Below are 57,671 nucleotides of genomic sequence, written 5' to 3'. Positions count from 1 at the left end.
GGATGAATAATTGGAGGTAATTTTAAAAAGTAGCCAAAAAATGCAGCTGTTAAAGAACCTATTATAAATTGGCCTTCGGCTCCGATATTAAAGGCTCCAGTTTTAAATGCTAGCGAAACTCCAATACTTCCTATGATTAATGGAACTGCGTCAACTAATGTCCTAGCAAAAAATTTTGGTCTTGAAAAAGTAGTTTCTATCATTATTTTATAATAATTAATAGGATTAAATCCAGCTATCATAATAACTATAGATCCTACAACAAATCCAATTAATACAGAGAATAAAAGTAATAATATTTTTTTTCTACTGTTCATTACTAATAACACCTCCCGCCATCATAAGTCCTAATTCATTTTCGTTGGCATCTTTTGCTAATTTTTCCCCAACAATATTACCTTTGTAGATAACAGCTATTCTATCAGATAAATCCATTACTTCGTCTAATTCAAAGGAAATTAATAATACAGCTTTTCCTTTATCACGTTGTTCTACAATATATTTATGGATTATTTCAATAGCTCCAACATCTAGTCCTCTCGTAGGTTGTGCAGCTATCAATAAATCAGGATTGTTATCAATTTCTCTTGCTAAGATTACTTTTTGTTGATTTCCACCAGAAAGTCCTCTAGCAGTAGCATGAATATCATTTGGTCTTATATCAAATTTATCAATCATTTTTTGTGTATATGATTCTATCTCTTTAAAATTTAATATACCTTTTTTAGAAAAAGGAGCTTTACCTCTTTTTTCTAAAATCATATTTTCTGATACTGAAAAATCTAATACCAAACCATGTTTATGTCTATCCTCAGGAATTGTACTAATTCCACTTTCAATAATTTCATAAACTGATTTATTCGTAATATCTTTACCAAGGATGGTAATATTCCCTGACTCAACTTTTCTAAGGCCTGTAATAGCTTCAATAAGTTCTGATTGACCATTTCCATCAACTCCAGCAATACCTAAAATCTCACCTTTTCTTACATTTAGGCTCAATCCTTTTAAAGCTGGTAAATATCTATTATTAAGAACATTAATATCTTTGATATCTAATACAACTTCACCTATTTCGTTATCTTTCTTATTTACACTAAAACTAACTTCTCTACCAACCATTTTTTCTGCTAACTCTTTTTGTGATGAGTCAGCAACAGTAACTTTATCAATAAACTTTCCACGACGAATAATAGTACAATAATCTGCCATTTTTTTAATTTCATCTAATTTATGTGTAATTATTATGATAGACTTTCCTTCATTTCTTAAATTATTACAGATATTAATAAATTCTTCAATTTCTTGTGGAGTTAATACCGCTGTAGGTTCATCAAAAATAATTATTTCAGCACCCTTATATAGTGCTTTTAAAATTTCAACTTTTTGTTGAGAGCCAACAGTAATATCTTGAATTTTTTCATCTAAGTCTATATTGAATCCATATTTTTCAATTATAGAAAGTACTTTTTTACGTGATTTATCAAGGTCAATAATTAAGCCTTTAGTATCCTCCGTTCCTAATACAATATTTTGAATAACACTAAATGGTTCTATCAACATAAAATGTTGATGAACCATACCAATACCATTCTCAACGGCTATTTTTGGTGTCATATTTGTATATCGTTTGGAATTAATAAAAATTTCTCCAGAATTTGGTGAATATAACCCATAAAGTATATTCATTAAGGTCGTTTTCCCAGCACCATTTTCTCCCAAAAGAGCATGTATTTCTCCCTTTTTTAATTCAAAGTCTACTTCATCTAAAACTTTATTTTTTCCAAAAATTTTAGTGATGCCTTTCATAACTACTATGCTGTCATTAGTTTTGCAATCAGACAAGTCAAAGCCCTCCTCTAAATTGTTTGTATTTTTTATACTATTACTAAATATTATACAATAAAAACTATCTTAATACAAGAAATAAAAATGTAAATTTCATAAAAAACTATATAAAATTTACTATTATTTTAATAGCATTATAACAATTATTTGAACTAATCAACAAATACAGACCCATATTTCTCACCATTAATCTTAATTAAACAATTGTTTGATGTTTCATTAATAATAATACTTTCTATTAATTTATAGTTTTCTTTTTTAATTGATAAATTGATTTTTACTTTTTCTAAATACTCTATATTTAGTACATCTAAACCTAAATTATTTATAATGTTCTCAATTTTTCCCCAATAAACATAGTCTAATACAATATCCAAATCATAAAAAAGTTCTTTTTTAACAATTTTTGACTTTTCTAGTACTCCAACTATTGATTTTGTATATGCTCTAACAAGGCCGCCTGCACCTAATAAAATACCACCAAAATATCTTGTAGAAACTACTAAACAATTAGTTAAATCTTTTTTTCGGAGCACTTCAAGCATTGGAATTCCCGCAGTTCCTGATGGCTCACCATCATCTGAATATTTTTGTATTAACTTATCCACTCCAATAATATATGCAAAACAATTATGCGTAGCATCTTTATATTTCTCTCTTATTTTTAAAATATATTTTTCAGCCTCATCAACACTTTCTATATAGAAAGAATGGCCAATAAACTCTGATTTATTAATAATAAAACTATACGATTGATTACTATGAATGCTTAAAAATGCTTCGTTATTTTTCATTTACTTCATATCCTTTATATATTAAATAGTCTTCTGGTTTTAAAAAGACTTCCAAAAAACAGCCATTTGCAATGTGCTCAATAAATTTCGGTGAATAATTATTTAAAATATTACTCAAAATTTTCTGACTATCATAAGGAATTAATAGCCTTGTTTTTACTAATGATGAAAATAGTTTTTTCTCAATTTCGTTTAAAAGTATAATAATATCTTCATCACTTTTTGCGCTAATAAAAACTTTATCTTCAATATTTGCATATTCTAATTTAATATTTTCATCAGTTATTTTATCTAATTTATTGAAAACATAAATTAATTTTTTATCGTTACATTCAAGTTTTTTTATCATATCATTTGTTATTTTTATTTGTTCATCAACATTTCTATTTGAGATATCAATAACATGTAAAATTAAATCAGAGTATTTTATTTCTTCAAGTGTTCCTTTAAAACTTTCAACTAAATTATGTGGAATATCAGAAACAAAACCTACAGTATCTACATACATTACTTTTGAACCATTTAAAAGTAATCCTTCTCGCACAAATGTATCTAATGTAGCAAACAACATATCCTTAACAAAAACTTCTTTAATTTCAGAATTTTCATCTTTTCCATATGAAATTAACTTATTTATTAAAGTTGACTTCCCAGCATTTGTATATCCAATAAGAGAAATAATTGGCTCTATTGAATTAATTCTCTTTTTTCTAATTTCATTTCTATTTTTCTCAATCTCTTTAAGTTGCAAAGTGATATTTGATATTTCTCTATTTATAGTTCTTCTATCCAATTCAATTTGTTGTTCGCCAATTCCTTTACCACCAATTCCCCCCTGCTGTCTAGAAAAACCACTTCTAAGTGCAGATAATCTTGGTAATGTATATTTTAGTTTTGCAAGTTTAACTTGAAGTTTAGCCTCTTTCGTTCTTGCTCTTTCGCTAAAAATATCTAAAATTAAATTAGTCCTGTCAATAACCCTAATACCTATAATTTCTTCTAGGTTTTTTACTTGAGAGCCTGTCAATTCATTATTAAAAACTACAAATTCAGCATCCAATTTTTCGCAATAGTCTTTAATTTCATTTACTTTTCCTTTCCCAACGTAAAAAGCCTTATCGATATATGACTTTTTTTGAGTCAAACTTAAAACTACTTCTCCATCTAAAGCTTCAACTAATTTTTCTAATTCATTAACTTTATCTTCTAAAGTTTTTTCATCCATATCTATATTTACAGTAACTGTAATAACTTTTTTATTCATAAGAACTCCTTAATTAATACTAAGTTTAATTGTATCATAAATTAATATATAAAAACAAATAAGAACCCCACCCTTCCACGATGCTTCGCATCGGGTGGGTTCCCGGGAACCTTGTTGTTTCACAATAAAAAAGCACACTGAAAAGAGTGCACTTACTTAAAATATTTTACTTTCATTTTTAAAGAAGAAAACTTCTCCAAATTTTCTATTTAATTCTGTTGATATGGTCAGAGCAAGTCTTACATCTGGAATAAAACTACCATTTTCTATTGAAACTATCATTTCAGTTGAAACACCTATTAAAATAGCTAATTCTCTTTGAGAAAGTTCATTTTCAACTCTAAATTTTTCAACATTATTCTTTTCAGATAATTTTCTATTCATAAGATCACCTCTTTTTTAGTAAAACTTAAAATATAGTTTTAATTACAAGTTATATTATGTTTTTATTCTATCATTAAAAGCTTTAAAAGTCAATTTATTAATGTATATCTTAATTATATTTTGTAGTATTAATTAATTTATATTTAAAAAGATTTTTATAAAACATAAAATATGATATAATGTATTTGAATAAATTATATAAATTTTTTTAATAGGAGGAGATATATGAATTTAAAAGAAAATTCTTTGGAAAAAAGCAAAAATATAGCTAATGAGCTACGAATTGCATTAGAAGAAAAAAACATTTTTCATTTAAGAGATATAATTTACGACACAAATGAAGTAACTCTTGCAAATATTTTTGAAGAATATTTTGATATAAAAGAAATTCTATTTATGTTTAAAGTTATAAAAAAAGAAAAAACTGCTGAAATTTTTGCTTATCTTCCTCAAAATATGAAGCAACAAGTAATAAATGGTCTACAAGATCATGAAATAAAAGTTATGTTGGACTATATGTTTACAGATGATATAAGTGATTTTTTAGAAGAACTTCCAGCAAATATTGTTAAAAGAGTCCTTAACTCAGCTTCTAATCAAAGAAGAAGTGAAATTAATATGATTTTAAACTTCAAAGAAAATAGTGCTGGTTCTGTAATGAGTACTGATTATGTTGAACTTGATCCAGAGATTACAGCTGATGAAGCACTAAAAATGATTAAAGATAAAGAGAGACTTGCTGAAACTATTTCTTATTGTTATATAACTAATGATCAACATATACTTTTAGGCTTTGTTTCAATGAAAAGTATATTACTTGCTTCTTCAAATACTCTAATTTCTGATATTATGGAAACAGATGTTATATCTGTAGAATGTGACGAAGATCAAGAAGAAGTAGCAAAAATATTTACTAAATATGATTTATTGGTACTTCCTGTTGTAAATGATCAACATAGGCTAATTGGGATTATAACTATTGATGATGTATATGATATTATTCAAGAAGAAGTTACAGAAGACTTACAAAAAATGGGTGGTATTACACCAATAGAAGGATCTTATATAAATATGTCTATAATTGAAATGGTAAAAAGTAGAATAACTTGGCTTTTAATACTTATGATTTCTGCAACAGTATCTGGATTTATTCTAGCTAAAAATACCGACTTAACTTTAAAATTTCCTTCTTTAGTAATTTTTATTCCAATGCTTATGGATACTGCGGGAAATGCTGGAAGTCAATCTAGTGCGATGGTCGTTAGAGGTATTGCTGTAGACAATTTAAGTATTAGTGATTTTAAATATGTAATAAAAACAGAATTTTTAAATTCCTTGATTTTAGGTGCAATATTGTTTACTGTAAATATATTGAGAATTTTAATTTTTATGCCAAATATTTCTATTTCTATAGCAATCTTAATTTCAGGAACGATTTATATAATTATAACTATTGCAAATTTAATTGGTGGAATTTTACCATTGTTGGCAAGTACTCTTAAGCAAGATCCCGCATCTATGAGTGGACCAATTTTGACTACCGTTTGTGATGCAATATCACTTACTGTATATTTTGCTCTTGCTTCTTTGTTTTTAGGGGGTGGAATTTATGGAATATAACTTTTTAGAATATAGTAAAGAACAATTATCTTCTCTACTTCCTGAATTAATAAAAGAGAAAAAAGTATTATTAATAAGAGAAATTTTTGATGAATATAATATAGTTGATTTAAGTGAAATATTTAGTGAATTAGAACTTGATGAAGCAATTTTTGTTTTTAAAATTTTACCAAAGGATATTTCCGCTGAGTTATTTACTTATTTAGATCCACTACATCAAGAAAGATTAATTTCAGCTCTATCATCTATGGAAGTAAAAGGCATTTTAGATAATATGTTTAGTGATGATATAATAGATTTTCTTGAAGAAATGCCCGCTAATGTTATTAAATATATTTTAGATAATGTACCATCAGAGCATCGAAAGGAAATTAATACTCTTTTAAGTTATGAAGAAAATACAGCTGGGTCAGTAATGAGTACTGACTTTGTTGAACTTTTTGAAGAAGATACAGTTGAAGAAGCAATAAAAAAGATAAAAGAACAAGCTGAAATTGCGGAAACTGTAAATGTCTGCTTTGTTATAGATAAAAGAAGAGTTTTAGTCGGCATAGTAAATTTACGAGATATTATTATTGCAAAAAATGATAAATTGATATCAGAAATAATGGATAAAAATATTCACTATGTTTATACAAATACAGACCAAGAAGAAGTTGCTTATTTATTAAGTAAATATGACCTAACAACTATTTGTGTATTAAATGATCAAAATTGCTTAATTGGAATTGTTACTGCTGATGATGTTTTGGACATTTTAAATGAAGAAGCAACGGAAGATATCCATAAAATGAGTGGTATTGTTCCTACTGATGGATCTTACTTAAAAACAGGAATTAAGGAAATGGTAAAATCAAGAATATCCTGGCTTTTAATTTTAATGATTTCTGCAACTTTTACAGGATATATTTTACAATATTTTGAAGATAAACTTAGTGCAGTAGCCATCTTATCAGCATCAATTCCTATTATAATGTCAACTGCTGGTAATGCTGGAGCACAAAGTTCAACTATGGTAATTAGAGGAATAGCTGTGGATGATTTAAACATTAAAGATTTTTTTATTGTTCTAAAAAAAGAATTATCTGTTGGGCTACTTTGTGGGTTAATATTATTTATTACTAATTTTATTAGATTATATATTTTTGGATCTAAAAGTACAACTTTTGCAATAAGTTTTGTTGTTAGTCTTACCATAGCAATTTCGCTAATTTCTGCAAATTTAGCGGGTGGTGTACTTCCATTAATTGCAAAAAAACTTAAAATGGACCCAGCAAGTGCCGCTGCACCTCTTATAACAACTATTGTAGACGCAACTAGTTTAATAATATATTTTATGCTAGCTATAGCTATTTTAAAAATTTAGTATTTGATATTAAAAAGTGTAGATGAAATAATAAAACATCTACACTTTTTTATTGTGAAACAACAAGGTTCCCGGGAACCCACCTGATGCGAAGCATCATGGAAAGGTGTGGTTCTTATTTAACATTTATATAAATTTTTTAACTATAAATTAACACAATACATAACAACCTTTCCTAAAATGCTAAATTCATCATCTTTTGAAAATTTAAAATCTGTAAATGAATGATAAGTAGAACAAGGCCTAAAAATTATATCTTCCCCATCTCTAAAAAATAACTTTAAACTATATTCCCCATTTTCAGAAAAGACTACAATATCTTCATCTTCTAAATTATAAATAGGATAATTTAGTTTAACCGCAATGTAACTTCCATTTGGTATCACTTTATTCATACTCTCTCCATTAACATGCATTATGAGAATATCATCGTCATTTGCATAAGGTCCCATAACTGAATCACTTATTTCTATCTTCTCAATTTCAACATCATAATTAGGACCATCAGGTAATCCTGCAGAAACCCCATAAGGTAAATAATTATATACTGATGCCTTTGTTGAATTAGGAGAATTTGAATAGTGCTCCCATCCTAAAATTTCTATTGGACTTGAATTATAGATTTCCGCTAACTTCAATAATCTATCTATCGGAATATTTGTTATTATATCATTTTCATACTTAAATAAATTTTGTTTACTTGTGCCAATAAGTTCTCCTGCATCTTGCAGTGTAAGATTAGCTTTTTGTCTAAGTTCTTTTAATCTTTCTCCTGTCGTCATACTATCACCTCTACTATTCTACAATAATTATACAACAAAATAACTTAAAAAGCAATTTATTTTATATTTTTTTAAATTTTTCTTAAAAAGTATCTTGACAAGTTATTTTTTGTGTTGTATAATAAAAGTAACTTAAAAAGTGATTTATTAATTGGAGGAAAAAATTATGCAAAAAAGAAAAAATAGAAATGTAGAGTTTAATACTCTAGAAATGCTTAAATTACTGTTAACTTTTACAACTTTTACTTTATCATGTTTTTTTATGATAATGTATGGTGTAACTGGAAAGTTGATTTAATATAGATTATAAATTATTAAGTAATAATTTTATATTCTATTAAGAGTTGAGTAATACTGGATTAAAAAACATCTTACTATTGTAAAATATTGAGATGTTTTTTTATTTTTGATATAATTTAATTATAAAAATTTATTGGGAGAACTTTATGGATAATTTTGATATAATATTAGCTAGTAATTCACAAAGAAGAAAAGAACTTTTAAAATTCATATTTAACAAGTTCAAAGTAATTCCTGCTAATATTGATGAAAGAAACTTAGAACGAAAGTTTTTAAGTGAAATTGCCAAAGATAATAAATCTAAATATAGTGAATTATGTGATATACTATCTTTTGAAAAATGTAAAAATGTAGCTACAAATTATAAAAGTTCTTTAATTATTTCAGCAGATACAATTGTTTATGATGATATGTACTTATTTGGAAAACCAAATAATTATGAAGAAGCAAAATTTATGCTAGAATATTTATCTGGAAAAGAACATATCGTCCAAACCTCAGTTACAATATACTTTAATAATACTTTCTCAACATTTTCAGAAAAAAGTTATGTATCATTTTATGACTTGGACGAAATTCAAAAAGCAACAATTAAATCATATATTAAAAATGAAAACCCTTATGATAAAGCTGGTGCCTATGGAATACAAGATGGTGCTAGTCTTTTAATAAAACATATAAATGGTGATTATTTTAATATTGTTGGGCTTCCTATTTCAAAATTAAATAGAAAATTATTAGAAATCGTATCGTAAAAAATCTAGTGAATAAACACTAGATTTTTTACTTTTTATATTATATTTTTCAATCACACATATCATCATTAGGATTATAGAATATATTTCTCATTTTTAAGAGTTTTCCATTTTCTTGTGGAATAAATTCTCCAATTCCAATAAAAATATTATCACAGTATATTTTAAATATTCCTTCTTGTTCAATATTAAATATTTTTCTAAGCCCATTTGAAATATGTTTAAAATATTTTTTATCAAAATTTATGCTTTCATATTCAAAAACATCTTCTATCTTAATCAATGAATTTTTTAATTGCATTTCATCAAAATTTTTAAGTCGTTCTAATGATAAAGCATTTTCAATTGAAAATATTCCATATTTACTTCTACATAGAGAACTCATATAAGCAAAATTATCTGTATCTGATGCAATGTCATTAAATAACGTGCGGATATATGTTCCTTTTGAGCAGTTTACTTCAAAACGTATTTTATTATCATAAAAATTTAGAATTATAAGAGAATAAATTTCAGCCTCTCTTTTTTCTCTTTCTACCTCAATTCCTAATCTTGCATATTCATATAATCTTTTTCCATCTTTTTTTAAAGCAGAAAACATTGGTGGTGTTTGCAAAATTGTTTTGTTATCATATCTTTTTATAACTCCAAAAAACTGATTTTTATCTAAATTTATTTCTTTAGAATTAAGACTTTCACCCCAAATATCTAAAGTATCAGTTTCAATTCCCAGAGTCATTTCTCCAACATAACATTTCCCCATACTTTGAATATATTCAACAATCTTTGTAGCATTACCAATAGCTATGGGTAAAACACCTGTTGCATTTGGATCAAGTGTACCGGCATGTCCAACCTTTTTGGTCTTATATATTTTTCTAACAATATTTACTACATCCCTACTTGTAAATCCTTTTGGTTTATAGACATTTATTATACCATTAAAACTCATTAGGATACTCACTTTTTAATTTTTCTAAAAATAAATTAACAACTGTATTAAAATCTCCATCTATAATACAACCAGCTGCTCTTGTGTGCCCTCCACCGTTAAAATGACTACATACCTTAGAAACATCTACAAAATCTTTACTTCTTATACTACCTTTAAATAAGTTTTCTTTCATTTCTTTAAATAGAATAGAAACTTCAAATCCATTAATATCTCTATAATAATTTACAACATCATCAACCATATCCATTGTTAAATCGGTACCTTCAAAATCAGATTCGAACATTCCTATTACTGCAACTTTATTGTCAAAATATAATTTCGCTCTATTTATTAATTTATTTTTTAGCATTTCAACTTCAAAAATATTATTTTGATAAAGTTTTTTATAAATATAGTCTTTATCTGCACCTAAATCATAAAGATTAGCACATACTCTTAAAGTAGAAGAGGTAGATGATTCATATAGAAATCTATATGTATCAGTATTAATTCCTACTAATAGAGCATTTGCTATATTTTTTGAAATTTTAAAATCAAATTCTTTGAATAAATTATAAACTATTTCACAAGTTGAACTCATATTAGGAAATACATAGTTTAAGTCTCCAAAATAATCATTAGTCTTATGATGATCTATGTTTATAGTTTTTTTAGCTCTTTTTCTAAAAAGTTCACCAATATCTCCAGGTCTATCTATCTCACCACAGTCAACATAAATTAATAAATCTAAATCTTGTTCTGCAGTTTCTATAATATTATCAATAGTATCAAGAAATAACAAGTTTTTTGGAAAATCATCTACTTTTATTCCAAATATATTTTTCTCCAAATTCTCTCTTATTCCAAGTATTACAGATATTGTAGAGCCTATATTATCTCCATCAGGATTTTTGTGAGAAATAACTCCAATATTTTCAGATGATTTAATTAAGTTTAAAATTTCTTCAGTGCTATTGTTCTTCTTCATCAACATTACCATATAATTCTCTCTTTTCTCTATCCTCTTTTGAAACTTTTATTATTAATTCATTCATTAAAGCTGCTTTTTCAAAAGATTCATCCAACTTAAAAATTAATTTTGGAGTATGTCTTAAATCTAAAGCATCTGCAATTCTTTTTTTCATATATCCAGTTGCACTTTCTAAACCCTTCATAATTTTATCTTTAGTTTTTTCATCTCCAAAAATACCTATGCTAACGTAACAAATACCTAAATCATTTGTTACGCTAACTTTTGTTATATTTGTTATTGATGGATTTATTCTATTATCTTTAATTCCATTATATATAGCATCTGATAAAACTCTATTAATTTCAGATTCTATTCTCCCAAGTCTTTTTGTATTCATAAAAAACCTCTATCTTTCAACTTCCTTGTCAATATAAGCTTCAATTATATCAGTTTCTTTTAAATCATTATAATTTGCAATTCCCAATCCACCTTCATATCCAGTTAAAAGTTCTTTTGCATCGTCTTTAAATCTTTTCAATGAACTAATTTCTCCTTCATGTAAGATTATTCCATCTCTAAGAAGTCTGACTTTTGCATTTCTAGTAACTTTACCATTTAATACATAAACTCCAGCTACAGTACCTATTCCTGGAACTTTAAATGTTGCTCTAACTTCAGCTCTACCAATTACTTCTTCAACAAAAGTAGGAGCTAACATTCCTTTTACAGCTAATTTAATATCTTCAATTGCATCATATATTACTCTATATGTTCTGACATCAACATTTTCATGTCTAGATAAGTCGATTGCTCCTTGTGATGGTCTAACATTAAATCCAATTATTATAGCATTACTTGCAGCAGCTAACATTACATCAGATTCATTGATTCCTCCAACAGCACCGTGGATTATATTAACTTTAACTTCTTCATTACTCAATTTTTCTAAAGAATTTTTAACTGCATCAACAGTTCCTCTTACATCAGTTTTAACAATAATTTTAATTTCTTTTAAATTACCATCTTGAATCTTATCAAATAAATCATCAAGTGATACTTTACTTCCTGAAGCAATCATATTTTCTTTTTGAACATTTATAATTCTTTGAGCATATCCTCTAGCTGTTTTTTCATCCTTAACTGCATATATAAAACTTCCAGCTTCTGGTACTTCTGAAAGTCCTAAAATAACGGCTGGCATTGAAGGTGTAGCCTTCTTAATTTTCTTTCCTTTATCATCAAACATAGCTCTAATTCTTCCTGTAGAAGTTCCTGAAATAACTATATCTCCAGAATTTAAAGTACCTTTTTGTACTAAAATTGTCGCTACTGGCCCTCTTCCTTTATCAAGCTGTGCTTCAATTACAGTTCCAATAGCCATTCTATTTGGATTTGCTTTTAATTCTTCAACTTCAGCAACCATTAACACCATTTCTAATAATTCATCAATTCCTTCTCCAGTTTTTGCTGATACTGGCATAGTAATTACATCTCCACCCCAGTCTTCAGGTAATAATCCATTATCTGCAAGTTCAGTCTTTACTCTTTCAGGATTAGCTCCTTCTTTATCTATTTTATTGATGGCTACTATAATCGGTACTCCAGCATCTTTTGAATGATTAATTGCTTCAATAGTTTGAGGCATAACTCCATCATCTGCAGCAACTACAAGAATAGAAATATCAGTAACTTTTGCTCCTCTAGAACGCATTGCTGTAAATGCTTCGTGTCCAGGAGTATCTAAAAATACTATTTTACTATTATTAATATTTACTGTATAAGCTCCTATATGTTGTGTAATCCCACCAGCCTCTTGAGATGTAACTTTAGACTTTCTAATATAATCTAACAAAGAAGTCTTACCGTGGTCAACATGACCCATTACTGTTACAACAGGAGGTCTTGTTACTAAATCTTCTTTTTTATCTTCATAATCTAATGATAAAATTTCATTTTCTTCAGTTATTTCAGGTGTTTCTAATACAACTGTTTTTCCAAACTCTTCGGCAATCAAACTTGCACAGTCAAAATCAATTTCTTGATTAAGCCCAGCCATTATACCTAAAGCAATTAGCTTTGAAATAACTTGAGAACTATTAACTCCTAAACTTTCAGAAAAATCTTTAACTGTAATACTTTCAGGAATTTTAATTTCTCCAACATTTTCTACCTTATTTTCAAATTCTAAGTCACTATCACTTTTAGTTTTATGGTTTGCTTTATTCTTCTTTTTAGTAGGTTTTAAAATAAGATTAGGATTTCTATCTTCTCTCATTTTATGTTCATTTAATGACTTATTTTTTTTGTTTTTTTCTTGACCTTGTAAATGTGTTTTTCTAGCATCTCTCTTTTCTATTGCTGGATCTACCTCTACAACATCATCTAAAAACTCTCTATTCCTATCGTCGAATTTTTTTCCAAAATCTTTTTTATCCTTACTAAAGTTTCTATTGTCTTTATTGTATCCATCTCTTTTATCTTTATTATAAGGTCTATTATCTTTATTGAAATTTTGCTTTTTATCCTTATTATAAGCATCTTTTTTGTCTTTACCAAAATTTCTATTATCTTTATTATAAGAATCTTTTTTATCTTTATTGAATGACTTACTATCTTTATTGAAATTTTGCTTTTTATCCTTATTATAAGCATCTTTTTTGTCTTTACCAAAATTTCTATTATCTTTATTATAACCGTCTTTTTTATCTTTATTAAATGTCCTATTATCTTTATTGTACCCGTCTTTTGAACTTCTATTATCTTTACTCAAGCTATCTTTTTTATCTTTATTTACAGTACTTTTCTTTTCATCAGATTTATTTTCAGATTTAACAGAATTCTTTTCATCTTTCTTATTTTTTTCTGCTTCAATTTTTCTAAAATGTCCAATTACAATCTCTAAATCTTTTCCTTCAAGAATAGACATGTGACTTTTCACTTCTACCCCTAAACTACTAATTATATTAATTAATTCCTTGCTTTGAAGATTTAAACCTTTTGCAAGTTCATGTACTCTAACTTTACTCATACTAGCACCCCTTTGCTATTTAATAGAATCTACATATTTTTTTAGTTCTTCATAAAATTCACTACTTATTTCTGATTCTAATGCAATATTCAATCTCTTATTTTTCTTAGCTTTATCAACACATTTACTTGAAATACAAATATAAGCACCTCTACCGTTTTTCTTTCCGGTTATGTCTAATAAAACACCTTCTTCTTTGTTATTCACAATTCTCATTAACTCTTTTTTTTCTTTTTGCTCTCCACAAGCAATACATTTTCTCATAGGAATTTTTTTTGTTTTCATAAAATCACCTATAATTCAAATCCATTATTGATAAATTCTTGTTCTCCATCAAAACTTACTTCAATTAATCCATTATTAATATCTTCTTTATATTTTTCTAAACCCTTAATATCTATTCTCCAATTTGTAAGTTTTGCTGCAAGTCTTGCATTTTGTCCTTCTTTACCAATAGCTAATGATAATTGTGAATCTGGAACTATTATTATTGCTCTATTTTCACTTTCATTAATAAAGACTGCTATTACTTCTGATGGACTAAGAGAGTTTGATAAATATTCTTTTACATCTTTGCTATAAACAATAATATCAATTTTCTCTCCTCTCAATTCTTTAATAATTGAACTTACTCTTGATCTTTTATATCCAACACAAGCTCCAACTGGATCTACATCGTCATTTTTTGAATAAACTGAAATTTTTGTTCTACTACCTGGTTCTCTAGCAATTGATTGAATTTCTACTATTCCTTCAAGAATTTCAGGAACCTCTAATTCAAACAATTTTAAAACAAAATTAACATCTGATCTTGAGAGTAAAACTTGAGCTCCCTTTGGAGTATTCTTTACTTCCTTAACATAAAATTTTAATCTCTCACCTACTCGATAAACTTCATTCTTAATTTGTTCTGGTGGTGTTACAATTGCTTCAAGCTTTCCTAAATTTATAAATAAATTATTTCTGTCAATTCTTTGGATTTGTCCCGATATTAACTCTCTTTCTTTATCTTGAAAATCATTATAAATTACTTCTCTTTCAGCATCTTTAATCTTCTGGATAACAATATTTCTTGCAGTTTGTGCAGCAACTCTACCAAAATCCATAGTTTTTAGTTTTATAGGCACTTCATCTCCTAAGTTATATTTTGTACTAATAGCTTTTGCATCATCAAAAGAAATTTCTGTTATATTATCTTCAACATTTTCTACAACTGTCTTTATTGCAAAAAGTTCAACTTTTCCAGTAGTTCTATTGATGTTTATCTTAACATTTTCGTATTCTCCAAAATTTTTCTCATAACTTTTCAAAAGTGCTTTCTCTAAAGAATCAAAAATTATTTCCTTTGATACACCTTTTTCACGTTCAATTTCATCTAATGCTCTTAAAAAATCTGTTGTTCCTTTCATCATCTTCTCCTTAAACTTAAATTTCAATTTGTGATTTAATTATTGCAATATCTTTCCTAAAAAAATCAACATTTAATTTTCCCATTATTAAAGTTACTTTTTCTTTATCAAAAGATTTTAATTTTCCAATAAATTCTTTTTCATTATTTATTTTTTTATAACATTTTATTAAAATTTTTTTACCAATAAAAGTTTCTAATTGTTCATCGTTTTTAATTTCTCTTTCAGCTCCAGGAGATGATACTTCTAAAAAATATGATTCTTCTATTGGATCTACTTCATCAAGCCAATCACTTACAATATTACTTGCAATTTCACAAGAATCTAAATCAACTCCACCTTCCTTGTCAATAAAAATTCTTAATACATTTCCCTTAGGCTCTTTTACATATTCTGCATCTACATAATAGATTCCTTTTTCTAAGAAAATATTTTTAAAAGTTCTTTCAATAGTTTCTAATAATTCATTTTCTTTTTTCAATTTTTTCTCCTTTCAATCAGTAATTAAACTAAAACGAAAGAGTGGGATGACCCACTCTTTATAATAAAAGAATATTTTTAATTATTATAACATAGTTTTAAAAACTTTTCAACTACATATCTCTACTTGCTATAATATTTGCCCCAGTATCTAATACATTTTCCAAAATTATATCTCCAACTTTTACGGGAGAAACAACTTCAATCTTATTTAATTCTCTCATAATATCAAAAATCATATTTTTTGGAATTTCTTGTGAAGTTTTTACTGGTAATCTATTGTGTATAGCATTCTTTATCTTAACTGTTGAAGTTATAGTTCTGGTTGGAAATGTTAATTCTTTTTTTCCATAATTTGAACCTTTTGGGCATTTATTTCCAACGACTTTATAATCATTTTCTTCATCAACTGATATTCTACAACCAACTGGACAAACAATACAAACCATATCTTTCATAATTACTCGTCTCCTTTTTTCATGGATATAACTATTTTATCTGTAGTTACAGATTCAATCTGTTTTTTTGTTAACGAAATTTTTTCCATTTCAGCAGGCGCAACATGTGGCCTTTTGAATTCTTTAATAATATTACCATTTTCATCCGTAACTGAAATTATAACATTTTTCTCAACGCTCTTTACCCTAAAAAATATTTCTAATTTATTTTCCAAATTCTCAACTCTTATATTTTGAGGAACTGTATAAAAAATTCCATCTCCATTTAAAATCTCAATCTTTCTACTTTCAAATAAATTATTATCAAAAATGTATTTTGCAGCGGCTCTTCCAGCCTTTTGACTTTCTCCTGTAACAAAATCAACTAAATCATGAACATGACATACATTACCGCAAGCAAAAACCCCATTCATGCTTGTTTCCATATTTTCATAGACAAAAGCACCTTTTGTTCTTCCATCAATTTCTATTCCAATTTCACGAGTAATTTCATTTTCAGGAATTAATCCTACTGAAAGCAATAAGGTATCACATTCTAATTCTATTTCAGTACCCTTTATAGGAATTCTATTTTCATCAACCTTACTTATAACAACTTTTTCAAGTCTTTCTTTACCAATTATATTAGTTACTGTATGTGATAAAAGTAAAGGAATATTATAATCATTTAAACATTGTACAATATTTCTTGCTAATCCATTTGAATAAGGCATAAGTTCAACGCATGCGATAACCTCAGCTCCCTCTAATGATAATCTTCTTGCCATTATTAATCCAATATCTCCTGAACCTAAAATAACAATCTTTTTTCCACACATTAACCCTTGCATATTAACATACATTTGAGCAGATCCTGCAGTCAATACTCCTGAAGGTCTATCTCCCGGTATAGAAATTGCTCCTCTAGTTCTTTCTCGACAACCCATAGCTAATATGATAGCCTTGGCTTGTATAACCTGATATCCATAGTCCTTACTTATAGCATGAATAACCTTATTTTTATCAAAATCTAATACCATTGAATTTAATCTTATTTCAACATTATATTCTTTTGCTAAATCAATAAATCTTTGGGCATATTCTGGTCCAGTTAATTCTTCCTTAAAATAATGTAATCCAAATCCATTATGTATACATTGATTTAAAATTCCACCAGCTTCTTTATCTCTTTCTAAAATCAATACTTTTTCTATCCCATTTTTTTTAGCTTCACATGCAGCAGCTAATCCTGCAGGTCCTCCTCCAATAACAACTAAATCATATTTTTCCATTTTAGACTTTTTACTCACTTTCTTTTGTTTTTCCTGTTATGATATAACTTCCAAAATTAGTATTATAAACTTCTTCAGGTGGAATATTTAGTTCTCTTGAAATAATATCTAATACTTTTGGACCACAAAAACCACCTAAACAACGTCCCATTCCTGCTCCTGTTCTTTTTTTTACTGCACCGAGAGTTCTAGGTGGTAAAGGCATTCTTAATGAATCTATAATTTCTCCCTCAGAGACTGTAATACATCTACAAATTATATTTCCATAAAGAGGATTTTCCTTAATTTTTTTTGCTCTTTCTTCAGGAGATAAATGTTTTATTCTTATAATCTTTCTGCTATCAATATAATTTTCTTTTTCTACAAATTCAACACCAATTTTTTTTAAAATATCTAAACACATTAATCCTATAGCTGCACAAGATGCTAAACCTGGGGATTTAATCCCCGCTAAATCGACAAAATTTTTACAACTTTTAGCCTCTCTAATTATAAAATCAGATTCTGTACTATTTGCTCTCAACCCTGCAAAATTATTGATGTTTTCCCAATATGGGATATTAGAAATAGTTTTTGAAACTTTATCTTTTACCTCATTTAATCCATCAAATGATGTAGATTTATCAGAAATTTCAGAATTACTTTCTGCATTAGGTCCAATTATTATATTGTCATGTGATGTTGGAGCAATTAAAACTCCCTTACCAACTTTAGATGGACATTGAAATAAAACATGTTTAACTAAATCTTTTTGACTCTTATCTAATATAAAATATTGACCTTTAGATGGTGTAATCTCAAATTCCTTTTCACATACCATATTATGAACTTTATCTGAATTTACTCCAGCTGCATTTACTATATATTTAGATGTATATGTATTATCTTTTGTTTTTACTATAAATTTTTCATCTTCTTTTATAATATCTACAACTTCACTATTTAATTTTATTTCAACTCCATTTGAAACTGCAACTTGAGACATTGCTATACATAATTCCCAAGGATCTATTACTCCTGCACCTGGTGAAAACAAAGCTTTAGTAACAGTTTTATTAATATTGGGTTCTATTTTTTCAATTTCTTCTTTATCGATAATTTTTAAATTTTCAACACCATTTTTTATTCCATTATCTAATAATTTTTCTAAAGTTTTCTCATCTTCTTTATTAAAAGCTAAAACTAAGGAACCACATTCATTATATTGAACATCTAATTTTTTTACCAATTCTTTAATTCTTTTTGAACCTTCTACATTTAGCTTTGCCATTAATGTTCCAGGTTCAGGATCATAACCTGAATGTAAAATTCCGCTATTTGCCTTTGTAGTACCATCAGCGACATCAATTTCTTTTTCAAGTACTAAAACTTTTAAATCATACTTAGACAATTCATAGGCAACACTAGCTCCAACTACTCCACAACCTATTACTATAATATCATACATTTCTCGTATCTCCCACTATCTTTACATATTTTTCATAAAAGGATTATTTTCTTTTTCAAACTGCAATGTACTTTCTGCTCCATGACCAGGCAATACTCTATAATCCTTTTTTAAATTATATAATTTTTTTACTGAGTTAATAATTTCATCAAAACTTCCAGTTGCTAAATCACTTCTCCCTATGCTCATCCTAAACAAGGTATCTCCTGAAAGCAATACACTATCCATAAGAATACAGATACTACCAACAGTATGTCCTGGTGTTTCCATTATACTTAGTTTTTCTCCATGAAAATCAATTATCTCTTCATCATATAACCATTTATCTGCTTTCAACTCAATTCCTTTAAAAGGTGGAATTGATTTTGACAAATTTATTATAGAATCTTTTAGTAATTCTTTTTCTTTTATACTTGCGTAAATAGGTAAATTATATTTTTCCTTTATAATCTTGGCTGCACCAATATGATCAGCATGACCATGAGTTAACAATATAAATTCTAAATTGATTTTTTCTTCATCAACAAATTTTATAATATCATCACTATCTCCTCCTGGGTCAACTATAAATCCATTTTTATTATCATTATAAACTATATAACAATTTACTGCATATACTCCAACAACAATTCTTTTTATATTCATAATTTTCTCCTAATAGTTCTTTTTAGAGTCCAGCTGGATTGTAACAGGACCATCATTTTCTAACAATACTTTCATATCAGCTTGAAAAATTCCAGTCTTTACTAAAATATTATTATCGTAAAACAACTTTAAAAATTCTTCATATTTTTTCCTAGCTTCAAAACTTGATAAGCTATTATCAAAACTAGGCCTATTTCCTTTTCTACAATCTCCATAAAGTGTAAATTGTGACACGACTAAAATTTCATATTCATTATCTAAAACAGAATGATTCATTTTATAATTATTATCTTCAAAAATCCTAAGATTTAAAGTTTTTTTATAAATATAATTTAAATCATCAATAGTATCTTCTTTTCCAAAGCCAACAAAAAGAAGGAGTCCTTTGTTTATTCTGGACACTTCCTTCTCACCAACTACTACTCTTGCAAAATTTACTCTTTGTATTACAGCTCTCATTAGGCTCTCACCCTATATACGTCAAGTATACCTTTCAAAGATTTTATCTTATTAATTAGTCTATCAAGCTCATCAATATTTTTTATTTCTACAATAATGTTTGTAATAAATGTTTTATCTTTTCCAGTTTTCGCAGTAATCCCAACTAAATTTAACTTTGATTCTGAAATAATATGTGCCACATCTGCTAATGCTCCAACTTGATCTAAAGAAATAACTGCAACTTCAACCTTGTAAAATAAATTTTTAGTATTACTCCATTCAACAGCAATAAGTCTATCACGGTTTGTAACATTTTTTATGTTCGTGCAATTACTATTATGAACAGAAATCCCTCTTCCTTTTGTAATATAACCTACAATTTCATCTCCTGGAAGCGGATTACAACATTTTGCAAAACTAACTTCAATATTATCTATTCCTTTTACAATAACACCTTTAGAATTTACTTTATTAGTTGTTTTTTCATTTTTTATTTTATTTATTATATCATCAGCAGATTCATGATAATAATCGGTATAAAATTCTTTTAATCTTGGAATAATCTGTTTTAAATTTATACTTCCAAAACCAATACCTGCATACATCTCATCAATTGAATTAAAGCTTAATTTTTTTGCAATTTGTAAAAGCCAGTCTTCTTTTAAAATTTTACTGTAAGTAAAACCTAATCGTCTAACTTCCTTTTCAAGCATATCTCTACCTTGAACAATATTTAAAGCTTTATTTTCTTTTTTAAACCATTGCTTTATTTTTGTCTTTGCTTGAGATGACTTAACTATCTTAAGCCAATCTTTACTAGGACCTGATGAATTAGGATTAGTTAGTATTTCTACTATATTTCCATTTTTTAATTTATAATTTAATGGAACTATTCTCCCATCAACTTTAGCACCAACACAATTATTTCCAACAGCTGTATGGACTTTATACGCAAAGTCAATAGGTGTTGCTCCAGCTATTAAATTAATAACATCTCCTTTTGGTGAAAAAACAAAAACTTCATCGGAAACAAAGTCTTCTTTAAAAGAAGTAATAAATTCTCTATTATCATTAACTTCTCTTTGCCAATCCATTAGTTGTCTAAGCCAAGTTAATTTATCATCAAAACTTGTACTTCTATCAACTCCAGCCTTATACTTCCAATGTGCAGCAATACCATATTCTGCCGTCTTATGCATTTCAAAAGTTCTTATTTGTACTTCAAAAACATCACCTGAATTACTAATAAGAGTATTGTGCAAAGATTGATACAAATTAGGTTTAGGTACAGCAATATAGTCTTTAAATCTTGAAGGTATAGGTTTCCATTTAGAATGAACTATTCCTAAAACAGCGTAACAATCACTGATAGTTGGAACTATAATTCTAACAGCTGTTAGGTCAAAAATTTCATCAAAGCTTTTATTTTGTTTATACATTTTCTTATATATACTATATAAACTTTTTGGCCTTCCACTTATTTCACCTTGAATATTATGTTCTTTAAGGCTTTTACTTATTTCTTCAATTATATCATTTATAATCTTTTCTCTTTCACTTCTCTTTTTCTTAACTCTCTCTGCTAAGTCATAATATATTTCAGGTTCTAAGTATCTTAAAGATAAATCTTCAAGTTCCCATTTAACATTACTCATACCTAATCTATAAGCTAAGGGAGCATAAATTTCTAATGTTTCTTTTGCTTTTTCTAATTGCTTAGCTTTCTTCATATATTCTAAAGTTCTTATATTGTGAAGTCTATCGGCAATTTTTATTATAATAACTCTAATATCAGAATTCATTGCTAAAAGCATTTTTCTAAGATTATCAGCTTGTGACTCTTGTTTGCTTTGATACTTAATTTTTTTAAGTTTTGTAACTCCATCAACTAGGTTAGCAATTTCTTCATCAAACATTCCTGCCATCTCTTCATAAGTAACCTCAGTATCCTCAAGAATATCATGCATAAGTCCAGCTATAATAGTAGCATCATCCATATATAAATCAGCTAAAATATTGGCTACTGCAACTGGATGAATAAAGTACGGTTCTCCAGAATTTCTAAATTGTCCTTCATGACATTCTTTAGTAAAATTATAAGCTTTTGTAATTTTTTCAACATCTGTACTTGGATTATAACTCTTAATTTTTGATAATAATTCATCTAACATTTTCTCACCTCCTACCTTATGTCCTTTATGAGTAATTGTATTGATTTAGTATTCATATATTCGTTAATTACCGGAGTATATAAAATATCAATAAATTTATTTTTTATATCATTATATTCTGACAATATATCACTAGTTTTAAATTTTTCATTAAAATACTTAATGTACTTATCATAATTAGTAAAAATAATACCACTAAACTCAATTTCATCTTGTTTTAGAACTAATTTAATTACATTTTTATTTTTTCCAATAATTGATAAAGACTTAATTTCTACATTCTTAGTTCCAAATAAAGGTTCTGGATTTGCCTTTCCGTATGGTTCTAACAATTTTAATTCATCAACTATATTATAATTTAATAATTTAAAATCTAAAGAACAGTCTATTTTTACTTTTTCGATAAAATTATCAGGAGTTAAATTTGAATTTTTATTTAATTCCTTTCTTAATATATCTAAATTTTCTTCTTTTATTGAGAATCCAGCTGCCATTGCATGACCACCTAATTTTTCAAAAAGATTTGAAAAATCTCTCAATTTTGAAATAATATTATAGTCTTCAATACTTCTAGCACTACCTTTTAGAATTCCCTCTTCTTTTGCCTTGGAAAAAACTAAAGTTGGCTTATAATAATAGTCTTTAATTCTTCCAGCAACGATTCCAGCAATTGATTCATGAATTTCTTCATCATACACTACAATAATATCGTCCTCATAATACTTATTATCTTTAATTTTTAAATTAACTCTGGAGTATGCTTCATTAGTTAAATCTTTTCTTTTATTATTTAATTCAACTAGTTTTTTTGCAAAATTTTCTGCAGATTTTTCATCTTCTTCTAAAAATAAATCCACACCAATACTTGCAGATTCTAGCCTTCCTGCAGCATTAATACAAGGTCCTAACTTAAATCCTAATGAGGTAGTCGTAATTTTCCCTATCTCATTCTCTTTTTTTAGTTTATTAACTCCAATATTATCACTATAATTTAATAATTCTAATCCTTTTTTCACAAAAAATCTATTTTCGTCTATTAAATCAACCACATCACAAACAGTACCCATAGAAACAAATTGCAATAAATCTATCAAATAATGTTCATCTCCACCTAATTCATCAAATAGCGCTTGCATTAATTTAAATGCAACACCAGCGCCACATAATTCTTTAAATGGATATTCACAATCAACTCTATGAGGGTTAATTACAGCTTTTGCTTTAGGAAGAATTTGGTTTCCTCCATCATCAAAACAAACTTGATGATGATCTGTTATAATCATTGGAATATTTAAATAATTACAATACTCTGCAACTTCAAATGCAGATATTCCATTATCACATGTTATAATTAAATCTACACCTTTTTGTTTAGCAGTATCTACAATTCCTTTTGAAATTCCATATCCATCTTCAATTCTATTAGGAATTGCAAAACTAATATTATCTGTAAAGAATCCAATACCTTTCATCAAAACAACTGTAGCAGAATTACCATCTTGATCATAATCGCCTACAATTTGTATATGTAAATTATTATCTATTGCATCTACCAGAATTTCAATCGCGATATCTAGATCTTTCATCAAAAAAGGATTATGAAGGTATTTATAGTCAGGATATAAAAAATTTTTTACATTAGCAGAATCAATTTTTCTATTAGCTAAAAGTTGACATGTAATATATGAAAACTCACTATTATTTTTGAAATTATCTTTAGTTAGTCCATTATCAGATTTAATAAACCATCTTTTCATAAATACCTCCTTTCATCTTGCATATAAAGAAAAAATAGACGAAATCCGTCTATTTAATTAAAATTAATTTTCTTCGCTATCTTCCTCTTCTTCATCATCTTCATTATCAGAAGGTTCTTCAGATTTGCTAACGATAGAATGAATAGCAGATTTAATAAATTCTATTTTTGTTCCATCATCAGATGTTTCAATTACAACGTCAGTATCTGTAAGCTCAACTATCTTGCCTTTAATTCCTCCAATTGTAACTATATTATCTCCGATTTTTAAATTTTCTCTCATTTCCATTATAGCTTTTTGTCTTTTCTTTTGAGGTTTTATTAAAAGAAAATAAGCAATAGCCATAAATCCGCCTAACATAACTAGCTGCATAGTCACTTGATCCATAACATTCCTCCTAAACTTAAATATACGACTATATTTTAACACAAAATATATTATATTTCAAATATTTATAATTACAAATTACAATAAATTTTAGATTTTGAAAATAAAAAAATTATAATCCTAAAGATAGTTCCAATCTGGATTTTATGAATAAACATATTTTCTTAAAATAAGAACCCCACCCTTCCATGATGCTTCGCATCAGGTGGGTTCCCGGGAACCTTGTTATTTTGCAATAAAAGAGCTAAGAAATTATCTTAGCTCTATATTAGCAAATATAAATTTATGAGATACAAATTTTTCCATTAACATTTTTAAAATTAATAATAGAATCTGGCTTAATTTTACCTTCAATCAACTTTGTCGCTATTTCTGTTTCAATATTTTTTTGAATATATCTTTTAATTATTCTAGCGCCATAATTATAAGAGTATGTCGAATCTAAAATTAATTTCTTACAATCTTCATCCAAATTAATTTTTACTCCAATATCTTTTAATCTTCCTTCAATTTCTGAAATAGTCATATCAATTATCTTGTAAAGTTCTTCTTTTTGTAATGGTTTAAATAAAACTATATCATCAACCCTATTTAAAAATTCAGGTCTAAAAGAGCTTTTTAACTCTTTCATAACTTCAGCTTCAGCTTCTTTCTTTATTTTGCCATTTTCATCTATTCCATCAAGCAAGTAAATTGAACCTATATTTGAAGTCATAATTATGATAGTATTTTTGAAATCTACAACTCTTCCTTGATTATCAGTAAGCCTTCCATCATCAAGAACTTGTAAAAGTATATTAAATACATCAGGATGGGCTTTTTCAATTTCGTCAAATAGAATTACACAATATGGATTTCTTCTAACTCTTTCAGTAAGTTGACCTCCTTCATCATATCCTACATATCCTGGAGGAGCTCCTATTAGTCTTGAAACAGAATGTTTTTCCATATATTCACTCATATCTATTCTAACAAGATTTTTTTCACTATCAAACATACTTTCACATAATGTTTTTGCTAATTCAGTTTTACCAACACCTGTCGGACCTAAGAAAATAAATGAACCTATAGGTTTATTTTCATCTTTTAATCCACTTCTTGATCTTAATATACAATCTCTTACCAAATCAATAGCTTCATCTTGACCTACAACTCTTTTATGCAAAATATCTCCAAGATGCAACAGTTTTTCTTTTTCTCCTTCTACTAATTTTTTTATAGGAATATTCGTCCATTTAGAAATTACTTCAGCTATTGTTTCTTCTGTAACTTCTTCTTTTAGATAACTTTCTTTTTCTTTCTTCTTTTCATTTAGTTCAGCTAACTTTAATTCTAAATTTGCAAGTTTTCCATATCTTAATTCGGAAAGTTTTTCAAAGTCATATTCTCTTTCAGCTTTTTCAATATCTATTCTAACGGAATCAATTTCTGCTTTTACAGCCTTTATTTCATTTATATCCTTTTTATCACTTTCCCATTTAGCAAGTTCAACATTGTATTTATTTTTTACATTTGAAAGCTCAACTTCTAAGTCTTGCAATCTTTTTTTACTAATTTCATCAGTTTCTTTAGTTAATCCTGCTTTTTCAATTTCTAATTGTAAAACTTTTCTTCTTAAATCATCAATTTCTTGAGGCATTGAATCTATTTCAGTTCTAATCATTGAAGAGGCTTCATCCATTAAATCAATAGCTTTATCCGGTAAAAATCTATCTGTAATATATCTGTCACTTAATGTTACACAGGCAATAACCGCCGCATCTGTTATCTTAATTCCGTGATGAATTTCATATTTTTCTTTTATTCCCCTAAGTATTGAAATAGTATCTTCAACTGAAGGCTCTTTTACTAGTACTTTTTGAAATCTTCTTTCTAAAGCTCCATCTTTTTCAATATATTTCCTATATTCATCAAGTGTTGTTGCACCAATTGTGTGCAATTCTCCTCTAGCAAGCATTGGTTTTAACATATTTGATGCATCCAAAGCTCCATCGGTTTTTCCTGCACCAACTAAAGTGTGAATTTCATCAATGAATAAAATTATTTCGCCTTCTGAATTTTTGATTTCTTCAAGAACAGCCTTTAATCTTTCCTCAAATTCCCCTCTAAATTTTGCTCCAGCAATTAAACTTCCCATATCTAATGAAAAAATTATTTTATTCTTTAATCCATCTGGAACGTCATTATTTACAATTCTTTGAGCTAATCCTTCAACAATAGCTGTCTTACCAACACCAGGTTCCCCTATTAAAACAGGATTATTTTTTGTTCTTCTTGATAAAATTCTAATTGAATGTCTAATTTCTTCATCTCTACCAATCACAGGATCAAGTTTACCATTTCTTGCTTCTTCAGTTAAATTTCTTCCATACTTTAACAACTCTTCACTAGTACTTCCTTCTTTATGTTCATTTTTCATATTCTTAATTCCCATTAAAGCGTATTTGAATGAATTATAAGTTATATTATATTTTTTAAAAATATCTGAAGATTTAATATTCTTTTCTTTTAAAAGGGAAAGATAGATATGTTCAGGTAAAATTGTACTATCTCCAGTTCCATTTATTTCATCTTCGGAATTAAGCAAAATTCTTTGATAAACGGTATTTGGATAAATGTTAGAATCTCCATATTGTGAAGGTAAATTATCAAATGCAAGTTTTACATCATTCCTATAATTATCTATATTTACATTCATGATATTTAAAATTTTAATAATTATATTATCATTATCAATCAAAGCTTTGTGTAAATGAATATCTGATATTTCTACATTTGCATTTTTTATTGCTAAACTTTGAGACTCTTCTACAATTTTCATTGCATCACTACTAAATTTTTCTAAATTCATAATACTCCTCCTTTTTTTTGAATTTAACTTTTCACTTAAAAATTAAATTCAACATAATTAAATATTTATTGCATAATAATAAAACTTTATTCAACTTAACATATACATTCTGTAATAGATAAGTTAAATATCATTATTTTAATCTTATTTTTCCATTAATTTTTTATATAATTCTAATTTTTCACCTGATAAGTTTTTAGGGTTATTTATAACTATTTCAAGATATAAATCTCCTGTTTTTCCTTTTAAATCAGTATATCCCTTGTTTGAAATTCTTATTTTTTTCATACTTTCTATCTTCGCAGGAATCTTAACTCTAACATTTCCGTTTAAAGTTTCAATAACCTTTGTAACTCCAAAATATGCTTCCCATGGATATAAACTAACTGTCTTTATTAAGTCTAAACCTTCAAGTCTATATTCATCATTTATAACATTTATTTTTACATATATATCACCATCAAGCTTATACTTATCTCCATTGACTTTTACCTTTTTACCTGTTGTAATTCCTCTAGGTATCTTAACAGTTATTTTTTTAGGAGAATTATTTATATTTACGTAAAGTACTCGCTCTATTCCGGAATATGCTTCTTTAACAGATAAATTCAAGCTAGTTTCATATTTTTGTCTTTGAGGTTGTCTTCCAAATCCTGAGTAAGAATTTCCAGAATATGCATTTGAATTTGTAAAACCATCAAATCCTGAAAATCCGCTAAAATGTGATGAAGTTTTTCCACTTCCACCAAAAAACATATTAAAGAAGTCAGAAAAACCACCCATATCACTTCCACTATAGGAAGCACTAAAACCATAATTTCTTGGGTCAAAATTATCTCCACCACTAAAATTATAATTTGATCCGAACATATCATATTGTTTTCTTTTTTCTTTATCAGACAAAACTTCATAAGCTTCATTTATTTCTTTAAATTTATTACTTGCAGCTTCATTATTTTGATTAACATCAGGATGATATTTTTTTGCCAACTTTCTATATTCTTTTTTTATCTCTGCATCAGTCGCGTTCTTATCGACGCCTAAAATTTTATAATAATCTTTATATTCCATAAATTCCTCCTTGTTTTGACTTTCTTTGACCTTTAATTTTATTATACCCTATATAGAAAATTTAAACAATATTTTTATAAAAATTAAATATGATTTTTAACTTTATTTAAATTTTAATATTGATTTGTACACTAAAAATTCATACATGATATTGCATACAAAAATATAAACTATTTTACTTGTATTAATAATTTTTATATTGTATAATTATATTGTATAAATTAATTTTTTTGGAGGTAAATTATGAAAGAAATAAATGCTAAAGGTTTAGCTTGCCCTCAACCATTGATTTTAACTAAAAGAGCTGTTGAAAGTTCAGAAGAAAAAGATTTTTTAGTTATAGTTGACAATGATACTGCAGTAAAAAACTTAGAGAAATTTGCTAAAAGTAGCAATCTGGATTTTAAATTTGAGAAAATATCTGATAATGAATTTAATGTGTTTGTATCAAAAAATAACGAAACTTCTCTAAAGGAACCAAGTGCCTTTTGTTCTGTTGAAAACTCATCAGATACAGTAATAGCTATTTCTAAGAACTTTATGGGAAACGGCTCTGAAGAACTTGGAAAATTGTTAATCAAAGGCTTTGTTTATACTTCAAGTGAATACGAAAAATTGCCAAAAACACTAGTATTTTTTAATTCAGGTGTTGAATTGACTTGTGAAGGATCACCTTGTATTGATGACTTAAAGAAACTTCAAGAAAAAGGAGTAGAAATTATTTCTTGCGGAACTTGTCTAGACTATTTTAAACTTAAAGAAAAACTTTTAGTTGGTGAAATAAGTAATATGTATTCAATATACGAAACATTATTCAATGCAGGAAAAGTAATTAATATCTAAAAAAATCAAAACCGGCTAACATCAGCCGGTTTAGTTTTTTTAAAATTATAACTTATATGATAATACTCCAATTATATTTTTCTCATAATTTTTTATATTTTGCAATAATTTTTCAAAAGCTGAATATCTTGTAATTCCATACTCTTCAACTAATATAACATTTTTTAAATTCATTATATTACTTAAGTCATTTGTTTTCACTATATTTACTTTATCAATATTCAAATCATTTAATTTATCAATAATTTTTGAATTTGAACTAAGTATACTTAATTCTTCAATATTTTCATTATTAATTTTATATTTCAAAACTTCAAGTAAATCATTATTATTTTTTATTTCCTGAACAAATTTTATATTGTATTTTCTGTAATCTCCTTCTCTATTAATTGTTGGATTAAAAATGTACATAACAAAATTCATAATAGCAACTAAAATTATTAGAGCCACTTCGATAGCAAATACTTTTACTAACAATTTTTTCATACTATATCCTGTATTAACATTTTCTTTAGAGCTTAATTCTTTAGAATAATTTGATTCAACTTTTTCAATAGTAACATTTTTATAAACGGATTTATACTTATTTATTAATTCATCAAATTTCTTTTCAATAACATCATTTACAGCTTTACTTGGTGTTAAAATTTTAGCAGAAACCCCTAAATTAGTAGAAATATAATTTACCACTACTTTCTTATCCCAATAATCAACATTAGAATTTTTCAAAGTAACAGCCGATGTATCCAATTCTTTTGCCATTTGCGCTAAATCTTTATCACTAACATCATTAAATAAATAAGCACCATTTAGATTAGATACTAGTAGCTTTTCATAAAAATCTGAATAGCCTCTTCTACTATATAACGCATTTATATTATCACTCTCAGGAGCTGTTATTTTATAAGCAACATAAGTTGAATATTGCACTCCTTCTTTTGTTATAGTTTTTTTATTTATTGTTTGTAAAACCAACGGACAAACCAAAGCAATACTCAACAGCAAAAATGCTATTAAATTTAAAATTCTCTTTTTATATATATTGGATAATAAATCTCCAAATGAGTAATTTTCAAACATATCATATCTCCTTTATTTTAAAAATTGTATAAGAATTTTCTTTTGATATTAATTTTGCCACTACAAAAATTAATATAATTATAAACCAAAATTGGAATGTAAGTAATATTGAAAAACTTTCTGAAAAACTACTTCTAGGCATAAAAAACAAATTGTTTAATATTATTAATGTGCAAACGAAAGGTAAAATTTTATTTCTGTAAGAAACATTTAACATTCTTATAAATAAAAATCCTAAAGCAACACTAAATAAGAATACGCCCAAATATCCATAATCTGTAAAATTTTCCATTATAAAACTACTTCCTAAACCATGTCCTTGCAAATAATCACCTTTCATCGCTATATAAGAAAGATTATGTGCGTAGCTATTACTTTTTATTGCCAACTCAATGCTGTTTGTTGTGGCTGTAAATGGTTTTATATCAAATAATAACTTACCAAAATTCCCATGAGTAAAATACTCAACAATAGGTCCAAAGGTAAAGTTTGTAAAACTTCTTACTGCAATATTACTGTTATACAAAAATCCTTTAGCTAAAACACCAAAACTTGTTCCCTGTTTATAGATAAAATCTATAAATATATCAAATATTTTAAAATTGGAAACTTTAACATTGTCTCTGACATAGTTTAAAAGTCCCATTCCTACAATTATTATAGGAAGACTTGTAAAAATTAGTATTTTTTCTTTAACTCCTATCCATTTATTTTTAATATCTTCTTGTCCCCTTATAAAATAATATATAAAAGAAAATATTAAGCTTAAAATAAATGGATTTCTGGTCCCAATAAATAAATATATTGCATTTGCAAATAGGTTACTTACCAGAACTATAGTAGCATTTCTTTTATTTGGTTTAGATGCTAAATATACACACATCGAATATACTGTAAAAACTGATAATATATATGTGAAGTAAGGCAAATTACTTTTGAAAGACGCATAATAAATATAATAAGATGTATTTAATTTAAATATTAATCTTTCAATCAGCCTTAAAGCATAAAATGGATATGTCAATATATATACAGTAAGAGAAACTATTCTTATATTTTTTAGCCATATAGAGCTTTTTAACTTATCATTACTATCTACATCTAAGCTCTTTTTGTTTTTTATTTTTAATAATGCTTTTGAAATTATTCCTCCAATAAACAATCCTAAAAGTGAAATCATAACTATAACAAACGCAAAAACATATGCATCTTTTTGATAAGTATTAAAACTATAACTTCTCAAGTAATCTATCGTAGGCCTTGAAACTAGAAATATAAAAATAGTTATATAAAAAAATAAATGTATTATATAATATTTTATATCTGTAAAACAAAACAATATTAAGTTGACAAAAAAAGACAACAATGTAAAAAGTAATATATCCAATCTATCTGTGTATAAATAACTTACTCCAAGTAACAGAGTAAAAATAAAAGAGAATGCGGTAATTAAAGAATAAAATTTTCTAAAAGTAATATTCATATAATTATCTCCATTATTCTAATATTTCATTTATATTTTTCATTTGTTCTGAAATCGTAAACTGAGTTATAAAATTTTTCATTTCTGATTTATCTACTGACATATTATTTTCAAAATAATTAACAATACATTCACAAGCATCATCAGTAGAATTTACAATTTTACCGAATTTACCGTCGTTTGAAAGTTCCTTTACTCCTCCAACATCTGTAGAAATGAAAGGAATTCCTAAAGCCAATCCTTCAACAATTGCACCGGAAAATCCCTCTTGTTTAGACATTGAAAACATTAAATTCATTTTTTTTATATATTTATATGGATTCTTTTGATATCCTAAAAAATGAACATACTCTTCCAAATTATCTTTTTGTACAAGCTCTTTTATATGAGTCTCTAATTCTCCTGCCCCTAAAAAATATAAATGATACTTTTTATTTAAATTTTTATGTAATTTTTTTATTGTATCATAAACTTCCAATGAACCTTTTAAGTTTTCAATTCTTCCAATTACACAAATCGAATTTTTTTCAATATTAATATCTGTCCTCTCATTTGATTTTTCCAAAATACTTTCAAAATCATAACCATTATAAATTGTCAAGACTTTATCTTTGTATTCCGGATAAACTGAAATTATGGACTCTTTAGTTTTTTCTGATACTGAAATTATTTTATCAACATTTTCTAAATATCTTTTATGATTATACTTTTTTTGTGCGTCTTTCATAAAATCTTCAATACTACCGTGAATCCAAGCAATTTTTTTTACTTTTTCATCCTTAGAAAATTCAAAAGGTGGATTGATTATAGTAAAGGAAATTTCAATATCATACTTTTCTTTAACCATTATTTTTCTTACTAAATTCGGGAAAAATTTTCTTATTCTCCATAAAATAGCTCTTTTTAGCTTAGATTGTCTATAATCTTGCCAAGATTTTAATATTCTTATATTGTCATTAACAGGTTCATAACCCTTATCAAAATGTTCAATCTCTAATATATCAATATCATATTTTTCACTATCAAGATTATTTACAATTGTTGATAATATTTTTTCTGCTCCTCCTCCTAATGAAAAAGACCATAAGAAAAACAATATTTTTTTCTTTTTCAAATCATCACCCTATTTCCAAATTTTTTCATAATTTGTATAACTATTTTTCAAATCCAAGAATAGTAAATCATGATGAGGTATTTGTTTCTCAATTGGAGGTAATTTCATATAATCTCCAAAAGCTGTTTTTAAATATCCATCATATCCAATAGGAATTGGCATCCTAGTATCTTCAAAATCAAAATACTTCTTATCAGTAAACCACTCTTTTCTATATATCTTTTTCATATAATACGGACCGGAACAAAGTTCCGTGATATATTCCGAATCTTTAATCTTATACCTAGTCATTCTTTTTTCAGCGAACTTCCAAATCTTATATCTTATTTTTTTGGATTTAAAAATTGATAATAATAATTTAGAAATTTTTTTCTTAAGTCCCCCGTGTTTCTCAGGTAATACTTGAGCACAAAAGAGCGAATAAATCAGTCCCCACATTATTTGAATTTTTCGCTTAATTTTCCCGCTAGGGCAACCATCAAGAGGTAAAATATCAAGTGCTATTCCATGACTTATATTTAACCCTTTTTGATATGGTTTAATAGCAGTAGTTTCATTATCTCTAATAGTAATAAAAAGATTATGATCAACTAAATCTTTATTGGCCTTAACAAGTGAATATTTTTTAGTATCAGCTTTTTCATTCCATAACAAAGCTAATCTTTCATAATCTTCTCTAGGCATAAAAAAATCTAAATCATCATCCCAAGGAATAAAACCTGAATGTCGTAAACTACCTATTGCTCCACCACCACAAAGATAACATAATAAATTATTTTCTTCACAAAATGAAACAAAATATTTTCCCATTTCTAAACTCTTAAGTTGTAACTCTCTTAAATTTATTTCATCCATAATTTATATTATAACCATTAATTAAATATTCCATTTTGCAACAGTTTTAAAAGGTGTATTTAAATCATTTTTAAAAAATCTATGAATATCATCAACACTACTGATTTCATCATCTTCAAACACAATAGACTTAAATCTGTTTTGAATTTTTTTATTTTCAAGCATTCTAACTGCCTCTTGAAAATCATATCTACCAGATCTGGAACATCCAATTAATGTTAATCCTTTCTCCAATATATCTCTAGTATTTACAGCAATTTTATTTTCGCTAACTCCCATCAACATAATTGAGCCTTGAGGTTTAATATATTTTATAATATTATTAATGGCATCTTCACTTCCTGGGCCTCCTGCACATTCAAAGGCATGATCTGTTGAAAAACCTTCTGGAATATCATCACTTGAATAAACCTCATCGACAAATGAAAAGATTTTTAGCTTTTCTATATTTCTACCAACAACAACTATTTTACTATTTGGAAATCTATATTTCAAAACATTTGCTACAATAAATCCCAAACTTCCATTTCCAAAAATAGTTATTGTTTCTTTATTTTCTATAGAATTCTTTACAAATCTATCATATGCATGAAATCCAACTGAAATAAATTCCAAAATAGACGCAACGGGTAAATCTATATCATTAAATTTTACAAGTCTATCTGGAGCAATTTTGACAAATTCCCTCATAAAACCATCATGACCACTAGATAGAAAATAAGAACCCTTCACATAATTTTCATATATACTTTCATCATAAGTACAAGGTGGAGTATTTGGTATCATAGATACCTTATCTCCAACCTTAAAAGTGTTTGTTGGATCAAAAACAACCTCTCCACAAGATTCATGAATTGGAGCCATAGGCAATTTTTTTGCTAATACTTTTGGATCTCTCTTTCCTAAATAATATCTTTGATCAGCATGACACAAGGATACGTATAATGGTTTTACAATGACTTTATCTCCTAAAAAGCTCTCATCAACATATTTAACTGAGATAAAACCTGGTTTCATTAATTGAAAAATTCTATTTATCATCTTAAATCTCCATAAGCATTGCTTTAGCAATCTTTAAGTCTGTTACAGTTGTAATTTTTATATTTGAAAAATCTCCATTAACTAAAAATACTTTTTCTCCATTTAACACAAATATTTTACAAGCATCAGTTAAAATGTTCTTTTCTTCTTCTGACAATTTATTATAGTATTCCATGAATTTATTAATTTTAAATGTTTGAGGAGTTTGTCCTTGAAACATTGTTTTTCTATCTGGTATTGATGAAATAAACTTTCCATCTTCAGAAGAAACTATAGTATCAAAAGCTGGAACTACAGTATCAATAATATTATATTTTTTACAATTATCTATATTTTCTTCAATCATTTTAATTGAAACAAATGGTCTAACAGCATCATGAGTTATAAGAATATCCTCATCAGTTAATCCGTTGTCTTCTTCAATAGAAGAAATAATATTTAAAATTGTAGAATTTCTATCTTTTCCACCATCTACAACAACAATTCTTTCAGACAAATAATTATAATCTTTGTCAATTATATCAACTAGATAAGAATTCCAATCGGGATTTACCCCAACATAAATTTTATCTATTTTGTTACATAATAAAAACTTTTCAATAGTATGAATTATAATAGGCTTATCTCCAATATTTAAAAATTGTTTTGGAATATTAGAAATATTCATCCTACTACCTATTCCTCCAGCAAGAATACCTGCATATATCATAGTCTAGTCCTCCTTATTATATGTTTTTAAAAATGAAGGGATTTTTAAAAATCCTACTAATGTTCCATATCCATAACTAATATGTAAAAGGAAAAATACAATTGGAAGTAATAAATTATAAACATTAAATTTTCCTTTTATAATTGAACTTAAAGACATCGAAACATTCACTATTAGATAAGATCCAAATACCAACAAAAATAAATATTTGGTAAAAAATAGTGAAATAATTGATATAAAAAGAGCAACTAAAAAAGCAAAAGGAATATAGTGATATAAATTTAGGCACTCAGGACAAACAGCAGTCGTAAGTCCTATCCACATACCATTGGCTTTTTTTTGTTTAATCATTTTAGAAAGTGAATTCCTAGTATGCTGATACGAAATAATATTATCATCATAGCAAAGTTTGTATCCTGCTTTTCTTATTCTATAATGGAATTCATTATCTTCTGTCCTTAACAATTTTTCATTAAAGAAACCCACTTTTTCTAATACTTCTCTTTTATACATTGCGTGAAACATTGACTTTACATATTTTTTCCCAGATGCATTTCTAAAAGGTGCAATTCCACTTCCAAACATCGATGATTCTGCTTCTAAAAGCATCTTTTTATATCCTGTATTATCATCTATTATATTTGGCCTTTTTCCGCCTGAAACATCTTCTCCTGATTCTATATTTCTAACATTTTTTTCTATAAAATCTTTTGGAACTGAGGAGTGTGCATCAATTCTAACAAGTACATCTCCCGTAAAATTTTTTATAACGATATTCCATCCAGCAGATTGAATTTTTTTAGGATTATCTAAAATTTTAACTTCCATAAAATCATTATTTTCTTTAAAATCTTGCATTATATTTTTTGTATCATCCGTTGAAATTCCATCTACTAAAATTATTTCAATTTCATCATGTGGATATGTCTGCATTTTAAAATCTTCAAAAAGAGAAGGTAAAGTCTTTTCTTCATTTAAGGCAACTACCCCTATACTAACTTTCATTATTTTTCCTCCCCAAAAAAACAGATAAAAATGTTTTAAACATAATTTTTATATCATACCAAAAAGAAAATCTTTCAATATATTCAATATTATACTTCATTTTATCTGGCAAAATATAATTTATATATATATCATCAATACTAGTTTCATCATCTAAATGACTTGATATTATTTCATCCTCGTCTTTATAATTTATGCTAGAGTATGAAGTAAGACCTGCAGGTAATAACAAAGTGGCAAACATATAGTCTGAATATCTATCAACATATTTTGTAACTTCTGGTCTAGTTCCTACAAAACTCATATCTCCTGATAATATATTAAAAATTTGAGGAAATTCATCTAATCTATATTTTCTTAAAAACTTTCCAACCTTTGTTATTCTAGAATCTTCCTTTACAGTTACAAGTGTTCCAATTTTATCAGCATTAGATACCATTGTTCTAAATTTAAAAATTTTAAACTTTTTACCATATCTTGTAACTCTCTCCTGCCTATAAAAAATACTCCCTTTAGAATCTAATTTTATAGCTATTGAAATAACAACAATTGGAATAAATAAAATCAATAAAATTAAAATGGAAAAAATAATGTCAAATACTCTTTTAAAAAATAAACTTAATCTTTTTTTTGATACTATTTCGTAGTACTTTTTTACAGATTCATTTTTAAATTCTTTTGGTAAATCTTCAAATTTTATCAAAATATTTTCTCCTTAATTAAACGTCTGTAATATAATAACATATATTTAAAATAAAGTAAAATTAAAGAACTTTAACATCTCCATCATAAACTAATCCACCTACAGTATCAATTGTTACAAGTTGTTCATCTTTAATCATATTAGTAGCATTTTCAGCTCCTATAATTGTTGGAATATTAAAATGTAAAGCAATAATTGCAGCGTGAGAAGTCAGTCCTCCTGTTTCAACTATGATTCCTGATGCTCTATCAATAAACTCAACATATTCTCTATCTGTAAATTTGGAAACAATTATATCTCCATCTTTAAATTTGTTCTTTAAATCGTCTTCATTGTTTATTAGGCAAGCTTTTCCAGTAACCGAATCTTTTCCAATCCCAAAGCCTTTTATCAAAATTTTCCCAACAGTATGAACTTTAATTAAATTTGTTGTTCCTGCAACACCAACAGGAATACCTGCAGTTAAAACAACTGTATCTCCATCACTAATATAGTTTGCATTTAAAGTTGCTGATATAGAACGTTCAATAACTTCATCAGTATGTTCAGATTTCTTAGAAATCAAGCTAGTAACTCCCCAAAAAATTTGTAATTTTCGTCTAACTTTCTCAGAATAAGTTACAGCTATAATATCAACAAATGGTCTAAATTTAGAAATTGAAATAGGAGTAATTCCAGAAGCTGTAGCACAAATTATAGCTTTTGCTCTTAAATTTTCAGCAATTTCTTTTGTTGACAAACTTATTGAATTCATAGTATTTAAAATATCTTGTCTATTTTTGCTTTTTATACTATTTTGAAAATCAAAAGAATTTTCTGTTGTTATTGCAATATTATTCATTACTTTAACCGCTTCTTTTGGATATTTTCCAGCAGCAGTCTCACCGGATAACATAATACAATCACTTCCATCTATAATCGCATTTGCTACATCTGTAACTTCTGCTCTTGTTGGTCTTGGATTTCTAATCATTGAATCAAGCATTTGTGTTGCAGTTATTACTGGTTTTCCTACTAAATTACATTTTCTAATTATTTCTTTTTGTATTTTTGGAATAAATTCTGCTTTAATTTCAACTCCTAAGTCTCCTCTGGCAACCATTATTCCATCAGAAGCCTCTATGATTTTATCAATATTCTCAACGCCTTCTTGATTTTCTATTTTAGAAATTATTTTAATATCAGAATTGTTATTATCTAAAATTTTTCTAATTTCGTAGACATCTTCAGGTTTTCTTACAAATGAAGCTGCAATAAAATCTAAATCATTTTGTATTCCAAATAAAATATCAGACTTATCCTTTTCCGTAATGGATGGTAAATTTATTACTTCATTCGGTATATTTACACCTTTATTACTCTTGATTACCCCATTATTTTTAACTAGACATTTTATTTCCTTATCTGTCTTAGAAATAACTTCCATTTCAACTAAACCATCATCAACTAAAATTGTACCACCAACCTTAACATCATTTGGTAATAGTTTGTAAGAAACAGAACAAATTTCTTGATTTCCTAATACTTCATCAATTGTAAAGGTATAAAAATCTCCCGCTTTAAGAATAACTTCATCAATACTAAATTTACCTAATCTTATTTCAGGACCTTTAGTATCAAGCATTATTGCTATAGGTAAATCTAACTCTTCTCTTGCTTTTTTTATATTATCAATTCTAACTTGATGTTCTTCTTTGCTTCCATGTGAAAAATTTAATCTACAAACATTCATTCCACTAAGCATTAATTCTTTTAAACTTTCAACTGAATCTGAAGCAGGCCCAATTGTACATATTATTTTTGTTTTTTTCATAATTCTCTCCTAAATAGATAGTTCATCAACTATATCATATAAATCTTTATTAAATATTTTTTTGCTAGATACAGCATCTTCTATAGTAATATACTCAATATTATTATTTTTAAAAGCTAAAGCTAAATTAGTTTGTTCTTTCAATAATAATTTAACAGCCATACTTCCCATTTGACTTGCTATTATTCTGTCAAATGAGCTCGGAGTACCTCCTCTTTGGATATGTCCTAGTACAGTAACCCTTGTATCAATTTTCGTTTTTTCTTGAATCTGTTTTTTAAGCTCATAAGGGCTTAAAATACCTTCAGTTAAAACTATGATATGGTGTAATTTACCTCTTTTCCTACCAGATATAATTTTATTGCAAACTTTATCTATATCAAAATCGACTTCTGGAACTATTATACTTTCAGCTCCACCAGCTAATCCAGAATTTAGAGCAATATCACCACATTTTCTTCCCATAACTTCTAAAATATTAGCTCTTCCATGAGAAGAAGATGTATCACGAAGTTTTGAAATAGCGTCGATAACTGTATTTACTGAAGTGAAAAATCCAATTGTATAATCAGTATATCCCATATCATTATCAATAGTACAAGGTATAGCAATAGTCTTTATACCATATTTACTTAAAACATTAGCACCACGAAAAGTACCATCTCCTCCTAAAACTACAAGTCCTTCAATACCATTATCTTTTAAGCTTTTAACTGCTTTTTCTTGGCCTTCTTTAGTCATAAACTCTTTACTTCTAGCACTACCTAATATAGTACCACCTTTTTGAATTATATCTGCAACACTAGACACATTCATCTCAAAAATATTTCCTTTAATAAGTCCATCATAACCAAATTTTACACCATATATTCTAACATTATGATATATACATGTTCTTACAACAGCTCTTATTACTGGATTCATTCCTGGAGAATCTCCACCACTAGTAAGAATAGCAATTTTTTTCAAATTATACCTCCATTAATTGATACGAAAACAATCTTTTCCAAAAATATTTTCTAATTCAACAATTAAATTTTCATTTTTTAAATCAAACTTATTTTCTAATCTTAAAGTTTTATGATTGCTAGTTATATACAAAATTACATTATTTATTCCACCATATTTTTCAGAAAATTCACTTAATTTTTTCTTTATATTATTATCAAAATTTTCAATTTTTATATATAGTTTCTTAGAATATATACTATCTACTTCTCTAGCATCAATTACAGTAAAATTAGTATTCCCAAATGAATTTATAGAAACTTTAATCGATATTTCATAAATTTTTCCTTTAATAATATCTAAATCTTTAACATCTAAAATCTCTATACTACTTGTAAAATCTTCTACATTAATTGTTTTTAGCATCTTATTTTTTTTATTTCTTCTAAGTTTAATAGAGTTAATATAAACTATTACATTATAGATACCTTTATCTAAAACTTTTAAATCAATTAACTTCATACTATTTTTAGACTTAATATATTCTTTATATTCATCTAACGGATGAGAAGAAATATAAAATCCTAAAACGTCTTTTTCATATTCTAACAAATCGTCTTTTAAAAATTTTTCAGACTTAACATATTTTTCATGCATAAAATCTGAACTTATTAAGGAAAGTTGACCAGATAATTCATTTTTACTTTTAGATACTATTTGAGTAAATAATGTCTCTAAAGAATTTAAAATTTCAATTCTTTTTTCTTCAATTTCATCAAAAGCTCCAGACTTTACTAAATTCTCAATTGATTGCAAGCTCATATTCTTTGAATTTTTCAATCTTTCTAAAAATTCTTTAAAACTTTTAAACTCTCCATTTTTTCTTTCTTCTTCAATATCTTTAGCTAAAAGCCTATTAAATCCTTTAATTTGAGAGAAACCAATTCTCATACACTTATTTTCAGTACTTATCTTATAGTGACTATAATTAACACTTGGAAGTAAAATCTTTATTCCCATCCTTTTAATTTCTTGAAAATATTGGAAAAATTGTCTTTCATAATTTATAACAGAATTTAAAAGACTTACCATATATTCTAATGGATAATAATATTTTAAATAAGCAGTTCTATAAGCATTTAATGAATAGCAAGCACTATGTGATTTATTAAAAGCGTAGTTACCAAACTCAACTATTAAATCAAAAATATTTTGAGCAAGCTTCTCATCCACACCATTTCTTACACAACCTTTTATTTTAATGCTTCCATCTAAATCATCTAGACCATAAATAAATATCTTCCTATTATATTCCATTATATCCATATGTTTTTTACCAATGGCTTTTCGCAAATTATCTGCTTGACCCCAAGTATATCCTGCTAATTCTCTTGCAATCTGCATAACTTGTTCTTGATATACAATAATTCCATAAGTGGATTTTAAATATTTTTCTAAACGCTTATCCAAATATCGAATACTATTAGGATTATTTTTATTTTTAATGTAATTAGGTATTTGATTCATCGGACCTGGTCTAAAAAGAGAATTTGCAGCAACCAACTCATCGAAATTATCTGCTTTTAAATCTTTTAAGAACAATCTCATACCTGTACTTTCAAATTGGAATATGCCAATTGTATCAGCTGTCTTAAATAAATTTAAAACATTCTTGTCACTTAACGATATTTTCTCAATATCAATCTCTCTATTGTAATTTTTTTTAATAAGTCTTATAGTATCATCAATTACCGTTAGAGTTCTAAGTCCTAAAAAATCCATCTTTAGAAGTCCAAGTTCTTCCAACTCTATCATATTGAATTGTGTTACTATATTATCTCCACTTTTAGATAGCGGAACATACTCTGTAAGTTCTTCCTTAGTTATAACAATACCCGCTGCATGTATTGATATATGTCTATGAAATTTTTCAAATTTTTCAGAAGTATTAATAAGTTTTTTTATATTTACATCTTCGTCATATAACTTTTTTAATTCCAAACTATCTTTTAATGCATTTTTAAAAGTAACGTCTAAATTATTTGGAATAAGTTTTGCTACCTTATCAACAGTTGATAATTTATAACCTAAAACTCTGCCAATATCTCTTACCGCTGCTCTTGGTTTCATAGTTCCAAAGGTAACAATTTGTGAAACGTGATTTTTCCCATACTTTCTAATTACATAATCTATGACTTCTTCTCTTCTTTCATTGCAAAAATCTATGTCAAAATCAGGCATTGAAATTCTTTCAGGATTTAAAAATCTTTCAAATATTAATTCATATTCTATTGGATCAATATCAGTAATCTCCAAGCAGTATGCAACGATTGAATTTGCACCTGAACCTCTACCCGGTCCAACTGGAATTTTATTTTTTTTAGCAAAATTTACAAAATCCCAAACAATAAGAAAATAATCAGTAAATCCCATTTTATTTATTACTGAAAATTCATAATTAACTCTTTTTTTAATTTCATCAGTGATATTTTCATATCTTTTTTTCATACCTTCTATGATTATACTATGCAAATAATCTTCCTTTGTACTAACTCCATCAGGTACTTTATATTCAGGTAAATGATACTTTGAAAAATCAAATTCAACATTACATCTTTGAGCAATCATTTTAGTATTATACATAGAATCTTTTAATTGAGAAAATATTTTTAACATTTCTTCTTCACTTTTTAAATAGTATTCTGCTTGAGTAAAAGTATCTTCTTTAAGTTCAGATAATAAAATACCTTTTGATATACATCTTGCTATATTAAATAAATTAAAATCTGTATTTTCTAAATAATGAACATCATTAGTTACAACAGTCTCAACGTTTACTTCATTTGCAAGTTCCAAATATTTGTTTATCATTAACTCATCATTTTCTTCAAAATGAAAATTCAATTCTAGAAATAAATCCTCTTTATTGAATATACTTTTGAAATTTACAATTTCATTCTTAGCGTTTAAAGTATCGTCTAAATATAGACATTTTCTAATAAAGCTTCTTTTAGAACCAACAATTAATATTAAATTTTTTGAGAATTTTTCTAATTCATCAAATGTTATATATTCTCTATTTCTATTTTCAATAACATATAAATTTGACACTAATTTACATAAATTTTTATATCCTTGATTATTCTTAGCTAATAATATTATATTATAAAATTCATTATTTGGGTATGACAAAGTTAGCTCACAACCTATAATAGGTTTTATTGAATTCTTTTTACATCTTTTATAAAAATCAACAACGCCATACATATTGTTATAATCTGTAATAGCCATAGCTTTAAAATTTAATTCTTTAGCTTTATCTATTAATTTTTCCATTGGATTATAATTGTTCAACAAACTATACTCAGTATGAACATTCAAATGTACAAAATCATTAGCCAAAATTATCACCTCATTATTGATTTTACCATATTTTTAGAATTTTTTAAATATATTTTACCTAATCACTTTATATTTTTATGTTTTTATGATACAATTTTATAGTACGAAGGGAGAATTGATATGAAATTTACATTAGTAACTAATAATATTGACTTATATGAAAAAGTGAAAAATAAGAAAGATTTAGACATAATATTTGATGAAAAATATACATATGGAGACATATTAGATATAGTTAAGAAAAAACTTCAAGATGGATTTGAGCTTTCAACTCATCCTCTTTGTGGTAGTATAAAACCTAATGAAACACCATACAGATCTATATTAATTACTAAAACAAAAGAACTTGATGTTAATGGAATTATAATTATCGATGAAGCTATTGAAACATACAAAAAATTTCAAAGCAATATGAAAACGCCTCTATGGATAGATAGAGTTCTAAGAGACTTTAGATATGTAGATTGTAACATATTAGTACAAACTATTGAAAAATTAGGAATAGAATAAATTAATACTAAAAAACCCACATTTTTAATAATGTGGGCTTTTAATTATTATATATAATTATAGATATTAAAAATTATTCGTCAGAATTTTTTTCTTCATCTTCATCCTTTTCTACAACTTCTTCTTTAGGAAGAATTATTCTAACTTTCTTAACTCTATGTTCATAAATAGATAATATATTATAAATAACACCATTATCTTCAACAGTAAGCTTCTCTCCATCATTAGGTATATATCCTAATAGATACATAAGCATACCACCTAATGTATCATAATCTTCTGAATTTTCATCAAGTTTTAAATTACAAGCATTATTTACATCCTCAATTTCGCATGCTCCAGTTGCAATAAAATGTCTATCATCTATTTTTTTGATTGAAGGATTAGTTTTCTTATCATATTCGTCATCAATTTCACCCATAACTTCCTCAATTAAATCTTCCATAGTGACAATTCCCGTAAAACCACCATATTCATCAATTAATACAGCCATTTGATTTCTTGAATTTTTAAGTTCAAGAAATAAATCATTTATATTTTTTCGCTCTGGAATAAAATAAGCTGGTCTTAAAATAGAACGAATATCAATATTATCAAATCCTACTTTATATGCTTCTAAGAAAAAGTCTTTAATATATAAAATACCAATTATATTATCAATATCATCTTCATAAACTGGTACTCTTGAATATCTCATTTGCATTAAAGTTTCAAAATCTTTATCAGGTTCATCAATATCAATCATGAATACTTCAGTTCTTGCTGTCATTACTTCTTCAGCTAATACATCATCAAAAGATATAACACCATCTATCATTTCTCGCTCTGTAGGATTAATTATTCCTTGTTCTTGTCCTACTTCAACAATTGATTTTATCTCTTCTAGAGTAACCTGTGCTTCAACTCCACTTGTAGGAACTGAAAAAATCTTTAACACTATATTAGTAGATAAAGATAGCAAATAAACAAACGGACTCATTATTTTATAAACAAAATTTATTGTCCCAACAGAAAATAAAGCGAATTTTTCTGCATTTTGTAATGCTATTCTTTTAGGCACAAGTTCACCAAATACTAAACTAAAGAATGCCAATATGACTGTAATTAAAACAAAAGAAACTCTATATGCAAAAGGAACTGATAAATTTGATAATACTTTCCCAAACTTATCTGATAGTCCAACTGCAGCAGAAGCTGAAGTAAAGAAACCAGCAAAAGTAATTCCAACTTGAATCGTTGATAAAAACTTTGAAGGCTCTTTCAAAAGCTTTTCAACTTTAATAGCTCTCTTATCCCCCTGTTCTGACAAAGTCAATAGTTTTTTCTTATCCATAGAAACAATTGCCATTTCTGATGCAGCAAAAAAAGCATTAACTAAAGTTAATAAAATTAAAATAATAATTTGAAAATAGACCTCGGGTCCACTATCCATAATAACCTCCTAAAACTTATTCATTTAAAAGCATTATATCAAAAATTTTTAAATATTGCAAATAAAATATATTATATTTTTCATTTAAACAATAATACTAAATATTTTTACGTAGATAACTAATACAAAAAAATAAAAAGTGTATAAAAATACACTTTTTACAAAAACATAATATTATAATTATTTTATTAACATTCCACCATAGTTTAAAATAACTTGAGCAAATACTAAAGCTACTACAGTCATTAACTTAATTAAAATATTTAATGATGGACCTGAAGTATCCTTAAATGGATCCCCTACAGTATCACCAACAACTGCTGCTTTATGAGGATCTGAACCTTTACCGCCGTGATGTCCTTCTTCAATATATTTTTTAGCATTATCCCAAGCACCACCAGCATTTGACATAAAGATTGCCATTAAAACGCCTGTTACCAATGAACCTGCTAATAGTCCACCAAGAGCTTCAGCTCCTATCAATAGACCTACTAATACAGGAACTACTACTGCTAATAATCCAGGAATAATCATTTGTTTTAACGCTGCCATTGTAGAAATATCAACACATTTTCTATAATCTGGAGTTCCAGTTCCTTCCATAATTCCAGGAATAGTTTTGAATTGTCTTCTAACTTCTTGAATCATTTCATTTGCAGCATTTCCAACAGCTTCCATAGTTAAAGCTGAGAATAAGAATGGCAACATACCACCAATAAACATTCCGGCTACTACTTGAGGTTTTGTAACATCTATTTTTTCCAATCCTACTGCTTGAGTATATGATGCAAACAATGCTAAAGCAGTTAAGGCAGCTGAACCAATCGCAAATCCTTTACCAATAGCAGCTGTAGTATTACCAACAGAATCTAATTTGTCTGTAATATTTCTAACTTCATGAGGTAATTCACACATTTCTGCAATACCACCAGCATTATCAGCAATTGGGCCATAAGCATCAACAGCAATAGTCATACCACAAGTAGAAAGCATACCTATAGCAGCAACAGAAATCCCATATAATCCTTGACCAGCATTAGCAAATCCATTTGATGCCATATATGATACTAAAATACCTATTGCTATTACTACAATAGGACCAGCAGTTGACTTCATTCCAACAGCTAAACCAGAAATTATATTAGTTGATGAACCAGTTTCTGATTCTTCTGCAATATGTTGAACAGGTTTTTTATCTCCTGAAGTATAGTATTCAGTAAATTGAGAAATAATTAATCCTACTAAAATACCAGCAACTGAAGAAATAAATGCTGAGTTATTTCCTAAAATTTGTTTACTTAAGAAATATGTAACTATAATAGTTAATACTGAACTAACAATAGTTCCCATATTTAAAGATTTTTGTGGATCTTTATCCCCTCTTACGCAGAATAGTCCAACTAATGATGCTAAGATACCAGCTGCAGCAAGAGCTAACGCAAATATAATACCTTCTTTACCAAAAGCAACAGAACCTAATGTAATACCAGAAAGTATAGACCCTACATAAGATTCAAAAAGGTCAGCTCCCATACCGGCAACGTCCCCTACATTATCTCCTACATTATCAGCTATAACAGCAGGGTTTCTTGGATCATCTTCAGGAATTCCAGCTTCAACCTTTCCTACAAGGTCAGCACCAACGTCAGCAGCTTTAGTATAAATACCACCACCTACTCTTCCGAACAATGCTATAGATGAAGCACCAAAACTGAATCCAGTTACAATATTAACGTCTCCTACTAAGAAGTAGCAAACTGTCATCCCTAGAATACCTAATCCAACTACAGAAAGTCCCATTACTGCTCCCCCTGAAAATGCAGTTTGAAGTGCTTTTCCCATTCCGTATTCTTTAGCAGCATTTGCAGTTCTAACATTTGCTTTAGTAGCAGCTTTCATTCCGAAATATCCTGCTAAAATTGAACAAATTGAGCCAGCTAAGAAACAAACTGCTGTAAGTAAATTAATGGCTACCCCTAAAATAATTGCAACAACAACAACGAATATAGCTAAATACTTATATTCACGAACTAAGAAAGCCATAGCGCCTTCTTGAATATAACCTGATATTTCTTTCATTCTTTCATTACCAGGTTCAATTTTTGTAATGCTTAAATATTTAATATAAGCAAATACTAGCGCAACAACACCAACGGCAATTGCACAATAAAAAATCAAATTAGTATCCATTTTTTCCTCCTAAATTTTTTATTTAATCGCAGCCATAGCAATAGCTACTATAAAAAACACAACCGATGCTATAATAGTAATTTGGCTTAACACAGCATCTTTAGATTTTTTTCCGCCTTTTCCAGAAATATTAGTTTCAGCTGTTAAAGACGCAACACCGTCAGACTTAGATTCTTGCATTAACACTGCTAATATTATAACAATACTAGCAACGAATAATATTATTTCCATTAAAACTTGCATTATACACCTCCGAACATTCTTATTTAACCTGCTACTTATAATAACACATTTACAAGCAAAAATCAACTTAAAATATTGATTTTTAAGTTGATTCTAAAAATAAATTAAAAATAAATAACTAAATAATATAAATGGAATTAATGGTATTTCTTGATGTTTAAAAGCTTCTATATCTTTTATAATAATTAGCTTTATTAAATAAAAAAGCCCCGCTATTATAAAAGTAAATAGTCCAATATAAAAAACTGTATACCAATCTGTTGAAATTCCTATTAAAGATAATGCATAAATATCTCCTATTCCAAATACTTCCTTTCCATAAACTAATTTTGATACTATATAAATAGTTCCATACAAAATTATTCCTGAAACTAAACCAAAAATAGCTAATCTAATATAATTTCCATATATATTCAATAATGTAATCGGAACTAGAAAAGCCATAATGATATTTATAAAAATATTTTTACAAATAATATCAGTAAATGCACAAATGTACAGACATAAAAAACAAAGTAAATTTATCATATATAATATATCATTATAAAAAAATAATGACATTAAATATATATTTGTTAGGAATATTAATATAAAATTTAATAAATTATAGTATTTCTTTATATTGTTAATCGATAATTTTATTGTCTCTTTTTCTTTTAAATATTTCAAATCGATTGATGAAACTAATAAACAAACAATAATACTAACCAATCCACCCAAAAAATGCATCTTAATATTTTCTTTCTATCTTACTATCCTTCATTAAAGCATCCATTTTTTTCACATAAGCTACTTGTTCTTTAGCTTTTATTATACTTTTCTCAATTTCATCTCTAACTGATTCTAAATCTAGTTGTTCGGGATTTGTTTTTGATTCAAGTTTAATTAAATGATAACCAAATTGTGTTTTTACAGGAGCAGTAACTTTTCCAACTTCTGCATCTATACATGCATTTTCAAATTCTAATACCATTTGTCCTTGACTAAATTCTCCCAAATCTCCACCTACTTCTTTAGATGGGCACATAGAATGTTCTTTAGCTAATTCTTCAAATTTTTCACCTTTATCACAAAGATCTTTTAGTTCATTAGCTTTTTCTTCACTTTCAACCAAAATATGTTTTGCCTTAAAAGTATATTTACTCTTAAAAATATTTTTATTTTCTTCATAATACTCTTTTATTTCTTCATCAGTAGCATGAATATTTTCAAATAATTCATTTAAAAAATGTTTTGCTAAAATTGAACGTTTAATTTCATTAATTTCTTTAACAAATGCTTCACTTTCATCTAACTTCCTATTATAACAATCTTGAATTATAAGTTCTTGTTTAACTAATTCTTCACATAATTGTTTTCTACCTTCAGGATTATTATATGGCATTGCTCTATTTCCCATTAATTCTATAAATCTGTCAATATCACTTTCTAAAATTTCAACTCCGTTTACAATTGCCATTACTTTACTTTCCATAATTATTTCCCCCTTAAATTAATTTAATTCCATTTCCTTCAAATTGAATTTTTTTATTTTTTAATAATCTTCCTACGGCTTTCTTAAAAGATGATTTACTCATACCACAAATTTCCTTAATTTTTTCTGGTTCACTTTTGTCATTCAAATCCAAAAAACCACCTCTATCTTTAATAATATTAAAAAGTATTTCAGCATTATCATTTATTTCAACATAAGATAAATTTTTTAAAACTAAATTCAAACGACCATCTTTTTTTACTTTTGAAATCCTAAAATTAATAGGTTCTCCAATTTCTAACACGCCAATAATATCTTTATTTTCAATCATAGCATCATATTTTTTATCTACAGCAACGAAAGCGCCATAGTCTTTATGGATTGAATAAACAATTCCTTCAACCCACTCACCTTCCTTATAAGGAGAATCTGATGTCAAATAATCTCTTATTTTCATTGTTGCACAAAGTCTTTCTGATTTATCTATGTATAATGCAACTAAATATTTCCTTCCTTTTTCGAGTTTCATAGTTTGCTCTTTAAAAGGCAAAAACAATTCTTTTTCAAGACCCCAATCCAAAAAAGCGCCAATTTTTGAAATATCCATTACTTCTAAAGTTTCTAATTTTCCTAAAGATATTTTTGTCTTTTTCCTTGTAGCAACAAACCTAGACTGATTGTCTTTATAAACAAAAACTTCAATTTCATCATCAACTTTATCTGTTTCTAAAACTTCTTTCTTAGGTAACAATATATCAAGTTTTTCATTTTTTACATCTTTTAGTCCTATATAAGCTCCGTTATTTTTAAAACGCTTTATAATCAACTTCTGAAATTCACCTAAATTATACATATTTTCTCCTCTTATAACTAAACCATTTTTTTAAATATCTCTATTTATCTTTATCAATGTTATACTGTGCTGACATTACAATAGTTTTACTATCTAGCTAAAAGCTATAGTAATTATACCATATTAGGTTAATTTTTGTAACCATATAATAATAAAAATTTAAAATTCATTTTGAAATATTATAAAAATGTTGTATAATAAATATATTAATATTACTAATTAAGGAGTAAAAAATGTTTCATATAAGAAAGAGATTTGTTTTTATTTTATTATCTATTTTTATACTATCATCTTGTAGTAAAACTGGTACCAAAAATGTAGATAAAGTAAATAATGAAATAAAGAACTCAACATCCCAATTTTCTCTAACAGCTGAGGAAATTACTGTATTAGAAAAACCTTATGGGGATTTTTCAGATGATGATAAAAAAATTTTTAATAAAATTTTAGAAAAGTATAATAAGTTTAAAAATGACTCTTCAAAGGATATCACATTTGAAAGAAAAATATTATCAAAACTTGAAGAAATAGAAAATTTTTATGGTAAGAAATATATAAATTTTAAAAATGAATCTTCAAGTAATGTAAAAGTTGAAGAAAAATTATTAAATCAAAATTCTAAGACTGAACTTAATAAAAAAGATTTTTCATATGATAATTATTTAGTAAAACTCACAGGAAAAGGAATTTTTAAGTACTATGTAGATAACAAAATAATTTTAGAAGAAACTTTGAATGATAATGAAAAGCCAAGATATGTACGTATAAAAGTTCTAAATAATTCTAACATTGAATTTGATGGAAATGTAATAGGGATTATTTTTAAAGATAATATAAAATATGATACATTTAAAAACTTATCCAGTGGAATATTTACAATTGAAGATGATTTAAAACAAGGTCATTACAAATTATCGAATACTACTAAAGATACAATTATTAAGATTATATCAAAAGAAAACAAAGTAACAGTTATAAATTTACAAGAATCTCATGAACTAAAGTTAGAAAAAGGAATGAAACTAATAATTTCAGGAGTAGATTATATAACATTAGAAAAGATAGATTAAAAAAGGAGACACAATTGTCTCCTTTTTTAAATTATTTTTAACAACAAACTCTCATCATTCCAATTAATGTAAATTTTATTGAAATTACAAATCTATTATTTTAATGATTTAGGTTTTCCAATAATTTCAGAATAGAGAATAGCTTTTGATAGGCTTTCTTTACCTTTAATGACAAATTTTTTGGTTTTTCTTTCTATTAATTCATCAAAATGTTGAATATCATTTCGCAAGGCTACTCTTTCTGTTTTGCGAGAATTGTACATTTGACCTTGACCCTCCATTGAAGTATTCATAATACTTTTACCTTCAATAGAAGTAGTCATAACTGTTTTACCTTCATAAGAAACATTTTCTAAAGTAGAACCCTCTATACTAGAAGTCATTACACTAGAGCCCTCAGGACTTTCGTAATTATCAAAATTATTAATTCTATAATTTGGATTTTTATTACTTTTACTAGCGTTCTTATTTTTCTTGTTTTTAGGTTTGCTAGAAGCTTTTAAAGTACTATTCTTGTTTTCATTACCTACTTCATCTATTTGAGCTTTTATATCATTAATCTCTGATTTTAAATCCTCAATAAAAGATAGAAAACTCTTATTTTTTTTCATAGGAACTCACCTCTATTCTGAAAGTGATTCTCTCATTTTAGTATCTGATTTGATATTTTTAAGTTTTTCATATTCTAAAACTGAAATATTTCCATCTTCAAACGCCTTTGCAATCGCAAGCGGAATTTTACTTTCAGATTCAACAACCTTAGCTTTCATTTCTTCAATCTTAGCTTTATTTTCTTGTTCAACTGCAACTGCCATTGCACGTCTTTCTTCTGCTTTGGCTTGAGCTATTTTCTTATCTGCTTCTGCTTGATCAGCTTGTAATTGAGCACCTATATTTCTACCAATATCAACATCAGCAATATCAATAGATAAAATTTCGAAAGCAGTTCCTAAATCTAAACCTTTTTTCAAAACTGTTTCTGAAATTGCATCAGGATTTTCGAGCACTAAACTATGTCTTTCAGCACTACCTACAGTAGTAACAATACCTTCTCCTACTCTGGCTATAATAGTTTCTTCACCAGCTCCTCCGATAAGTCTTGAAATATCTGCTCTAACAGTAACTTTTGCGATAACTATTACTTCAATACCATTCATTGCAACCGCTGCAATTTTTGGAGTATTGATAACTTTAGGATTTACACTAACTTGAACAGCTTCCAATACATCACGTCCGGCAAGGTCAATCGCTGTTGCCATTTCAAAAGTCAATTCGATGTTAGCCTTTTGAGCAGCAATTAAAGCATCAACAACATTATTTACATTTCCTCCTGCCAAATAATGTGCTTCTAATTCAGAAATGTTAATTTTAACATTAGCTTTCGTTGCTTTAATTAATGGATAAATTATTTTTGACGCTCTAACTCTTCTAAGTTTCATTCCTATTAAATTAGAAATTTTAACTTTAACACCACTGAATAAAGCAGTAATCCAAAGCCCTACAGGAACAAAATAAAAGAAACCAAACACCAAAACTACAACTAAAATAATAATTATACTATTTGTTGGCATTAAACTTTTCATAACTGTTTGTGGTAACAATCTCATAATTAAACCCTCCTTTATTAATTTACACTATTGTGTATGATAATATTATATCACTTTCTGCAAAAAATTCAACAAAAAAGAAACCAATTTTAAATTGATTTCTATATATCATTTCCCTCACATTTTATTTTTGCAGTAATTTCATTATTATTAATTTCGAGTTCGTCTACTAAATGTTTTACAATCCTAAGACCTCTACCAGAGGTTGTCGTATTAATATCTCTATTTTCATTAAAGATATAGTTTATTCCATCTCCCTCATCTTTAACATTTATATGTATACAGTCCATATTAACACAGACTTTTAAATTTATTCCCTTTTCTTTATTGCATTTATTACCATGTTCATAGCTATTTATCACTATTTCATTTATAACAATTCTAATATTGAACATTAGTTCTTCATCTCTAATAACACTTGATAACTTTTCTAAAACAAAAGAAACCGCTTCATCAATATCATCTAAATCACTTTTTATAACCTTAATATATTCAAAGTCCATACTTATCTCCTAATTTCTAGTAACAAATATATACCCAATCAAAAATAATTGTTAACATTTTTTATATTTTATTTGCATATTTGAAGAATTTTTAATATAATATATACGTTATGAGGTGATTAATATGTTTTTTAAGAATAAAAATTTATATAAAATTGACTTATTTATACTAATTTCTTTAATTTTAATTATATTAATAGGGTTAGTAAATTTATATAGTGCAACAATAAGTTTGAAAAGAAACTTTATGTTATCACAAATAATTGCTACAATATTAGGTTTTATCTTAATGTTTGTATTGATAGCAGTAAATATTAAATTTTTGAAAAGATTGTATTTGCCAATATATATAATTTCAATTATACTTTTAGTATTAGTACTTATAATTGGTACTGGGGATTCTGTTGGTGCAAGAAGTTGGATTAAATTTGGTCCTATTTCATTCCAACCTTCTGAATTTGTAAAACTTGGAATGATTATTTGTTTAGCAACGGTTATTGAAAAAAATAGTTCCAAATTGAATGAACCAAAAACTCTAATAAAAGTTTTGATTTTTGCTTTTATTCCTGTTGGATTAGTTTTAATGCAACCAGACTTTGGAACTGCATTTGTTTTTATATTAGTAATTGGATCAATGCTATTTGTAGCTGGAATAAGCTTAAGACTAGTAGTATATACTTTACTAGCAGCTATAGCCAGTTTACCTATTTTTTATTTTAACCTATCTCAATATCAAAAAAATAGGATTTTAAATTTTTTACATCCTGAAAGAGACATAACAAACACTGGATATCAAGCTGTTCAAGGCAAAATCGCAGCAGGATCAGGAAAATTTATAGGAAGAGGATTATTTAAAGGCCCTCAAAATCAATTTAACTTTATTCCTGAAAAACAAACAGACTATATATTTCCAGTTTTTGTTGAAGAAATGGGATTTGTTGGAGGAACAATTTTGATTGGATTATATACAATAATGTTATATAGATTTGTAAGACTTTCTAAGAAGACAGCAAATAAATTTAATCAAATGTTAATTATAGGAATATGTGCAATGTTTCTAGCTCATATTTTTGAGAATATTGGAATGACTATTGGTCTTATGCCTATAACTGGTATTCCACTTCCATTTTTAAGTTATGGAGGTACTTTCCAATTAGTAAACTTAATTGCTATGGGGATTGTGTTATCCATATCTTGTGAAAAAACACCTCTAGATTTTATGTAAATACTTATTACATATATTATTTACTTTTTATATTATATTTAAAAGCTCAGTGCTATAATGCACTGAGCTTTTATAATTCGTAGTAATTTTTTTCAGTTGATAGATAATCAACAACTCTTACAACTTTATCGCCTTCAAGATAAACTCTTGGAATCCTCATATTTATTCGACATATTAAATCATAAACATTTGTATTAGCTATTTTTGCTATTTCAAAAATATCAAGTCTCATATCCTTATATTCCCCATAGAGCAAAACAGTATCTCCGATTTTTACATCATCAATATCAGAAATATCTATCATCGTTTGATCCATACAAACTTTTCCTAAAATGTTAGCTTTTTTATTATTTATCATAACATAACCTTTATTACTTAACTCATAAGGATAGCCGTCTGCATAACCTACGGAAATTGTGGCAACCTTAATAGTTTTATCAGCACAGAAAGTTCTTCCATATCCAACAGTATCTCCTTTATGAATATATTTAATATTACTTACTGTACTTACAAAACTAACAACTGTATCCATCTTTATTTTAGAATTATCTTTAACATATTCTGATGGATAATGACCATAAATTCCAATTCCAACTCTTACCATATCGTAATAATAATTATGAAGCAAAACCCCACCATCATTTGCAATATGTAACATTGGCATTTTTAGATTTTCTTCTTCAAGAATTTTCTTAACTTTCTCAAATTTTTCAACTTGTAGTTTAGTAAAAGAAAAGTCATCAATATCTGAAACACATAAATGCGAGAACATTCCTTTTACAATAATATGTTTCATAGAATAAATTTCTTTTAAATACCCCTTTAATTTATCATCAATTAAAAACCCAAGTCTATTCATCCCTGTATCAATTTTAATATGAATTTTACATTTTTTTCTACATTTTGCAGAGATTTCATTTAATTCTCTTATCATTTCAATATTATATACAGTTAATTCAACATTATTTTTTATCAGTTTTTCAAATAAAGCATTAGGAACATAACCTAATATCAAGATAGGTAGTTTAATTCTCTTTTTTCTAAGTTCCATGGCTTCTGAAAAATTTGCAACACAAAAATAATCTGCACCTTGTTTTTGTAAAAATTCAGCAACAGTACAAGCACCAAGTCCATAAGCATTAGCCTTTAGAACTATCCCAACTTTTGCACCATTAGTCTTTTCTTTTATTTTAAAAAAATTATTCTTTAATTTATCTAAATCAACAAAAATCAATGATTGATTTTCATACATAATATCACTCCCTAATATATTTAATTGCATTTGGTAAAAACATTATTATATCAGATGCTACTAAAGAATCTTCACCTAAAGACTCTTTAGCAAAATCTCCAGCTAATCCATGCATAAAAACTCCAAGTTTTGCAGAATTAAAAGCATCTAGTCCTTGTCCAACCAAAGATAGAATAATACCTGTTAAACAATCACCACTTCCGGCAGTTGCCATTCCAGAATTTCCAGTGGTATTAACATAAAGCTTCTTATCTGACTTAACTATTGTATTTTTACCTTTCAAAACTAGTGTATATTTTAAATTTTTTTCAAAAAATTTATTTACAACTTCCAATCTATTTTCTTTAATTACTTTTAAATCATAAGATGAAAATCGAGAAAATTCAACTTCATGTGGTGTTATAATAATATTTTCTCTATTTAATATATCTGATTTAATATTTCTCAAGAAAAAAATAGCATCCGCATCAATTACAATTGGTCCTTGAAAATTCTTTATTATCATTTTAATAATTTTAGTGTTATCTTCATTTCTTCCTAATCCACAACCAATAGCTATAGCATCTAAGTGTTTTATTTTTTCAATAATTTCATCTATATACTTATAAATAAAACAACCATTATCATCATCAGAAATCGGAAGAATTATATTTTCAATTGCTTTAATTTGTAAAATATTAGAAATAGATTTAGGGCATATATTATATACTAATCCACTTCCACTTCGAAGAGCAGATCTAGCACATAAGTCAACACTACCACACATTCCCAAACTTCCACCAATTATTCCAACTTTTCCAAAATCACCTTTATTGCCATCATCTTTTCTATTTAACATTAATTTTTTCATATCTGAAACTTTTTGTAAATCTACTTTTATGCTTAAAAAAGTAACATCAACAACAGCAATTGCGAAATCAGAATCATGAGAAATAGAGCAAGATATACTTCCTATTTTTTTATAAATATCATTATGAATAATTATATCAGGTTTGCCAGAAAAACTATGTATCACTTCTACATCAATAGGTGAAATATTTCCAAATCCAGTACCAATTGCCTTCACAAAAGCTTCCTTCAATGAAAAAATACCTGCAATTGTCTCTTCCCTGTTACCTGTATTTATAATATAAGTAATTTCTTCATTTGTAAAATATTTTTTTAAAAATCTTTCCAAATTTTTCATATTTTTAAATCTGGAAATGCTGCATATATCAATTCCAATCATTATTCAAATTCATCCACTTCTTTTTTTACAAAATCATTTTCTAAAGAATTATATAAATCTTCATAATTCAAAGCCAGTATTTCTTCTGGTTTTTCAACATTTTTCAAGAAATTTCTTATTTTATTTTCAATATCCTTCATACTTTTGAAAGTAATAATGTTAGTAGAATATGAATTACAAATAAATTCCATAACAACATATGAAATATCCCATTTTAATTTTGACTTATCCTCATTTGAAATATTTAATTCATCAACAGCACGTTTTACTCTCTTAACTACAGCAAATACTATAAATTCAGAAAATAAAACAAATTCTTCACAAAAATCATTTTCTTCAATATCTTGAATAACTGAAAAAATCAAATTCCATTTAAAATCTTTATTTACTAATTCTAATAATCCAGTTCCAAATTTTTTGCACAAATCATTTTTAAATTCGATTGTATCACAAATTTCAAAAGTTTCTCCTATAACAATAGTTCTATTATTCGCACTACTAAGTCTATTTAATAATCTAACAAAATAGTCTTCATAACGCATAGAATTATGAAATTTATTTTTAGAAAATATATAATCTACAATTATATTTGCACAATCTTTAAAATCTACAACAAATCCTGTACTCTCTTTAATTTTTACAGAATATAAAT

At 26.8% G+C, this 57,671-nt stretch carries 54 protein-coding genes (2 of these 54 cut by a window edge); 8 read left to right on the top strand and 46 right to left on the bottom strand.

Features of this window, described 5'->3' with window-relative positions:
• From RWJ08_RS00510 to RWJ08_RS00490, 5 genes are all read right to left on the bottom strand, one after another.
• Nucleotides 1–317: the start of an ABC transporter permease gene (locus RWJ08_RS00510; protein WP_009372779.1), read on the bottom strand. The gene continues 760 nt to the left of window position 1, outside the view; only the first 317 of its 1,077 coding nucleotides appear in the window; its start codon is at nucleotides 315–317; its stop codon lies beyond the left edge, outside the window.
• A complete protein-coding gene (locus RWJ08_RS00505; protein WP_009372597.1) occupies nucleotides 307–1,845 on the bottom strand; it encodes an ABC transporter ATP-binding protein in 1,539 nt (512 codons plus the stop codon). The genes RWJ08_RS00510 and RWJ08_RS00505 overlap by 11 nt, the downstream gene beginning before the upstream one ends.
• Nucleotides 1,846–2,000: 155 nt before the next feature.
• Nucleotides 2,001–2,642, bottom strand: a complete 642-nt coding sequence (locus tag RWJ08_RS00500; RefSeq protein WP_313960720.1) for a YigZ family protein — start codon at nucleotides 2,640–2,642, stop codon at nucleotides 2,001–2,003.
• Nucleotides 2,632–3,906 carry a GTPase HflX gene (gene hflX / locus RWJ08_RS00495; RefSeq protein WP_313960719.1) on the bottom strand — a complete coding sequence of 425 codons (1,275 nt, stop codon included), beginning with the start codon at nucleotides 3,904–3,906 and terminating at the stop codon, nucleotides 2,632–2,634. The genes RWJ08_RS00500 and hflX overlap by 11 nt, the downstream gene beginning before the upstream one ends.
• A gap of 156 nt (nucleotides 3,907–4,062) precedes the next feature.
• Nucleotides 4,063–4,290, bottom strand: a complete 228-nt coding sequence (locus RWJ08_RS00490; protein WP_313960718.1) for a helix-turn-helix domain-containing protein — start codon at nucleotides 4,288–4,290, stop codon at nucleotides 4,063–4,065.
• Nucleotides 4,291–4,515: 225 nt separating this feature from the next.
• Here RWJ08_RS00490 and mgtE (RWJ08_RS00485) point away from each other — a divergent pair, with 225 nt between their 5' ends.
• Nucleotides 4,516–5,910, top strand: a complete 1,395-nt coding sequence (gene mgtE / locus RWJ08_RS00485) for a magnesium transporter (RefSeq protein ID WP_313960717.1) — start codon at nucleotides 4,516–4,518, stop codon at nucleotides 5,908–5,910.
• Nucleotides 5,900–7,276, top strand: coding sequence for a magnesium transporter (mgtE, locus tag RWJ08_RS00480; RefSeq protein WP_313960716.1), 1,377 nt, complete (start codon nucleotides 5,900–5,902; stop codon nucleotides 7,274–7,276). The genes mgtE (RWJ08_RS00485) and mgtE (RWJ08_RS00480) overlap by 11 nt, the downstream gene beginning before the upstream one ends.
• A 143-nt stretch (nucleotides 7,277–7,419) precedes the next feature.
• Here mgtE (RWJ08_RS00480) and RWJ08_RS00475 read toward each other — a convergent pair whose 3' ends face one another.
• Complete coding sequence (locus tag RWJ08_RS00475) at nucleotides 7,420–8,058, bottom strand: XRE family transcriptional regulator (RefSeq protein ID WP_313960715.1); 639 nt, start codon at nucleotides 8,056–8,058, stop codon at nucleotides 7,420–7,422.
• Between the two features lie 166 nt (nucleotides 8,059–8,224).
• On the opposite strand from RWJ08_RS00475, the gene RWJ08_RS00470 reads away from it, so the two are divergent.
• Both RWJ08_RS00470 and RWJ08_RS00465 read left to right on the top strand, forming a co-directional pair.
• Entirely contained in the window at nucleotides 8,225–8,356 is a 132-nt protein-coding gene (locus RWJ08_RS00470) for a hypothetical protein (protein WP_313960714.1), read from the top strand.
• Nucleotides 8,357–8,504: 148 nt separating this feature from the next.
• Nucleotides 8,505–9,113 carry a Maf family protein gene (locus RWJ08_RS00465; RefSeq protein WP_313960713.1) on the top strand — a complete coding sequence of 203 codons (609 nt, stop codon included), beginning with the start codon at nucleotides 8,505–8,507 and terminating at the stop codon, nucleotides 9,111–9,113.
• Nucleotides 9,114–9,162: 49 nt separating this feature from the next.
• Here the strand turns inward: RWJ08_RS00465 and truB are convergent, their stop codons facing one another.
• The 17 genes from truB to RWJ08_RS00380 all read right to left on the bottom strand — a co-directional run bounded on the left by truB (nucleotide 9,163) and on the right by RWJ08_RS00380 (nucleotide 28,436).
• Nucleotides 9,163–10,065 (bottom strand): tRNA pseudouridine(55) synthase TruB, encoded by a 903-nt coding sequence (gene truB, locus RWJ08_RS00460; protein ID WP_313960712.1) that lies wholly within the window; start codon nucleotides 10,063–10,065, stop codon nucleotides 9,163–9,165.
• Nucleotides 10,055–11,047: a bifunctional oligoribonuclease/PAP phosphatase NrnA gene (locus RWJ08_RS00455; protein WP_313960711.1), complete on the bottom strand. Its 993-nt coding sequence runs from the start codon at nucleotides 11,045–11,047 to the stop codon at nucleotides 10,055–10,057. The genes truB and RWJ08_RS00455 overlap by 11 nt, the downstream gene beginning before the upstream one ends.
• Nucleotides 11,019–11,417, bottom strand: a complete 399-nt coding sequence (rbfA, locus tag RWJ08_RS00450) for a 30S ribosome-binding factor RbfA (RefSeq protein WP_009732815.1) — start codon at nucleotides 11,415–11,417, stop codon at nucleotides 11,019–11,021. Before rbfA ends, RWJ08_RS00455 begins: the two co-directional genes overlap by 29 nt.
• A gap of 9 nt (nucleotides 11,418–11,426) precedes the next feature.
• A complete protein-coding gene (gene infB / locus RWJ08_RS00445; RefSeq protein WP_313960710.1) occupies nucleotides 11,427–14,048 on the bottom strand; it encodes a translation initiation factor IF-2 in 2,622 nt (873 codons plus the stop codon).
• A 15-nt stretch (nucleotides 14,049–14,063) separates the two neighbouring features.
• A complete protein-coding gene (gene rnpM / locus RWJ08_RS00440) occupies nucleotides 14,064–14,333 on the bottom strand; it encodes an RNase P modulator RnpM (RefSeq protein ID WP_313960709.1) in 270 nt (89 codons plus the stop codon).
• Between the two features lie 8 nt (nucleotides 14,334–14,341).
• Nucleotides 14,342–15,457 carry a transcription termination factor NusA gene (nusA, locus tag RWJ08_RS00435; protein WP_313960708.1) on the bottom strand — a complete coding sequence of 372 codons (1,116 nt, stop codon included), beginning with the start codon at nucleotides 15,455–15,457 and terminating at the stop codon, nucleotides 14,342–14,344.
• A 16-nt stretch (nucleotides 15,458–15,473) separates the two neighbouring features.
• The gene (gene rimP, locus RWJ08_RS00430) at nucleotides 15,474–15,938 is read right to left on the bottom strand and encodes a ribosome maturation factor RimP (protein ID WP_313960707.1); all 465 of its coding nucleotides are present in this window, start codon (nucleotides 15,936–15,938) and stop codon (nucleotides 15,474–15,476) included.
• 112 nt (nucleotides 15,939–16,050) lie between these two features.
• The gene (locus RWJ08_RS00425; protein ID WP_293439988.1) at nucleotides 16,051–16,395 is read right to left on the bottom strand and encodes a DUF1667 domain-containing protein; all 345 of its coding nucleotides are present in this window, start codon (nucleotides 16,393–16,395) and stop codon (nucleotides 16,051–16,053) included.
• 2 nt (nucleotides 16,396–16,397) lie between these two features.
• Nucleotides 16,398–17,666, bottom strand: a complete 1,269-nt coding sequence (locus RWJ08_RS00420) for an NAD(P)/FAD-dependent oxidoreductase (protein WP_039868400.1) — start codon at nucleotides 17,664–17,666, stop codon at nucleotides 16,398–16,400.
• 10 nt (nucleotides 17,667–17,676) lie between these two features.
• Nucleotides 17,677–19,113: an NAD(P)/FAD-dependent oxidoreductase gene (locus RWJ08_RS00415; RefSeq protein WP_313960706.1), complete on the bottom strand. Its 1,437-nt coding sequence runs from the start codon at nucleotides 19,111–19,113 to the stop codon at nucleotides 17,677–17,679.
• 21 nt (nucleotides 19,114–19,134) lie between these two features.
• Nucleotides 19,135–19,758 (bottom strand): MBL fold metallo-hydrolase, encoded by a 624-nt coding sequence (locus tag RWJ08_RS00410; protein ID WP_313960705.1) that lies wholly within the window; start codon nucleotides 19,756–19,758, stop codon nucleotides 19,135–19,137.
• 9 nt (nucleotides 19,759–19,767) lie between these two features.
• Nucleotides 19,768–20,217 (bottom strand): D-aminoacyl-tRNA deacylase, encoded by a 450-nt coding sequence (gene dtd / locus RWJ08_RS00405; RefSeq protein ID WP_313960704.1) that lies wholly within the window; start codon nucleotides 20,215–20,217, stop codon nucleotides 19,768–19,770.
• Nucleotides 20,217–22,370: a bifunctional (p)ppGpp synthetase/guanosine-3',5'-bis(diphosphate) 3'-pyrophosphohydrolase gene (locus RWJ08_RS00400; RefSeq protein WP_313960703.1), complete on the bottom strand. Its 2,154-nt coding sequence runs from the start codon at nucleotides 22,368–22,370 to the stop codon at nucleotides 20,217–20,219. Before RWJ08_RS00400 ends, dtd begins: the two co-directional genes overlap by 1 nt.
• Nucleotides 22,371–22,381: 11 nt before the next feature.
• Nucleotides 22,382–24,127: a single-stranded-DNA-specific exonuclease RecJ gene (recJ, locus tag RWJ08_RS00395; RefSeq protein ID WP_313960702.1), complete on the bottom strand. Its 1,746-nt coding sequence runs from the start codon at nucleotides 24,125–24,127 to the stop codon at nucleotides 22,382–22,384.
• 63 nt (nucleotides 24,128–24,190) lie between these two features.
• The gene (yajC, locus tag RWJ08_RS00390; RefSeq protein ID WP_009372467.1) at nucleotides 24,191–24,514 is read right to left on the bottom strand and encodes a preprotein translocase subunit YajC; all 324 of its coding nucleotides are present in this window, start codon (nucleotides 24,512–24,514) and stop codon (nucleotides 24,191–24,193) included.
• Between the two features lie 283 nt (nucleotides 24,515–24,797).
• The gene (locus tag RWJ08_RS00385) at nucleotides 24,798–27,365 is read right to left on the bottom strand and encodes an AAA family ATPase (RefSeq protein WP_313960701.1); all 2,568 of its coding nucleotides are present in this window, start codon (nucleotides 27,363–27,365) and stop codon (nucleotides 24,798–24,800) included.
• A 144-nt stretch (nucleotides 27,366–27,509) separates the two neighbouring features.
• Entirely contained in the window at nucleotides 27,510–28,436 is a 927-nt protein-coding gene (locus RWJ08_RS00380; protein WP_004833301.1) for a DnaJ domain-containing protein, read from the bottom strand.
• Nucleotides 28,437–28,679: 243 nt separating this feature from the next.
• Here RWJ08_RS00380 and yedF point away from each other — a divergent pair, with 243 nt between their 5' ends.
• Nucleotides 28,680–29,279, top strand: coding sequence for a sulfurtransferase-like selenium metabolism protein YedF (gene yedF / locus RWJ08_RS00375; protein ID WP_029949084.1), 600 nt, complete (start codon nucleotides 28,680–28,682; stop codon nucleotides 29,277–29,279).
• 45 nt (nucleotides 29,280–29,324) lie between these two features.
• Here the strand turns inward: yedF and RWJ08_RS00370 are convergent, their stop codons facing one another.
• The 11 genes from RWJ08_RS00370 to dnaE form a co-directional block, all read right to left on the bottom strand.
• Nucleotides 29,325–30,359: a hypothetical protein gene (locus RWJ08_RS00370; RefSeq protein ID WP_313960700.1), complete on the bottom strand. Its 1,035-nt coding sequence runs from the start codon at nucleotides 30,357–30,359 to the stop codon at nucleotides 29,325–29,327.
• A 1-nt stretch (nucleotide 30,360) separates the two neighbouring features.
• Nucleotides 30,361–31,842: an O-antigen polysaccharide polymerase Wzy family protein gene (locus tag RWJ08_RS00365; protein WP_313960699.1), complete on the bottom strand. Its 1,482-nt coding sequence runs from the start codon at nucleotides 31,840–31,842 to the stop codon at nucleotides 30,361–30,363.
• Between the two features lie 13 nt (nucleotides 31,843–31,855).
• A complete protein-coding gene (locus RWJ08_RS00360) occupies nucleotides 31,856–32,956 on the bottom strand; it encodes a glycosyltransferase (RefSeq protein WP_313960698.1) in 1,101 nt (366 codons plus the stop codon).
• Between the two features lie 9 nt (nucleotides 32,957–32,965).
• Nucleotides 32,966–33,766: a LicD family protein gene (locus RWJ08_RS00355; RefSeq protein ID WP_313960697.1), complete on the bottom strand. Its 801-nt coding sequence runs from the start codon at nucleotides 33,764–33,766 to the stop codon at nucleotides 32,966–32,968.
• Nucleotides 33,767–33,832: 66 nt separating this feature from the next.
• Nucleotides 33,833–34,852 carry an alcohol dehydrogenase catalytic domain-containing protein gene (locus RWJ08_RS00350; RefSeq protein WP_293440018.1) on the bottom strand — a complete coding sequence of 340 codons (1,020 nt, stop codon included), beginning with the start codon at nucleotides 34,850–34,852 and terminating at the stop codon, nucleotides 33,833–33,835.
• A 1-nt stretch (nucleotide 34,853) separates the two neighbouring features.
• Nucleotides 34,854–35,561: a 2-C-methyl-D-erythritol 4-phosphate cytidylyltransferase gene (locus tag RWJ08_RS00345; RefSeq protein WP_004833294.1), complete on the bottom strand. Its 708-nt coding sequence runs from the start codon at nucleotides 35,559–35,561 to the stop codon at nucleotides 34,854–34,856.
• A gap of 3 nt (nucleotides 35,562–35,564) precedes the next feature.
• Nucleotides 35,565–36,566 carry a glycosyltransferase family 2 protein gene (locus RWJ08_RS00340; protein WP_293440021.1) on the bottom strand — a complete coding sequence of 334 codons (1,002 nt, stop codon included), beginning with the start codon at nucleotides 36,564–36,566 and terminating at the stop codon, nucleotides 35,565–35,567.
• Entirely contained in the window at nucleotides 36,556–37,269 is a 714-nt protein-coding gene (locus RWJ08_RS00335; RefSeq protein ID WP_313960696.1) for a sugar transferase, read from the bottom strand. Before RWJ08_RS00335 ends, RWJ08_RS00340 begins: the two co-directional genes overlap by 11 nt.
• Before the next feature lie 61 nt (nucleotides 37,270–37,330).
• Nucleotides 37,331–39,082 carry a pyruvate kinase gene (gene pyk, locus RWJ08_RS00330; RefSeq protein WP_313960695.1) on the bottom strand — a complete coding sequence of 584 codons (1,752 nt, stop codon included), beginning with the start codon at nucleotides 39,080–39,082 and terminating at the stop codon, nucleotides 37,331–37,333.
• A 9-nt stretch (nucleotides 39,083–39,091) separates the two neighbouring features.
• Complete coding sequence (gene pfkA, locus RWJ08_RS00325; protein WP_313960694.1) at nucleotides 39,092–40,051, bottom strand: 6-phosphofructokinase; 960 nt, start codon at nucleotides 40,049–40,051, stop codon at nucleotides 39,092–39,094.
• A 12-nt stretch (nucleotides 40,052–40,063) separates the two neighbouring features.
• Nucleotides 40,064–43,432, bottom strand: coding sequence for a DNA polymerase III subunit alpha (dnaE, locus tag RWJ08_RS00320; protein WP_313960693.1), 3,369 nt, complete (start codon nucleotides 43,430–43,432; stop codon nucleotides 40,064–40,066).
• 120 nt (nucleotides 43,433–43,552) lie between these two features.
• Between dnaE and RWJ08_RS00315 the strand changes: the two genes are divergently transcribed.
• Complete coding sequence (locus RWJ08_RS00315) at nucleotides 43,553–43,942, top strand: GrdX family protein (protein WP_009372836.1); 390 nt, start codon at nucleotides 43,553–43,555, stop codon at nucleotides 43,940–43,942.
• Between the two features lie 73 nt (nucleotides 43,943–44,015).
• Here RWJ08_RS00315 and RWJ08_RS00310 read toward each other — a convergent pair whose 3' ends face one another.
• The 6 genes from RWJ08_RS00310 to RWJ08_RS00285 form a co-directional block, all read right to left on the bottom strand.
• The gene (locus RWJ08_RS00310) at nucleotides 44,016–45,374 is read right to left on the bottom strand and encodes a hemolysin family protein (RefSeq protein WP_313960692.1); all 1,359 of its coding nucleotides are present in this window, start codon (nucleotides 45,372–45,374) and stop codon (nucleotides 44,016–44,018) included.
• A gap of 180 nt (nucleotides 45,375–45,554) precedes the next feature.
• Nucleotides 45,555–47,564, bottom strand: a complete 2,010-nt coding sequence (locus RWJ08_RS00305) for a sodium-translocating pyrophosphatase (protein WP_313960691.1) — start codon at nucleotides 47,562–47,564, stop codon at nucleotides 45,555–45,557.
• A gap of 18 nt (nucleotides 47,565–47,582) precedes the next feature.
• Entirely contained in the window at nucleotides 47,583–47,807 is a 225-nt protein-coding gene (gene secG, locus RWJ08_RS00300) for a preprotein translocase subunit SecG (protein WP_009372563.1), read from the bottom strand.
• 93 nt (nucleotides 47,808–47,900) lie between these two features.
• A complete protein-coding gene (locus RWJ08_RS00295) occupies nucleotides 47,901–48,335 on the bottom strand; it encodes a hypothetical protein (RefSeq protein ID WP_313960690.1) in 435 nt (144 codons plus the stop codon).
• A gap of 202 nt (nucleotides 48,336–48,537) precedes the next feature.
• Complete coding sequence (locus RWJ08_RS00290) at nucleotides 48,538–49,281, bottom strand: peptidylprolyl isomerase (RefSeq protein WP_009372788.1); 744 nt, start codon at nucleotides 49,279–49,281, stop codon at nucleotides 48,538–48,540.
• Nucleotides 49,282–49,294: 13 nt separating this feature from the next.
• Nucleotides 49,295–50,134 carry a S1-like domain-containing RNA-binding protein gene (locus RWJ08_RS00285; protein WP_313960689.1) on the bottom strand — a complete coding sequence of 280 codons (840 nt, stop codon included), beginning with the start codon at nucleotides 50,132–50,134 and terminating at the stop codon, nucleotides 49,295–49,297.
• 233 nt (nucleotides 50,135–50,367) lie between these two features.
• On the opposite strand from RWJ08_RS00285, the gene RWJ08_RS00280 reads away from it, so the two are divergent.
• Nucleotides 50,368–51,204, top strand: coding sequence for a hypothetical protein (locus RWJ08_RS00280; RefSeq protein WP_313960688.1), 837 nt, complete (start codon nucleotides 50,368–50,370; stop codon nucleotides 51,202–51,204).
• A gap of 95 nt (nucleotides 51,205–51,299) precedes the next feature.
• On the opposite strand, the gene RWJ08_RS00275 is transcribed toward RWJ08_RS00280, so the two are convergent.
• The 3 genes from RWJ08_RS00275 to RWJ08_RS00265 all read right to left on the bottom strand — a co-directional run bounded on the left by RWJ08_RS00275 (nucleotide 51,300) and on the right by RWJ08_RS00265 (nucleotide 53,314).
• Complete coding sequence (locus tag RWJ08_RS00275; protein WP_293440044.1) at nucleotides 51,300–51,815, bottom strand: hypothetical protein; 516 nt, start codon at nucleotides 51,813–51,815, stop codon at nucleotides 51,300–51,302.
• Between the two features lie 12 nt (nucleotides 51,816–51,827).
• Nucleotides 51,828–52,775 (bottom strand): flotillin-like protein FloA, encoded by a 948-nt coding sequence (gene floA, locus RWJ08_RS00270; RefSeq protein ID WP_313961000.1) that lies wholly within the window; start codon nucleotides 52,773–52,775, stop codon nucleotides 51,828–51,830.
• A 137-nt stretch (nucleotides 52,776–52,912) separates the two neighbouring features.
• Nucleotides 52,913–53,314 carry an ATP-binding protein gene (locus RWJ08_RS00265; RefSeq protein ID WP_313960687.1) on the bottom strand — a complete coding sequence of 134 codons (402 nt, stop codon included), beginning with the start codon at nucleotides 53,312–53,314 and terminating at the stop codon, nucleotides 52,913–52,915.
• Between the two features lie 124 nt (nucleotides 53,315–53,438).
• On the opposite strand from RWJ08_RS00265, the gene rodA reads away from it, so the two are divergent.
• Nucleotides 53,439–54,539 carry a rod shape-determining protein RodA gene (gene rodA, locus RWJ08_RS00260; RefSeq protein ID WP_009354246.1) on the top strand — a complete coding sequence of 367 codons (1,101 nt, stop codon included), beginning with the start codon at nucleotides 53,439–53,441 and terminating at the stop codon, nucleotides 54,537–54,539.
• Between the two features lie 70 nt (nucleotides 54,540–54,609).
• On the opposite strand, the gene alr is transcribed toward rodA, so the two are convergent.
• The 3 genes in view from alr to RWJ08_RS00245 are tightly spaced (at most 4 nt apart) and all read right to left on the bottom strand, a layout consistent with a single transcriptional unit that may run on beyond the window.
• A complete protein-coding gene (alr, locus tag RWJ08_RS00255; protein WP_313960686.1) occupies nucleotides 54,610–55,791 on the bottom strand; it encodes an alanine racemase in 1,182 nt (393 codons plus the stop codon).
• Between the two features lie 4 nt (nucleotides 55,792–55,795).
• Complete coding sequence (locus RWJ08_RS00250; RefSeq protein ID WP_313960685.1) at nucleotides 55,796–57,019, bottom strand: NAD(P)H-hydrate dehydratase; 1,224 nt, start codon at nucleotides 57,017–57,019, stop codon at nucleotides 55,796–55,798.
• On the bottom strand, nucleotides 57,019–57,671 hold the 3' portion of the coding sequence (locus RWJ08_RS00245) for a GTP pyrophosphokinase family protein (RefSeq protein ID WP_009372810.1). Its footprint extends 727 nt past the window's final position; the window shows 653 of its 1,380 coding nt (coding positions 728–1,380); its start codon lies beyond the right edge, outside the window; its stop codon occupies nucleotides 57,019–57,021. Before RWJ08_RS00245 ends, RWJ08_RS00250 begins: the two co-directional genes overlap by 1 nt.

The organism is uncultured Parvimonas sp. (assembly GCF_963524015.1).
Taxonomy (GTDB): Bacteria; Bacillota; Clostridia; order Tissierellales; family Peptoniphilaceae; genus Parvimonas.
This window is presented reverse-complemented; position numbering and strand designations above follow the sequence as displayed.

Excerpts from the sequence above, each read along its gene's own strand:
- RWJ08_RS00500 (WP_313960720.1), bottom strand. The coding sequence starts at position 2,642 with ATGAAAAATAACGAAGCATTTTTAAGCATTCATAGTAATCAATCGTAT.
- hflX (WP_313960719.1), bottom strand. The coding sequence starts at position 3,906 with ATGAATAAAAAAGTTATTACAGTTACTGTAAATATAGATATGGATGAA.
- RWJ08_RS00490 (WP_313960718.1), bottom strand. The coding sequence starts at position 4,290 with ATGAATAGAAAATTATCTGAAAAGAATAATGTTGAAAAATTTAGAGTT.
- mgtE (WP_313960717.1), top strand. The coding sequence starts at position 4,516 with ATGAATTTAAAAGAAAATTCTTTGGAAAAAAGCAAAAATATAGCTAAT.
- mgtE (WP_313960716.1), top strand. The coding sequence starts at position 5,900 with ATGGAATATAACTTTTTAGAATATAGTAAAGAACAATTATCTTCTCTA.
- RWJ08_RS00475 (WP_313960715.1), bottom strand. The coding sequence starts at position 8,058 with ATGACGACAGGAGAAAGATTAAAAGAACTTAGACAAAAAGCTAATCTT.
- RWJ08_RS00470 (WP_313960714.1), top strand. The coding sequence starts at position 8,225 with ATGCAAAAAAGAAAAAATAGAAATGTAGAGTTTAATACTCTAGAAATG.
- RWJ08_RS00465 (WP_313960713.1), top strand. The coding sequence starts at position 8,505 with ATGGATAATTTTGATATAATATTAGCTAGTAATTCACAAAGAAGAAAA.
- truB (WP_313960712.1), bottom strand. The coding sequence starts at position 10,065 with ATGAGTTTTAATGGTATAATAAATGTCTATAAACCAAAAGGATTTACA.
- RWJ08_RS00455 (WP_313960711.1), bottom strand. The coding sequence starts at position 11,047 with ATGGTAATGTTGATGAAGAAGAACAATAGCACTGAAGAAATTTTAAAC.
- rbfA (WP_009732815.1), bottom strand. The coding sequence starts at position 11,417 with ATGAATACAAAAAGACTTGGGAGAATAGAATCTGAAATTAATAGAGTT.
- infB (WP_313960710.1), bottom strand. The coding sequence starts at position 14,048 with ATGAGTAAAGTTAGAGTACATGAACTTGCAAAAGGTTTAAATCTTCAA.
- rnpM (WP_313960709.1), bottom strand. The coding sequence starts at position 14,333 with ATGAAAACAAAAAAAATTCCTATGAGAAAATGTATTGCTTGTGGAGAG.
- nusA (WP_313960708.1), bottom strand. The coding sequence starts at position 15,457 with ATGAAAGGAACAACAGATTTTTTAAGAGCATTAGATGAAATTGAACGT.
- RWJ08_RS00425 (WP_293439988.1), bottom strand. The coding sequence starts at position 16,395 with ATGAAAGATATGGTTTGTATTGTTTGTCCAGTTGGTTGTAGAATATCA.
- RWJ08_RS00420 (WP_039868400.1), bottom strand. The coding sequence starts at position 17,666 with ATGGAAAAATATGATTTAGTTGTTATTGGAGGAGGACCTGCAGGATTA.
- RWJ08_RS00415 (WP_313960706.1), bottom strand. The coding sequence starts at position 19,113 with ATGTATGATATTATAGTAATAGGTTGTGGAGTAGTTGGAGCTAGTGTT.
- RWJ08_RS00410 (WP_313960705.1), bottom strand. The coding sequence starts at position 19,758 with ATGAATATAAAAAGAATTGTTGTTGGAGTATATGCAGTAAATTGTTAT.
- dtd (WP_313960704.1), bottom strand. The coding sequence starts at position 20,217 with ATGAGAGCTGTAATACAAAGAGTAAATTTTGCAAGAGTAGTAGTTGGT.
- RWJ08_RS00400 (WP_313960703.1), bottom strand. The coding sequence starts at position 22,370 with ATGTTAGATGAATTATTATCAAAAATTAAGAGTTATAATCCAAGTACA.
- recJ (WP_313960702.1), bottom strand. The coding sequence starts at position 24,127 with ATGAAAAGATGGTTTATTAAATCTGATAATGGACTAACTAAAGATAAT.
- yajC (WP_009372467.1), bottom strand. The coding sequence starts at position 24,514 with ATGGATCAAGTGACTATGCAGCTAGTTATGTTAGGCGGATTTATGGCT.
- RWJ08_RS00385 (WP_313960701.1), bottom strand. The coding sequence starts at position 27,365 with ATGAATTTAGAAAAATTTAGTAGTGATGCAATGAAAATTGTAGAAGAG.
- RWJ08_RS00380 (WP_004833301.1), bottom strand. The coding sequence starts at position 28,436 with ATGGAATATAAAGATTATTATAAAATTTTAGGCGTCGATAAGAACGCG.
- yedF (WP_029949084.1), top strand. The coding sequence starts at position 28,680 with ATGAAAGAAATAAATGCTAAAGGTTTAGCTTGCCCTCAACCATTGATT.
- RWJ08_RS00370 (WP_313960700.1), bottom strand. The coding sequence starts at position 30,359 with ATGTTTGAAAATTACTCATTTGGAGATTTATTATCCAATATATATAAA.
- RWJ08_RS00365 (WP_313960699.1), bottom strand. The coding sequence starts at position 31,842 with ATGAATATTACTTTTAGAAAATTTTATTCTTTAATTACCGCATTCTCT.
- RWJ08_RS00355 (WP_313960697.1), bottom strand. The coding sequence starts at position 33,766 with ATGGGAAAATATTTTGTTTCATTTTGTGAAGAAAATAATTTATTATGT.
- RWJ08_RS00350 (WP_293440018.1), bottom strand. The coding sequence starts at position 34,852 with ATGATAAATAGAATTTTTCAATTAATGAAACCAGGTTTTATCTCAGTT.
- RWJ08_RS00345 (WP_004833294.1), bottom strand. The coding sequence starts at position 35,561 with ATGATATATGCAGGTATTCTTGCTGGAGGAATAGGTAGTAGGATGAAT.
- RWJ08_RS00340 (WP_293440021.1), bottom strand. The coding sequence starts at position 36,566 with ATGAAAGTTAGTATAGGGGTAGTTGCCTTAAATGAAGAAAAGACTTTA.
- pyk (WP_313960695.1), bottom strand. The coding sequence starts at position 39,082 with ATGAAAAAAACAAAAATAATATGTACAATTGGGCCTGCTTCAGATTCA.
- RWJ08_RS00315 (WP_009372836.1), top strand. The coding sequence starts at position 43,553 with ATGAAATTTACATTAGTAACTAATAATATTGACTTATATGAAAAAGTG.
- RWJ08_RS00310 (WP_313960692.1), bottom strand. The coding sequence starts at position 45,374 with ATGGATAGTGGACCCGAGGTCTATTTTCAAATTATTATTTTAATTTTA.
- RWJ08_RS00305 (WP_313960691.1), bottom strand. The coding sequence starts at position 47,564 with ATGGATACTAATTTGATTTTTTATTGTGCAATTGCCGTTGGTGTTGTT.
- secG (WP_009372563.1), bottom strand. The coding sequence starts at position 47,807 with ATGCAAGTTTTAATGGAAATAATATTATTCGTTGCTAGTATTGTTATA.
- RWJ08_RS00295 (WP_313960690.1), bottom strand. The coding sequence starts at position 48,335 with ATGATAAATTTACTTTGTTTTTTATGTCTGTACATTTGTGCATTTACT.
- RWJ08_RS00290 (WP_009372788.1), bottom strand. The coding sequence starts at position 49,281 with ATGGAAAGTAAAGTAATGGCAATTGTAAACGGAGTTGAAATTTTAGAA.
- RWJ08_RS00285 (WP_313960689.1), bottom strand. The coding sequence starts at position 50,134 with ATGTATAATTTAGGTGAATTTCAGAAGTTGATTATAAAGCGTTTTAAA.
- RWJ08_RS00280 (WP_313960688.1), top strand. The coding sequence starts at position 50,368 with ATGTTTCATATAAGAAAGAGATTTGTTTTTATTTTATTATCTATTTTT.
- RWJ08_RS00275 (WP_293440044.1), bottom strand. The coding sequence starts at position 51,815 with ATGAAAAAAAATAAGAGTTTTCTATCTTTTATTGAGGATTTAAAATCA.
- floA (WP_313961000.1), bottom strand. The coding sequence starts at position 52,775 with ATGCCAACAAATAGTATAATTATTATTTTAGTTGTAGTTTTGGTGTTT.
- RWJ08_RS00265 (WP_313960687.1), bottom strand. The coding sequence starts at position 53,314 with ATGGACTTTGAATATATTAAGGTTATAAAAAGTGATTTAGATGATATT.
- rodA (WP_009354246.1), top strand. The coding sequence starts at position 53,439 with ATGTTTTTTAAGAATAAAAATTTATATAAAATTGACTTATTTATACTA.
- alr (WP_313960686.1), bottom strand. The coding sequence starts at position 55,791 with ATGTATGAAAATCAATCATTGATTTTTGTTGATTTAGATAAATTAAAG.
- RWJ08_RS00250 (WP_313960685.1), bottom strand. The coding sequence starts at position 57,019 with ATGATTGGAATTGATATATGCAGCATTTCCAGATTTAAAAATATGAAA.